The organism is Bradyrhizobium sp. 21 (assembly GCF_023073335.1).
In the GTDB taxonomy this organism is placed as follows: domain Bacteria; phylum Pseudomonadota; class Alphaproteobacteria; order Rhizobiales; family Xanthobacteraceae; genus Bradyrhizobium.
Genome location: NZ_JADPJG010000012.1, coordinates 1 through 53,961, shown reverse-complemented (window position 1 = coordinate 53,961; position 53,961 = coordinate 1). Strand labels below are relative to the sequence as shown.

Annotated in this window: 61 protein-coding genes (1 of these 61 only partly in view); 36 read left to right on the top strand and 25 right to left on the bottom strand. The window is 64.6% G+C overall.

Annotated features, from left to right (window positions below; translation table 11 throughout):
* On the bottom strand, nt 1-353 hold the beginning of the coding sequence (locus tag IVB31_RS14130) for an SDR family oxidoreductase (protein WP_247323095.1). 400 nt of this gene lie to the left of the window's left edge; the window shows 353 of its 753 coding nt (coding positions 1-353); its start codon is at nt 351-353; its stop codon lies off the left edge, out of view.
* A 117-nt stretch (nt 354-470) separates the two neighbouring features.
* On the opposite strand from IVB31_RS14130, the gene IVB31_RS14125 reads away from it, so the two are divergent.
* Nucleotides 471-1,406 carry a LysR family transcriptional regulator gene (locus IVB31_RS14125; RefSeq protein WP_247323094.1) on the top strand — a complete coding sequence of 312 codons (936 nt, stop codon included), beginning with the start codon at nt 471-473 and terminating at the stop codon, nt 1,404-1,406.
* A gap of 85 nt (nt 1,407-1,491) precedes the next feature.
* Complete coding sequence (locus IVB31_RS14120) at nt 1,492-1,983, top strand: transposase (protein ID WP_249803252.1); 492 nt, start codon at nt 1,492-1,494, stop codon at nt 1,981-1,983.
* A 60-nt stretch (nt 1,984-2,043) separates the two neighbouring features.
* On the opposite strand, the gene IVB31_RS14115 is transcribed toward IVB31_RS14120, so the two are convergent.
* The gene (locus IVB31_RS14115) at nt 2,044-2,301 is read right to left on the bottom strand and encodes a hypothetical protein (protein ID WP_247323093.1); all 258 of its coding nucleotides are present in this window, start codon (nt 2,299-2,301) and stop codon (nt 2,044-2,046) included.
* A gap of 157 nt (nt 2,302-2,458) precedes the next feature.
* Here IVB31_RS14115 and IVB31_RS14110 point away from each other — a divergent pair, with 157 nt between their 5' ends.
* Both IVB31_RS14110 and IVB31_RS14105 read left to right on the top strand, forming a co-directional pair.
* Nucleotides 2,459-3,442 (top strand): tripartite tricarboxylate transporter substrate binding protein, encoded by a 984-nt coding sequence (locus IVB31_RS14110; protein WP_247323092.1) that lies wholly within the window; start codon nt 2,459-2,461, stop codon nt 3,440-3,442.
* 95 nt (nt 3,443-3,537) lie between these two features.
* Nucleotides 3,538-3,876, top strand: a complete 339-nt coding sequence (locus tag IVB31_RS14105; protein ID WP_247323091.1) for a hypothetical protein — start codon at nt 3,538-3,540, stop codon at nt 3,874-3,876.
* On the opposite strand, the gene IVB31_RS14100 is transcribed toward IVB31_RS14105, so the two are convergent.
* The 3 genes from IVB31_RS14100 to IVB31_RS14090 form a co-directional block, all read right to left on the bottom strand.
* Entirely contained in the window at nt 3,873-4,349 is a 477-nt protein-coding gene (locus tag IVB31_RS14100) for a YbaK/EbsC family protein (RefSeq protein ID WP_247323090.1), read from the bottom strand. The two genes, IVB31_RS14105 and IVB31_RS14100, sit on opposite strands and share 4 nt — an antisense overlap.
* On the bottom strand, nt 4,346-5,122 hold the full coding sequence (locus IVB31_RS14095; RefSeq protein ID WP_247323089.1) for a haloacid dehalogenase type II: 777 nt from the start codon (nt 5,120-5,122) through the stop codon (nt 4,346-4,348). Before IVB31_RS14095 ends, IVB31_RS14100 begins: the two co-directional genes overlap by 4 nt.
* Before the next feature lie 93 nt (nt 5,123-5,215).
* Complete coding sequence (locus IVB31_RS14090) at nt 5,216-6,226, bottom strand: NAD(P)-dependent alcohol dehydrogenase (protein WP_247323088.1); 1,011 nt, start codon at nt 6,224-6,226, stop codon at nt 5,216-5,218.
* A gap of 84 nt (nt 6,227-6,310) precedes the next feature.
* On the opposite strand from IVB31_RS14090, the gene IVB31_RS14085 reads away from it, so the two are divergent.
* Nucleotides 6,311-6,658, top strand: coding sequence for a MerR family transcriptional regulator (locus IVB31_RS14085; RefSeq protein WP_247323087.1), 348 nt, complete (start codon nt 6,311-6,313; stop codon nt 6,656-6,658).
* 23 nt (nt 6,659-6,681) lie between these two features.
* Here the strand turns inward: IVB31_RS14085 and IVB31_RS14080 are convergent, their stop codons facing one another.
* Nucleotides 6,682-7,041 carry a helix-turn-helix domain-containing protein gene (locus tag IVB31_RS14080; RefSeq protein ID WP_247323086.1) on the bottom strand — a complete coding sequence of 120 codons (360 nt, stop codon included), beginning with the start codon at nt 7,039-7,041 and terminating at the stop codon, nt 6,682-6,684.
* Between the two features lie 160 nt (nt 7,042-7,201).
* Here IVB31_RS14080 and IVB31_RS14075 point away from each other — a divergent pair, with 160 nt between their 5' ends.
* Nucleotides 7,202-7,936: an SDR family oxidoreductase gene (locus tag IVB31_RS14075; RefSeq protein WP_247323689.1), complete on the top strand. Its 735-nt coding sequence runs from the start codon at nt 7,202-7,204 to the stop codon at nt 7,934-7,936.
* Between the two features lie 72 nt (nt 7,937-8,008).
* Here the strand turns inward: IVB31_RS14075 and IVB31_RS14070 are convergent, their stop codons facing one another.
* A complete protein-coding gene (locus IVB31_RS14070; protein WP_027565452.1) occupies nt 8,009-8,893 on the bottom strand; it encodes an amidohydrolase family protein in 885 nt (294 codons plus the stop codon).
* Between the two features lie 341 nt (nt 8,894-9,234).
* On the opposite strand from IVB31_RS14070, the gene ykgO reads away from it, so the two are divergent.
* The 3 genes from ykgO (at nt 9,235) to IVB31_RS14055 (ending at nt 10,502) form a co-directional block, all read left to right on the top strand.
* Nucleotides 9,235-9,360, top strand: coding sequence for a type B 50S ribosomal protein L36 (ykgO, locus tag IVB31_RS14065; protein WP_006611362.1), 126 nt, complete (start codon nt 9,235-9,237; stop codon nt 9,358-9,360).
* A 119-nt stretch (nt 9,361-9,479) separates the two neighbouring features.
* Entirely contained in the window at nt 9,480-10,118 is a 639-nt protein-coding gene (locus tag IVB31_RS14060) for a tetratricopeptide repeat protein (RefSeq protein ID WP_247323085.1), read from the top strand.
* Between the two features lie 123 nt (nt 10,119-10,241).
* Entirely contained in the window at nt 10,242-10,502 is a 261-nt protein-coding gene (locus IVB31_RS14055; RefSeq protein ID WP_247323075.1) for a hypothetical protein, read from the top strand.
* A gap of 12 nt (nt 10,503-10,514) precedes the next feature.
* Here the strand turns inward: IVB31_RS14055 and IVB31_RS14050 are convergent, their stop codons facing one another.
* The gene (locus tag IVB31_RS14050) at nt 10,515-10,697 is read right to left on the bottom strand and encodes a hypothetical protein (protein WP_247323074.1); all 183 of its coding nucleotides are present in this window, start codon (nt 10,695-10,697) and stop codon (nt 10,515-10,517) included.
* A 325-nt stretch (nt 10,698-11,022) separates the two neighbouring features.
* Between IVB31_RS14050 and IVB31_RS14045 the strand changes: the two genes are divergently transcribed.
* Nucleotides 11,023-11,979 (top strand): alpha/beta hydrolase, encoded by a 957-nt coding sequence (locus IVB31_RS14045; RefSeq protein WP_247323073.1) that lies wholly within the window; start codon nt 11,023-11,025, stop codon nt 11,977-11,979.
* A 117-nt stretch (nt 11,980-12,096) separates the two neighbouring features.
* On the opposite strand, the gene cycA is transcribed toward IVB31_RS14045, so the two are convergent.
* Nucleotides 12,097-12,492 carry a cytochrome c-550 CycA gene (cycA, locus tag IVB31_RS14040; RefSeq protein WP_200470180.1) on the bottom strand — a complete coding sequence of 132 codons (396 nt, stop codon included), beginning with the start codon at nt 12,490-12,492 and terminating at the stop codon, nt 12,097-12,099.
* A gap of 261 nt (nt 12,493-12,753) precedes the next feature.
* On the opposite strand from cycA, the gene IVB31_RS14035 reads away from it, so the two are divergent.
* Both IVB31_RS14035 and IVB31_RS14030 read left to right on the top strand, forming a co-directional pair.
* Nucleotides 12,754-14,247, top strand: a complete 1,494-nt coding sequence (locus IVB31_RS14035; RefSeq protein ID WP_247323072.1) for an FAD-linked oxidase C-terminal domain-containing protein — start codon at nt 12,754-12,756, stop codon at nt 14,245-14,247.
* A gap of 26 nt (nt 14,248-14,273) precedes the next feature.
* Nucleotides 14,274-15,437, top strand: coding sequence for an acyltransferase family protein (locus IVB31_RS14030; RefSeq protein WP_247323071.1), 1,164 nt, complete (start codon nt 14,274-14,276; stop codon nt 15,435-15,437).
* Nucleotides 15,438-15,481: 44 nt separating this feature from the next.
* Here IVB31_RS14030 and IVB31_RS14025 read toward each other — a convergent pair whose 3' ends face one another.
* Both IVB31_RS14025 and IVB31_RS14020 read right to left on the bottom strand, forming a co-directional pair.
* Nucleotides 15,482-15,649 carry an antibiotic biosynthesis monooxygenase gene (locus IVB31_RS14025; protein ID WP_247323687.1) on the bottom strand — a complete coding sequence of 56 codons (168 nt, stop codon included), beginning with the start codon at nt 15,647-15,649 and terminating at the stop codon, nt 15,482-15,484.
* Nucleotides 15,649-15,816 (bottom strand): hypothetical protein, encoded by a 168-nt coding sequence (locus IVB31_RS14020; protein WP_247323741.1) that lies wholly within the window; start codon nt 15,814-15,816, stop codon nt 15,649-15,651. Before IVB31_RS14020 ends, IVB31_RS14025 begins: the two co-directional genes overlap by 1 nt.
* A gap of 222 nt (nt 15,817-16,038) precedes the next feature.
* On the opposite strand from IVB31_RS14020, the gene IVB31_RS14015 reads away from it, so the two are divergent.
* From IVB31_RS14015 to IVB31_RS14000, 4 genes are all read left to right on the top strand, one after another.
* The gene (locus tag IVB31_RS14015; protein ID WP_247323070.1) at nt 16,039-17,274 is read left to right on the top strand and encodes an FAD-binding protein; all 1,236 of its coding nucleotides are present in this window, start codon (nt 16,039-16,041) and stop codon (nt 17,272-17,274) included.
* Entirely contained in the window at nt 17,275-18,597 is a 1,323-nt protein-coding gene (gene glcF, locus IVB31_RS14010; protein ID WP_247323069.1) for a glycolate oxidase subunit GlcF, read from the top strand.
* An 84-nt stretch (nt 18,598-18,681) separates the two neighbouring features.
* Entirely contained in the window at nt 18,682-19,053 is a 372-nt protein-coding gene (locus IVB31_RS14005) for a hypothetical protein (RefSeq protein WP_247323068.1), read from the top strand.
* Nucleotides 19,054-19,468: 415 nt separating this feature from the next.
* Entirely contained in the window at nt 19,469-20,482 is a 1,014-nt protein-coding gene (locus IVB31_RS14000; RefSeq protein ID WP_247323056.1) for a TorF family putative porin, read from the top strand.
* A gap of 256 nt (nt 20,483-20,738) precedes the next feature.
* On the opposite strand, the gene IVB31_RS13995 is transcribed toward IVB31_RS14000, so the two are convergent.
* On the bottom strand, nt 20,739-22,502 hold the full coding sequence (locus tag IVB31_RS13995; RefSeq protein ID WP_247323055.1) for an ABC transporter ATP-binding protein/permease: 1,764 nt from the start codon (nt 22,500-22,502) through the stop codon (nt 20,739-20,741).
* A 313-nt stretch (nt 22,503-22,815) separates the two neighbouring features.
* Here IVB31_RS13995 and IVB31_RS13990 point away from each other — a divergent pair, with 313 nt between their 5' ends.
* Together IVB31_RS13990 and IVB31_RS13985 are read left to right on the top strand one after the other, a co-directional pair.
* On the top strand, nt 22,816-24,480 hold the full coding sequence (locus IVB31_RS13990; RefSeq protein WP_247323054.1) for an L-lactate permease: 1,665 nt from the start codon (nt 22,816-22,818) through the stop codon (nt 24,478-24,480).
* 141 nt (nt 24,481-24,621) lie between these two features.
* Entirely contained in the window at nt 24,622-25,020 is a 399-nt protein-coding gene (locus IVB31_RS13985; RefSeq protein ID WP_247323053.1) for an META domain-containing protein, read from the top strand.
* Nucleotides 25,021-25,169: 149 nt separating this feature from the next.
* Here the strand turns inward: IVB31_RS13985 and IVB31_RS13980 are convergent, their stop codons facing one another.
* The 3 genes from IVB31_RS13980 to IVB31_RS13970 all read right to left on the bottom strand — a co-directional run bounded on the left by IVB31_RS13980 (nt 25,170) and on the right by IVB31_RS13970 (nt 28,680).
* On the bottom strand, nt 25,170-26,381 hold the full coding sequence (locus IVB31_RS13980) for a hypothetical protein (protein ID WP_247323052.1): 1,212 nt from the start codon (nt 26,379-26,381) through the stop codon (nt 25,170-25,172).
* A gap of 199 nt (nt 26,382-26,580) precedes the next feature.
* A complete protein-coding gene (gene groL / locus IVB31_RS13975; RefSeq protein WP_247323051.1) occupies nt 26,581-28,212 on the bottom strand; it encodes a chaperonin GroEL in 1,632 nt (543 codons plus the stop codon).
* Between the two features lie 171 nt (nt 28,213-28,383).
* Entirely contained in the window at nt 28,384-28,680 is a 297-nt protein-coding gene (locus IVB31_RS13970; protein ID WP_247323050.1) for a co-chaperone GroES, read from the bottom strand.
* 318 nt (nt 28,681-28,998) lie between these two features.
* Here IVB31_RS13970 and IVB31_RS13965 point away from each other — a divergent pair, with 318 nt between their 5' ends.
* Nucleotides 28,999-29,520 (top strand): hypothetical protein, encoded by a 522-nt coding sequence (locus tag IVB31_RS13965; RefSeq protein WP_085361269.1) that lies wholly within the window; start codon nt 28,999-29,001, stop codon nt 29,518-29,520.
* 195 nt (nt 29,521-29,715) lie between these two features.
* On the opposite strand, the gene IVB31_RS13960 is transcribed toward IVB31_RS13965, so the two are convergent.
* A complete protein-coding gene (locus IVB31_RS13960; RefSeq protein ID WP_247323049.1) occupies nt 29,716-30,498 on the bottom strand; it encodes a protein phosphatase CheZ in 783 nt (260 codons plus the stop codon).
* A 311-nt stretch (nt 30,499-30,809) separates the two neighbouring features.
* Here IVB31_RS13960 and IVB31_RS13955 point away from each other — a divergent pair, with 311 nt between their 5' ends.
* Nucleotides 30,810-31,607, top strand: a complete 798-nt coding sequence (locus tag IVB31_RS13955; protein WP_247323048.1) for a L,D-transpeptidase — start codon at nt 30,810-30,812, stop codon at nt 31,605-31,607.
* 73 nt (nt 31,608-31,680) lie between these two features.
* Here the strand turns inward: IVB31_RS13955 and IVB31_RS13950 are convergent, their stop codons facing one another.
* The 6 genes from IVB31_RS13950 to IVB31_RS13925 all read right to left on the bottom strand — a co-directional run bounded on the left by IVB31_RS13950 (nt 31,681) and on the right by IVB31_RS13925 (nt 37,616).
* Complete coding sequence (locus IVB31_RS13950) at nt 31,681-32,472, bottom strand: DUF2076 domain-containing protein (RefSeq protein ID WP_247323046.1); 792 nt, start codon at nt 32,470-32,472, stop codon at nt 31,681-31,683.
* A 125-nt stretch (nt 32,473-32,597) separates the two neighbouring features.
* Nucleotides 32,598-33,443 carry a ChbG/HpnK family deacetylase gene (locus IVB31_RS13945; protein WP_247323044.1) on the bottom strand — a complete coding sequence of 282 codons (846 nt, stop codon included), beginning with the start codon at nt 33,441-33,443 and terminating at the stop codon, nt 32,598-32,600.
* Entirely contained in the window at nt 33,440-34,486 is a 1,047-nt protein-coding gene (locus IVB31_RS13940; RefSeq protein WP_247323042.1) for a glycosyltransferase family 2 protein, read from the bottom strand. Before IVB31_RS13940 ends, IVB31_RS13945 begins: the two co-directional genes overlap by 4 nt.
* Nucleotides 34,487-34,598: 112 nt before the next feature.
* On the bottom strand, nt 34,599-35,576 hold the full coding sequence (hisG, locus tag IVB31_RS13935) for an ATP phosphoribosyltransferase (RefSeq protein WP_247323041.1): 978 nt from the start codon (nt 35,574-35,576) through the stop codon (nt 34,599-34,601).
* A gap of 3 nt (nt 35,577-35,579) precedes the next feature.
* Nucleotides 35,580-36,731: an ATP phosphoribosyltransferase regulatory subunit gene (locus tag IVB31_RS13930; protein ID WP_247323038.1), complete on the bottom strand. Its 1,152-nt coding sequence runs from the start codon at nt 36,729-36,731 to the stop codon at nt 35,580-35,582.
* 132 nt (nt 36,732-36,863) lie between these two features.
* On the bottom strand, nt 36,864-37,616 hold the full coding sequence (locus tag IVB31_RS13925; RefSeq protein ID WP_247323036.1) for a 16S rRNA (uracil(1498)-N(3))-methyltransferase: 753 nt from the start codon (nt 37,614-37,616) through the stop codon (nt 36,864-36,866).
* Nucleotides 37,617-37,824: 208 nt separating this feature from the next.
* Between IVB31_RS13925 and IVB31_RS13920 the strand changes: the two genes are divergently transcribed.
* Together IVB31_RS13920 and ubiA are read left to right on the top strand one after the other, a co-directional pair.
* Nucleotides 37,825-38,505: a hypothetical protein gene (locus IVB31_RS13920; RefSeq protein ID WP_247323684.1), complete on the top strand. Its 681-nt coding sequence runs from the start codon at nt 37,825-37,827 to the stop codon at nt 38,503-38,505.
* On the top strand, nt 38,502-39,434 hold the full coding sequence (gene ubiA / locus IVB31_RS13915) for a 4-hydroxybenzoate octaprenyltransferase (protein WP_247323034.1): 933 nt from the start codon (nt 38,502-38,504) through the stop codon (nt 39,432-39,434). The genes IVB31_RS13920 and ubiA overlap by 4 nt, the downstream gene beginning before the upstream one ends.
* Here ubiA and IVB31_RS13910 read toward each other — a convergent pair.
* Nucleotides 39,431-39,949, bottom strand: a complete 519-nt coding sequence (locus IVB31_RS13910) for a DUF6101 family protein (protein ID WP_247323032.1) — start codon at nt 39,947-39,949, stop codon at nt 39,431-39,433. The two genes, ubiA and IVB31_RS13910, sit on opposite strands and share 4 nt — an antisense overlap.
* A 265-nt stretch (nt 39,950-40,214) precedes the next feature.
* Here IVB31_RS13910 and IVB31_RS13905 point away from each other — a divergent pair, with 265 nt between their 5' ends.
* The 7 genes from IVB31_RS13905 (at nt 40,215) to IVB31_RS13875 (ending at nt 46,235) form a co-directional block, all read left to right on the top strand.
* Nucleotides 40,215-41,618, top strand: a complete 1,404-nt coding sequence (locus tag IVB31_RS13905; RefSeq protein WP_247323030.1) for a TldD/PmbA family protein — start codon at nt 40,215-40,217, stop codon at nt 41,616-41,618.
* Nucleotides 41,605-42,423 (top strand): 3'(2'),5'-bisphosphate nucleotidase CysQ, encoded by an 819-nt coding sequence (locus tag IVB31_RS13900; protein WP_247323028.1) that lies wholly within the window; start codon nt 41,605-41,607, stop codon nt 42,421-42,423. The genes IVB31_RS13905 and IVB31_RS13900 overlap by 14 nt, the downstream gene beginning before the upstream one ends.
* A gap of 60 nt (nt 42,424-42,483) precedes the next feature.
* Nucleotides 42,484-42,726, top strand: a complete 243-nt coding sequence (locus tag IVB31_RS13895) for a DUF4170 domain-containing protein (RefSeq protein WP_014491932.1) — start codon at nt 42,484-42,486, stop codon at nt 42,724-42,726.
* Nucleotides 42,723-43,436 carry a lysophospholipid acyltransferase family protein gene (locus tag IVB31_RS13890; RefSeq protein ID WP_247323026.1) on the top strand — a complete coding sequence of 238 codons (714 nt, stop codon included), beginning with the start codon at nt 42,723-42,725 and terminating at the stop codon, nt 43,434-43,436. The genes IVB31_RS13895 and IVB31_RS13890 overlap by 4 nt, the downstream gene beginning before the upstream one ends.
* Entirely contained in the window at nt 43,399-44,745 is a 1,347-nt protein-coding gene (locus IVB31_RS13885; RefSeq protein ID WP_247323024.1) for a 3-deoxy-D-manno-octulosonic acid transferase, read from the top strand. The genes IVB31_RS13890 and IVB31_RS13885 overlap by 38 nt, the downstream gene beginning before the upstream one ends.
* Nucleotides 44,738-45,754 (top strand): tetraacyldisaccharide 4'-kinase, encoded by a 1,017-nt coding sequence (gene lpxK / locus IVB31_RS13880; protein ID WP_247323021.1) that lies wholly within the window; start codon nt 44,738-44,740, stop codon nt 45,752-45,754. Before IVB31_RS13885 ends, lpxK begins: the two co-directional genes overlap by 8 nt.
* Before the next feature lie 178 nt (nt 45,755-45,932).
* Nucleotides 45,933-46,235 carry a hypothetical protein gene (locus IVB31_RS13875; RefSeq protein WP_247323009.1) on the top strand — a complete coding sequence of 101 codons (303 nt, stop codon included), beginning with the start codon at nt 45,933-45,935 and terminating at the stop codon, nt 46,233-46,235.
* A gap of 16 nt (nt 46,236-46,251) precedes the next feature.
* Here the strand turns inward: IVB31_RS13875 and IVB31_RS13870 are convergent, their stop codons facing one another.
* Entirely contained in the window at nt 46,252-46,479 is a 228-nt protein-coding gene (locus tag IVB31_RS13870; protein WP_247323007.1) for a DUF2093 domain-containing protein, read from the bottom strand.
* Nucleotides 46,480-46,654: 175 nt separating this feature from the next.
* Between IVB31_RS13870 and IVB31_RS13865 the strand changes: the two genes are divergently transcribed.
* Together IVB31_RS13865 and IVB31_RS13860 are read left to right on the top strand one after the other, a co-directional pair.
* Nucleotides 46,655-47,479 carry a dienelactone hydrolase family protein gene (locus IVB31_RS13865; RefSeq protein WP_247323002.1) on the top strand — a complete coding sequence of 275 codons (825 nt, stop codon included), beginning with the start codon at nt 46,655-46,657 and terminating at the stop codon, nt 47,477-47,479.
* A gap of 181 nt (nt 47,480-47,660) precedes the next feature.
* A complete protein-coding gene (locus tag IVB31_RS13860; RefSeq protein WP_247323000.1) occupies nt 47,661-47,846 on the top strand; it encodes a hypothetical protein in 186 nt (61 codons plus the stop codon).
* 324 nt (nt 47,847-48,170) lie between these two features.
* Here the strand turns inward: IVB31_RS13860 and xseA are convergent, their stop codons facing one another.
* Nucleotides 48,171-49,793: an exodeoxyribonuclease VII large subunit gene (xseA, locus tag IVB31_RS13855; protein ID WP_247323682.1), complete on the bottom strand. Its 1,623-nt coding sequence runs from the start codon at nt 49,791-49,793 to the stop codon at nt 48,171-48,173.
* Nucleotides 49,794-49,930: 137 nt separating this feature from the next.
* Between xseA and IVB31_RS13850 the strand changes: the two genes are divergently transcribed.
* The 5 genes from IVB31_RS13850 to IVB31_RS13830 all read left to right on the top strand — a co-directional run bounded on the left by IVB31_RS13850 (nt 49,931) and on the right by IVB31_RS13830 (nt 53,868).
* A complete protein-coding gene (locus IVB31_RS13850) occupies nt 49,931-50,941 on the top strand; it encodes an alpha/beta hydrolase (RefSeq protein ID WP_247322999.1) in 1,011 nt (336 codons plus the stop codon).
* A 310-nt stretch (nt 50,942-51,251) separates the two neighbouring features.
* On the top strand, nt 51,252-51,845 hold the full coding sequence (locus IVB31_RS13845; protein WP_247322997.1) for a septation protein IspZ: 594 nt from the start codon (nt 51,252-51,254) through the stop codon (nt 51,843-51,845).
* A gap of 12 nt (nt 51,846-51,857) precedes the next feature.
* Entirely contained in the window at nt 51,858-52,409 is a 552-nt protein-coding gene (locus IVB31_RS13840) for a hypothetical protein (protein ID WP_247322987.1), read from the top strand.
* Complete coding sequence (locus IVB31_RS13835) at nt 52,409-52,708, top strand: transcriptional regulator (RefSeq protein WP_247322985.1); 300 nt, start codon at nt 52,409-52,411, stop codon at nt 52,706-52,708. Before IVB31_RS13840 ends, IVB31_RS13835 begins: the two co-directional genes overlap by 1 nt.
* 695 nt (nt 52,709-53,403) lie before the next feature.
* On the top strand, nt 53,404-53,868 hold the full coding sequence (locus tag IVB31_RS13830; RefSeq protein ID WP_247322983.1) for a hypothetical protein: 465 nt from the start codon (nt 53,404-53,406) through the stop codon (nt 53,866-53,868).
* The last annotated feature ends 93 nt before the right edge of the window (nt 53,869-53,961 follow it).

Below are 53,961 nucleotides of genomic sequence, written 5' to 3'. Positions count from 1 at the left end.
TTGATCGCATCCTGGCGAGTCAGGGCTTCCGTGTCGGCCTTGGCGTCGTCGATCGCGCCGCCTGCGGCGACACCGGCGTTGTTGACGAGGATGTCGAGATGGCCGAATTCCTTCGCGACGTCGTTGACGAGCTGCGTCACGTCCTTTGCGGAGGCCTGGTCCGCCTTGAAGGCGCGTGCCTTGACGCCCCTGGCTTTCAGTTCGGCGACGACCGCTTCGGCCTTCTCGGGCGAGGCGACATAGCTGATGGCGACATCCGCGCCTTCATCGGCGAGAGCGCGGGCAGAGGCCGCGCCGATGCCGCGGGACCCGCCGGTGACGAGGGCAACCTTGCCTGAGAGCTTCTTGGTCATTGGATTTCTCCATTCCGTAGGTTTGCGATTGACCCTTGGATAAGCCTCCGCCTGTGGTATAGAAATAGAAACTGTTGAAACGAATTGTTTCTTAAATCGACCTGTTGGGCGGCACCCATGGCAAAACTCCCCGATTTCGAGGCGCTCGCGATTTTCGCAAAAGTCGTGGAATTGCGGTCGTTTGCGGCCGCCGCCGGCGAGCTCCTGATGTCGAAGGCGACGGTGTCCAAGGCGGTGACCCGGCTGGAGGAGCGGCTTGGCGCCCGGCTGTTCAACCGCACCTCGCGCCGGCTCGCGCTGACCGACGCCGGCCACAAGCTCGCGGAGCGGGCGACGCGCCTGTTGAGCGATGGAGAGGCGGCGGAGAACGAGGCGCTGGCGCAATCGGTGGCGCCGCGCGGGCTGGTGCGGCTCGCCGTGCCCATGACGTTCGGGGTCAAGGCGGTGGCGCCGCTATTGCCGGAGTTCTTCGAAGCCTATCCTGAAGTGTCCGTCGATCTGCATTTGAGCGATGCGACCATCGACCTGATCGGCGAGGGCTTTGACATGGCGGTGCGGATCGCGCGGCTGCCGGACTCCTCGCTGATCGCGCGGCGGCTCTTCACCATGCCGCGCTTCACGGTGGCCGCGCCGTCCTACCTCAAACAACATGGACGGCCGACGCATCCGATGCATCTGGCCGAGCATAAATGCTTCAGCTACGCCTATCTCTCGACGCCCAATGTCTGGCACTACACCAATTCCGCCGGCGAGCAGGCCAGCGTGCGCCCGGGCGGACAACTTCGCGTCAACAACGGCGAAGCATTGATGCCGGCGCTGATCGCCGGCCTCGGCATCGCCGAGCTGCCCGAATTCATTGTCGGAGAGGCGATCTCGTCAGGCGAGGTCGAAGTCATCCTGAAAGACTGGAAGCAGGCCGAAGGCGCCGTGCATCTGGTGACGCCACCCGGCGGCCCGCGCCCCGCCCGCGTCGAGGCGCTCGGCGATTTTCTCGCGGCGAAGCTGCCGGGCACATGCAAGCGGCGGGCAAAGAAGAGCGAGCGAACAGCGTAGGTGCCGTAGGGTGGGCAAAGCGAAGCGTGCCCACCAATTCATGGGGGGATCGCAAGTGCCTCAGTATCGCCGAGCTCAAGGCAACATGTTCTTCTTCACCGTCGTGCTAGCCGATCGGTCAAGTACGTTACTCGTCGACCAGGTTGATCGTCTACGCCAGATTTACCGAACGGTCGTGCAACGCCGGCCGTTCGAGACCGTCGCGATTTGTATCTTGCCTGACCACCTCCATGCGATCTGGGCGTTGCCTGAGGATGACGCAGACTTTTCGTCGCGATGGAATCTGATCAAGGGCAACTTTTCGCGACGGCTGGAGGTTGGCGAACGTTCAATGAGTAAATCGATAAAGCGAGAGAAGGGCATCTGGCAACGCCGCTTCTGGGAGCACGCAATTCGCGACGATGCTGACTTGGAGCGGCACGTTGATTACATACACTTCAATCCTGTGAAGCATGGCCTCGTCACGCGTGTGTGCGATTGGTCCTTCAGCAGCTTCCATCGCTATGTTGATCAAGGCGCCCTTCCCGTGGATTGGGGAGGGGATGTGCATGACATCGCAGGGCACTTCGGCGAATGATTGGTGGGCACGGCGCTTTGCGCCTTTGCCCACCCTACGTCATATCGCCCAGTAGGACGACTAAGACACCTTCTCACCATTACGCGCGACCACGCGTAAGCTCGGCTTCAACGTCTCTTCGAGCTGCGTCTTCAATTCCTGAACGCGCGGGTCGCTCGAGCGTTTCGCGCAGACCGCGTATTGATGCACGGATCGCGCCAGGGCTTGGCGCGCTTCAGGCGTTCGCGTCACTTCAGGCTTTGAAAGCTGCAAGACGATGGCGGCGAGATTCACCAGCATGTCGTCCAACGCCACGTCAATGGTCCGAAGTCTGTTCATTGCTCCACTCCCGGGGAGGCAACGGTTGGTCCAAAAGGGCGTTCCTGGCCGGGCGGAGCATGGTTAATGCCTGGTAAATGCCGTCGCGCGGCTTGTTCTTGCCGGTCGCCACGTTAGGCTAGGAGCGAAACAAGAAAAATCGAGGAGGGGGCCTGCCATGGATCGTCGCGACGTCTTGCGCGCCGCTGCAGCATTGCCGTTGTTGCCGGTGTTGTCGGGCCCGGCCTTCGCGCAAGCCTATCCGGTGCGCAACATCACCATGATCGTGCCGTTTCCGGCCGGCGGCCAGGCCGATCTCGCGGCGCGCCCGGTGGCAATGGCGTTGGAGCGGATCCTCGGCAAGCCCGTGATCGTCGACAACCGCGCCGGAGGTGGCGGCGGATCGGTCGGCAATGCCGCAGCCGCACGCGCCGAGCCCGACGGCTATACGCTGCTGATGACGCTGTCCTCGCTTGCCGTGCTCCCTGAGGCCGACCGGCTGTTCGACCGTCCGGTCGCCTATGAGGTCTCGCAGTTCATGCCGATCGCGCGGGTGCTGGCCGATCCCACGCTGCTGGCGGTGCCGGCCTCGGCGCCGTGGAAGACGGCGCAGGATTTCGTCGAGGATGCGAAGAAGCGACCGGGCCAGATCACTTACGGCTCGTCCGGTCCTTACGGGACTCTGCATGTTGCGATGGAGATGTTCGCGAGCAACGCCGATATCAAATTGCTGCATGTTCCGTTTCGCGGCGCAGGTCCCGCGCTGACCGCGCTGCTCAGCGGCACCGTGCAGGCGATCGCTGCGGCGCCGGGCACGCTGAAGCCGCAGGTCGACGACGGCAAGCTGCGGGTGCTCGGCAATAGCGGCGCGAAGCGCATCGCGAGCTTCCCCGACGTGCCGACCTTCCAGGAGCTCGGCTACAAGGATGTCGAGATGTACATCTGGGCCGGGCTCTTCGCGCAGAGCTCACTTCCTGCGCCGATCGCCAGTCGCCTGCGCGAAGCCATGGCGCAGGTGATGGCGAGTCCGGACGTGCTCAAGGCCTTCGAGACCTCGGGCAGTCTCGTCGCCTATCAGGACGCGCCGGCGTTCGCCGAGTTCGTGGCGACCGACAGCGCACGGCTGATTGCGGCGGTGAAGAAGATCGGCAAGGTCGAGTAGGTTCCTGCCGCATCTTCACATTTTTTTGTTGGTTCAGAACCTCCCCGTGTCTCATTCATTGACGAGAATTCGAGAGACTCGAGAAGGATCTGGACATGCGGACAGAGCGGATTGCGCTGGGTATAGCGCTCGCGATCGGCGGCATCGTTGCACAGAGTGCTGCGTCCGCCGAGGAATATCGCGGAACCATGGAACAGCAGATGGCCTGCACGCCGGACGTATGGCGGCTGTGCAGCGACCAGATTCCGGACGTGAGCCGCATCACGGCGTGTCTACAACAGAAAACGCCGCAACTCTCGAGCGGTTGCCGTGCGGTGTTCCAATCCAACAATCAGATGCCGCCACAGCAGCAGGTTCCGCGGAATCGCGTTGCGCCCCCGCCGCGCTACAACGCTGCGCCGGCGCAGCCGCGGCCATACGATGAGGATGATTAGCCGCCGGGAGGCTTGATCTCGCAGACGTCGACCCATTCAGCCGCCGTCAGCTCGGCCATCCGCTCGGGCGTGATGCGCACCGCGCTGTGGGTCGAGCCCGCGGCTGGCACCACGACGTCAAAGGCCTTGAGCGAGACGTCGCAATAGACTGGCAACGGCGCTTTCAGCCCGAACGGGCAGACGCCGCCGACCTCGTGGCCGGTGATCTCCGCGACCTCTTCCAGCCCCAGCATCTTCGGCTTGCCGCCGAACGCAGCCTTCACCTTCTTGTTGTCCATGCGTGAGGTGCCGGCCGCGACGATCAGGATCACGCGCTCGCCGATGCGCAGCGACAGCGTCTTGGCGATGCGTCCCGGCTCGACGCCATAGGCTTCGGCGGCCAGCGGCACGGTCGCGGAGCTGATGGGGGATTCGATGACTGATATCTCGGGGGCTTTTTCAGCGAAGAAATCGCGAACGGATTGAAGGCTCATTCAGGTCGGCTCATTCCAGAATTATCGGCGGGCGGCGATTCTTGGGCAATCCTTGGCAGCTCGGAAAGCGCGCGGACGCGGTGGTCCGGCGCAAAGCCGAGCTCGTCCATCTGGGTGCGGATCGCCTTGAACATCGTCAGCGGTGCCACGAGTTCGTTCTCGACGCAAGCCAGTGCCATCGCCTCGGGCGTCACCCGTTCGATCCAGGCGACGTTGAGCCCGAACGCTTTCGCGCCCGCCACGTCCCAGGGATTGGAGGAGACGAACAGCACCTCGCTCGGCTCCGTGCCGAGCACCTCCCCGATCAGCTCATAGGCTTGCGGGCTCGGCTTGAAGATCTGCTTCGCATCGACGCTGATAGTGGCATCGAGCAGGCGGTCGAGGCCGGAATTGCGCACCAGCGCGTTCAGCATGTCCGGGCTGCCGTTGGAAAGGATGGCGAGTTTTCGCGGCCTCAAGGCTTCAAGGGCTGCGACCGCGTCCGGATAGAGATCGAGATGCAAATATTTCTCGATCACCCGCTCGAACGTCTCGCTGTCGTAAGCGAGCCCGAGCACGCGCAACGTATAGGCAAGCGAGTCGCGCGTGACGGCGGCAAAATCCTGGTAACGCCGCATCAGCGAGCGCAACCAGGTGTATTCGAGCTGCTTGATGCGCCAGATCTGCGTGACGATCTCGCCATAGCCCGGAAACGCATCCTCGGTGATGTCAGCCACCGACTGGATGTCGTAGAGCGTTCCGTAGGCGTCGAAGACGATGGCTTTCAGACTCAATTGACCAGTCCTCCGGATCGCTGCGGGCGTATGGACTATATCCGGCGCAGCGATATCGATCCAAGACGGAAACGCGAATTGGGGCCTTGGCTTCTAGAACTTTACGACGATCTTGCCGAAATGTGAGCCGGTCCGGAGGTGGGCATACGCTTCGGGGACCTCGTCGAAGCCATAGATCCGATCGACGATCGGGTGGATCGCATGTTCGGTCAGGAAGCCGTTCATCGCGGCAAAGTGCTCCACTGATCCGACGGTGACACCGATGATGTCGGCATTCTCCCACTGAAGGCGCGCGAGGTCGGGCTTCGGGCCGAACCCTGTCAGAACACCAATCTGAACGATCTTGCCGCCCGACGCGACCGAGCGCAGCGACCGGTCATAGGTGCCGGGCCCGCCGAGTTCGAGGATATGACTGGCGCCTGCGCCATCCGTCGCTTTCATCAGGGCGACGTCCCAGTCGGGCGTGTCGCGATAGTTGATGAGGATGGAGCCACCCAGCGCCTTCGCGCGGGCGAGCTTTGCGTCCGAGGAGGAGATCACGATCGCGCGCGCGCCCAGTGCTGCTGCGAACTGAAGGCCAAACAGCGCGACGCCACCTGTTCCCTGGACCAGCAGCGTGTCGCCTTTGGCCATCCCGCCGCGCGCGATGAGGCCATGGAAAGCGGTGACGCCGGCACAGGGCAAGGTCGCGGCTTCGATCGAGGACAAATGCGCCGGCACGGGAACGAGCGCATGTGCCGGCAGCACGACATACTCTGCCAGCATTCCGTCCATGGTGTTGCCACCGAGGGATGACTGAACATAGCTGGACTTGAACGGCCCCGAGATCCAATCGCGAAAGAACGACGCAACAACGCGGTCTCCGGGACGCCATTGCAGGACGCCGGAACCGATGGCGTCAACGACGCCCGCGCCGTCGGAGAGCGGAACGCGGCCATTGAGCTTGTTCTGGTCTGCGCGATCGAGGATCAGGAGGTCGCGGTAGTTCAGACTGACCGCTTCGACCCGGATGCGGACCTCGCCACTGGCGGGTTCGGGTTTGCTGAGGTCGGCTCGCACAAGGCGGCCAGCACCGGCATGGCTGTTCAGATGGTAGGCTTTCATCTTTGCTCCCTCTCGAGCGGCATTCACTTGGATGAGCAGAGTCTGTAAGGTCTGACAGCGCTGTAAGGGTCAAGAGGTTTTCAGATGAAAATTGGCGAGCTCTCCAGGCGGACGGGCGTCAGCGTTCGAATGCTGCGCTACTACGAAGGCGAAGGGTTGCTGGCGCCGTCGCGGACCGAGGCCGGTTACCGCGACTACGGGTCGGAGGAAGAGCAAACCGTGCGACGGATCAAGATGCTTGGCGCAGCCGGGATGACGCTCGAAACGATCCAGCGCTTACTGCCGTGCGTGCGCAACAACGATCCGGCGTTCACGCCGTGCAACGAGCTGCGAAGAATACTCGCCCAGCAGGTCGGCCTGATCGACGAGCGCATCGAGACGCTCAGCCAAAGCCGCACGATTCTGGCGGGCTATCTGGCAAGCGTGAACTGATCGGACGCAACGCGTCCATCAGCCTATCGCCCTTTTGCATTCCAGGCCTCGCGCTCGGCGAAGACGCGGCTGACATCCGCCATATGCTCCGTGCCCCACGAGCAGAGCGGCACCAGCGCCTGGGCCAGGCTGTGGCCCAAGGGGGTGAGACTGTAGTCCACCCGCGGAGGCACTTCCTTGTAGTCGGTCCGCTTCACGAGACCGTCGGCCTCCAGCTCCTTGAGCTGCTGGATCAGCATCTTGTCGCTGACGTCGCGCACGGCGCGCCGGAGCTCGCCGTACCGGGTCGGCCCATCCTGGGCGACGAAGTAGAGGATCAGCGGCTTCCACTTGCCGGCGATGACCCGCAAGGTCGCATCCAGACCGCATGTAAAACCGGGCAAAGTCGGCGTGCAGCTCCGGACCGGTGGTGAAGACGGCGCAGGTGTGAAGGTTGGCTCTGAGAGATCTGTCGACATTTTTTGGGTACTTACCAAAAGGTGCATACTTGTCGATAAGTGGGCACGCCGCCAGCTCAGTGCAACCCTAGTGAAGGAGCACATCATGAGCAGACTAAAAGGCAAGACGGCAGTGGTGACGGGCGGTGGAACCGGCATCGGATTTGGAGCGGCCAAACGGTTCATCGACGAAGGCGCGTTCGTCTACCTCTTCGGGCGGCGGCAGGAGCCGCTCGACGCGGCCGTTGCAAAACTCGGTCCCTCGGCGCGCGCCATCAGGGGCTCGGTGACGGATCTGTCCGACCTCGACGGGCTGTACGCGGCGGTGAAGGCCGAACGCGGCGGGCTGGACATCCTGTTCGCCAATGCTGGCACCGGGTTGTTCGCGCCGCTCGGCGAGATCACGGTCGAGCACTACGATCACATCTTCGACGTCAATGTGAAAGGACTGGTGTTTTCGGTGCAGAAGGCCCTGCCACTGATGAAGCAGGGGTCGTCGATCATCCTGACCGGTTCGAGCACGGGCGTGATGGGGACGCCGCAGTTCAGCATCTACAGCGCGACCAAGGCCGCGGTCCGCAATCTGGCGCGGAGCTGGGCGCAGGACCTGCGCGGCACGGGCATCCGTGTCAACGTACTGTCTCCGGGGCCGACCAAGACGGAGCTGGCGCTGGAGATTGTCGGCGAGGAAGCCTTTGATGCGCTCGGAAGCATGACGCCCATCGGGCGCGTCGGCGACCCGAGCGAGACAGGGGCGGTGGCCGCTTTCCTAGCGTCGTCAGACAGCAGCTTCATGACCGGCGGTGAGGTTTTTGTCGATGGAGGCCTTGCGCAGGTCTGAGGGCATGAGCGTCTGAGCGTGAGGGCTTCGGTCACCGGGACCGAAGCCCTCAACGCGCTGACGAGTACGCGCTTAGATCCCGAGAAGCTTGCGCGCGTTCGCCTTCAGCACCTTCGGCCGGATCTCGTCGCGGATCTCGATCTTGGCGAAATCCGACAGCCAGCGGTCCGGGGTGATCACCGGCCAGTCCGAGCCGAACAGCATCTTGTCCTGCAGGATCGAGTTGATGTAGCGCACCAAAATCGGCGGGAAATATTTCGGCGACCAGCCGGAGAGGTCGATATAGACGTTCGGCTTGTGGGTCGCGACCGACAGCGCCTCTTCCTGCCAGGGGAAGGAGGGATGGGCGAGGATGATCTTGAGGTCGGGGAAGTCTGCCGCGACGTCGTCCATGTACATCGGGTTGGAATATTTCAGCCGCATGCCCATGCCGCCGGGCATGCCGGAGCCGACGCCGGTCTGGCCGGTGTGGAACAGCGCGATCGCGCCGCCATTGTTGATCTCTTCGTAGAGCGGATAGGCCATGCGGTCGTTGGCGTAGAAGCCCTGCATGGTCGGATGGAATTTGAAGCCGCGCACACCGTATTCCTCGATCAGCTTGCGCGCCTCGCGCACCCCAAGCTTGCCCTTGTGCGGATCGATCGAGACGAAGGGAATGAGGACGTCGAGATGGTCGGAGGCGATCTCCAGCATCTCCTCATTCTTGTAGCGGCGGAAGCCGGTCTCGCGCTCGGCATCGACCGGAAAGATCACCGCGGCGATGTTCTTGGAGCGGTAATAGGCCGCGGTCTCCGGCACGGTTGGCGGATGCTTGTGCGGCGACTTGAAATAGTCCGCCATCTGCGCCTGGAAATCGTCATAGCCGTCGTCGGGATGGGTGCCGCAGGGCTCCTCGGCGTGAGTATGGATGTCGATGGCGACGACGTCGTCGATGTTGGGCAGCTTCAGCTTCGGCATGGGTGTCCTCCCGACGGGTTGCCGAATTGATTATATGATATAACGAAATTGGCAAGGCGTCGCCGGAGGCAAAGTCGCAGCCCGCAAAAGTCTTTGCGACGGTTGGCCGAAACCGGATAGATTGGACCGAACCGGTCCTTTCTACTTTGCATGGGGTTGTTTTCGAGAATTTGCTGGCTGGGAACGGGCCAGTTAACATTGACATCACCTCCCACCATGCCTTAGAAACCGCCCCGTCCCGGGCGGTCGGTCCGCCAGCGGGAAAAATCTCATTTTGCCACATTCGCGCGCGCCGAAACGGTAGTGCCGGACACGGCCTTTCGAACGTTCAGGATTCTGCCATGAAGGTCCGTAACTCGCTGAAATCGCTGCGCGGTCGCCATCGCGCCAACCGCCTGGTCCGCCGCAAGGGCCGGGTCTATGTGATCAACAAGGTGCAGCGCCGCTTCAAGGCTCGCCAAGGCTGATCTAAGCGGCTGATTGCCCTGCCGGACGCCCGACGCGCGCCCCGCAAGACCACGGTCTCACACGAGTTTGACGCCGCCCCTGCTATGCAAGGGCGGCTTTGCGCGTTTACACTTCGACCATGGCAGTGAGATTCCTTTTCGCGCGCACCCTGTGTCTGGCCCTCGTTCTCGCGACCGCCGGCCTCGCTCCGGCACTGGCGCAGAATGATCCGCCGGCTGCCCCCGGCAATCAGAAGAAGCTCCCGGAAGCGCCGGCCAAGCTGCCCAAGGTCGACCGCACCAAGAATCTCGATTTTCTGTTCGGCGCGCTGAAAGCTGCGCCCGACGAGGCCAGCGCCAAGCATGTCGAGGCGCGGATCTGGGCGATCTGGATCCAGACCCCGAGCGACACCGCGGCGCTGCTGATGGCGCGGGCCAAGACCGCGGTCGACGCCAAGAAGATCGAGGTCGCGATCAAGCTGCTGGATTCGGTCGTCAAGCTCAGGCCCGATTACATCGAGGCCTGGAACCGGCGCGCGACGCTCTACTACATGCAGAACGACTACGGCCGCTCGCTTGCAGACATCCGCGAGGTGCTGATCCGCGAGCCCCGTCATTTCGGCGCGCTCGCCGGCCTCGGCATGATCATGCAGGAGGTTGGCGACGAGAAGCGCGCCCTCGAGGCCTACCGCAAGGCGCTCGCCGTCAATCCGCATCTCGAGAAGATCCCCGACCAGGTCAAGGCGCTGACCGAGAAGGTCGAAGGCCGCGATATTTAGCGGACAAGTCGATCATTGCTCGAGCGAATGCGGCGCGGGCGGATTAACCACGATGACAAGCGCCGCGCTACAAGGGTATGGATGACGCCGCCGCGGGCCTACCTTCTTGGCAGGAGCACAGCCATGAAGCGTTTGATCTTTGCAGGTGTATTGCTGCTCGCGTCGGGAACGGTCAGCCTCGCCGACGGGCTGTTCTGGGTGGTCGGCAACCGCGCCACCGGAAAATGCAACATCATCACCAGCAATCCCGTGATCATCGGTGACGTCTGGTTCGGCGACGGTCCTTACAAGTCCAGGGCCGATGCCAGGCTTGCCCGTTCGACGATTCGCGCCTGTCCGGCGCTCACGCCTGACGAGCAAAAGGACGAGGACCGCACGAACTAGGTCGATAGCGACCTAGTGCAAAACGCTGCCGTCGCGCTCCGCGAGGCCGCGATCGACCGCTGCGGCGTAAGCCTTTGCAAGCTCCGTCTCGAGGTGCTCGTTGATCAGCAGCAGCGCGCGAACGGCACCGCGCAGGTCGCCGTTGCAGCTTGCCACGATCTCGTCGATCGCAGTGTCGTTGGATCTGAGGCTCATCGACATTCTCCGGTTCAAATCAGGACAATCCTGCCGGCCTTTCCCGCATCCCCGGGGGTTGCGAGCAGGATCGGCGCCCACCCGCGTCTAAATGGCGGAACCGACCGTGGCGATTATATGGAAGCCGCGATGACGACTGCATGAAGCTGGTCCGGGGCTTGCGCGCTGAGGGGGGCGTCATTGATTTCGTTGCCTTTTCCCTGCCGGAATTATGCACATATCCACAGCCCCGGCATTTCAGGTGGAGCGCGGGGTCTCACCGGGCGAAACTGCCGCCCGCAAGCCTCGTAACTGCCCTGTGCCCAGGATCGCCCGGATTCTCTCCATGATCGTGATGTCAGTCGTGACCGCGCTGGTTCTGCTGGCGCTGGTCACGCAGGCCGGAATCCTCGCCGTCCAACGCGCCTTTCCACCTCAGGGCCGCATGGTCGAGGTCGAAGGCGCCGTGCTGCACGTCGTCGATATCGGCCCGCGCGATTCGGGCCTGCCGATCGTGATGCTGCACGGCGCGAGTTCCAACCTCGAAGCGATGCGGCGTCCGCTCGGCGACCTCCTGGCCAAAGACCACCGCGTCATCCTGATCGACCGTCCCGGTCATGGCTGGAGCACGCGGGCGCGCCGGCAGGATTCGACGCCGGAGGTCCAGGCGCGGATGATCGATGAGGCGCTCGGCAAGCTCGGGATCGATCGCGCGGTCTTTGTCGTGCATTCCTGGAGCGGCGCGCTCGGCGCGCGGTTGGCGCTCGATCATCCCGGCCGCGTCGCGGGCCTTGTGATGCTCGCGCCCGTCACTCATCCCTGGCGCGGCGGCGTCGGCCGCTACAACGAGATCATCGCAACGCCCGTGATCGGCCCGCTGCTGGCCTACACCATAACCCTGCCGCTCGGCTATTTCCTCAGCGAGCCCGGCGCACGCAACGTCTTTCTGCCGCAAATGATGCCCGATGGTTTCGTGCGGGACTCCGCGACGCCGCTGCTGCTGCGCCCGCGCGAGTTCATCGCCAATGCCTATGATCTGGTGACGCTGAAGCAAGCGGTCGCCGCGCAAGTTGCGCGCTATGGCGAGATATCGGCGCCGGTCACGATCATCGCCGGCGAGCCCGACAAGACCGTGAAGACCGACATCCACGCCCGCCCGTTCGCCGCCACTGTACCGAATGCGAAGCTGATCGTGCTGTCTGATCTCGGCCACATGGTGCAGAACGCGGTGCCGGATCTCGTGAAGACGGAGATCGAGGCGATGATCGGGAGGATCGCTCCCATGCAGGCGGTCGCCAATTAGAGCGTTTTCGAGCGAAGTGGATACCGGTTCGCGTGAAGAAAACGCGTCAAAACAAGAAGCCAGAGCTACGGTTCTGATTCAATCAGAACCGAAGCTTTGGCGACCGCCGTCCTGCGCTTACTGCTTGATCTTCCCGTCCTTGTCGAACTGCGAGACGTAGGTCCAGAGATTGTTGATCTCGGTCTCGTTCTTGATGCCGGCGAACGCCATCTTGGTACCGGGGATCTTGGCCTTGGGGTCCTTGATGTATTCCTTGAACTGCGCCTCGTTCCAGGTGATGCCGGAATTCTTGTTCGCATCCGAATAATTGTAGTCCGGCGCGGTGCCCGACTTGCGGCCGTCGAGGCCGTTGAGCTCGGGGCCGACCTTGTTCTTGGCGCCTTCGCCGATCGCGTGGCAGGCCAGGCATTTGTTGAAGGACGACTTGCCGGCCGCGGCATCCTGCGCCATCGCGGAGGTGGCCGTGGCAGTCACGGTGAGGATCATCAGTGCGCCAAAAGTCAGTTTTTTCATCGGGTGCTCTTCGTCTCTTCCCTGGTGGGTCTCATGGTCGGCGATCATCGGGCCTGCTCGTTTTGGCAGGCCTGCTCGGCTTGGACAAGCCACGAAACCATGACAGGTTTCACGATTTCCGACTTGTCCCAGAGCGAACTTGCGCAAGATCGTGCTCCGACTTTCGGACGGCCTACCCAAACCAGCGCGGACGTGGTTGATTTGCCGCCACAAATCGACCGCGCGGCGTCAGCCGGACGGATATGCCATGAAGGATTTGATATGGCCATCATGATGCCTGCGAGCGACCAGGCCGTACTCGCGCGCCGCGCTGAGATCGTGGCTGCATTGCGCGCAATCGTTCCGGGCGAAGGCGTGATCGATACGCCTGCCGAGATGCGGGCCTATGAATCCGACGGGCTGACGGCCTATCGGCAGCCGCCGATGGTCGTGGTGCTGCCCGATACGACCGAGCAGGTTTCGCTCGTCCTGAAATATTGTGCAGAGCAGGGCATCAAGGTGGTGCCGCGCGGCTCCGGCACCTCGCTGTCCGGCGGCGCGCTGCCGCTGGAAGACGGCGTGCTCCTGGGCCTCGGCAAGTTCAAGCGCATCCGCGAGATCGATTTCGACAATCGCGCCGTCGTCACCGAACCCGGCGTCACCAACCTCGCGATCAGCCAGGCCGTGGCACATGCCGGGTTCTACTACGCGCCCGATCCGTCCTCGCAGATCGCCTGCTCGATCGGCGGCAATGTCGCGGAAAATTCCGGCGGCGTGCACTGCCTGAAATACGGCATGACCACCAACAATGTGCTCGGTTGCGAGATCGTGCTGATGAGCGGCGAGATTTTGCGCATCGGCGGCAAGTCGGCGGAGAACGCCGGCTACGATCTCATGGGCGTCATCACCGGCTCGGAAGGACTGCTCGGCGTCATCACCGAGATCACGGTGCGCATCCTGCAAAAGCCGGAGACGGCACGCGCACTGATGGTCGGCTTCGCGCAAGTCGAGGCGGCCGGCGAATGCGTAGCGCGGATCATCGGCGCCGGCATCATTCCCGGCGGCATGGAGATGATGGACAAGCCTGCGATCCACGCCGCGGAGGCCTTCGTGCATGCCGGTTATCCGCTCGATGTCGAGGCGCTCCTCATCATCGAGCTCGATGGTCCCAAGATCGAGGTCGACGAACTGATCACGCGCGTCGAGGGAATCGCGAACGCCTGCGGCTCGACCACCTGCCAGATCTCGACTTCGGAGGCCGAGCGCAATCTGTTCTGGGCCGGCCGGAAAGCTGCGTTCCCCGCCGTCGGCCGCATCTCGCCGGACTATCTCTGCATGGACGGCACGATTCCGCGCGGCGCGCTGCCGAAGGCGCTGGCGCGCATCCGCGAGCTCTCGGAAAAATACCAGCTCGGCTGCGCCAACGTGTTCCATGCCGGCGACGGCAATCTGCATCCCCTGATCCTTTACGATGCCAACAAGCCCGGCGAGATCGAGCGCGCCGAAGCCTTCGGCGCCGACATTTTGCGCGCCTGCGTCGAGTTCGGCGGCGTGCTCACCGGTGAGCACGGCGTCGGCATCGAGAAGCGCGATCTGATGCCGGAGATGTTTTCGGAGATCGACCTCAACCAGCAGCAGCGCCTGAAATGCGCCTTCGACGCGCAAGGCCTGCTCAATCCCGGAAAGGTGTTTCCGACCCTGCACCGCTGCGCCGAGCTCGGTCGCATGCATGTCCATGCAGGCAAGCTGGCGTTTCCCGATATTCCGCGGTTCTGACGCGGGATATCCGATCTGGCTACGACATGGCGGACGTTCTGATCAGTGTCACGGAGGAAGCACCGGCTAGGACGCAGGTGAAGTCGCGCCTGTTGTTCATCGACAACATCCGCTGGTCGATGATCATTCTCGTGCTGAGTATGCACGCGGCCGACACCTACAGCCCATTCGGCAATTGGTACTATGTCGACAGGCAGGAGACCGGCTTTGGCACGGCCTTGTTCCTCGGCGTCTACCAGAGCTTTCTTCAGGCCTTCTTCATGGCGGCGCTATTTTTCATCGCCGGTTATTTCGCCGCCGGCGCCTTCGATCGGAAAGGACTTTCGAGATTTGCGCGTGATCGGCTGCTTAGGCTCGGTCTGCCGACCTTGCTCTACATGTTGGTGATCGGTCCGCTGACGCAGTATTTTCTGTCTTGGACATGGGGCAAGGGCGGTTTCGGCCATCAATGGCTGACCCATCTGAAAGACGGCGAATGGCTCTCCGAGACGGGGCCGATGTGGTTCTGCGCGGTGCTGCTGCTGGTCTCGCTCCTCTATGGCCTGATCCGCCGGACCGGATGGCGGGAGCCCCAGGTCGCGCTGCGCGCCACGGGGATTGTCCCGTTCGTTGCGGCCATGGCGGCGAGCACGTTTGCCGTCCGCATTGCGATCCCCGCCGATGCCTCCGTGCTCAACGTTCACCCTGGCGACATCCCTCAATATCTTCATATGTTCGCAGCTGGCAGCTTCGGCTATCGCGGCAATTGGATGCTTGGGGTTGCCGAACGCTCCTGCATTCGCTGGGGACTGCTCGCGTTGTCCCTCTCTGCGCCGCTGTTTGCAGCACTTGTGCTGTTCGGTGGCGGCCTGCACGGCGATACGGCGCTCTATGCAGGCGGCTTCAACCTCGTCAGTGCCGGGAAATGCCTGTGGGAGGCGCTGGTCTGCGTCGGCATGGGCCTCCTCATGCTGGCCGTCTACCGTCGCCATTTCGATGCGCAGGGTCCGGTCGCCAAATGGCTCTCTGACAACGCCTTCGGCGTCTATCTGATTCACCCGCCGATCCTGATCGGCTTCGCGCTCCTCTTGCACGCGCTGCCGCTGTTCGCACTCACGAAGGCGCTCCTGCTGACGATGCTGGCCGCGATCGGCAGCCTAGCCGTCTCGGCGTTGATCCTGCGCAAATCACCGCTGCGCGCGATCATCTAACGGTACGCCGCGGCCCGTCTGAGCCGCGGCGTGCAAGCAGGCTATTACAGCAGCCCGTACTGCGCCCGCTCGCGCTTTGCCAACAGCGGCAGCGCTTCGCCGGCGATGTAGGTCTTGAAGTGCGCGCTCTCCTGATGTGCCTTGAACGCCGCCTCGTCGCGGAACAATTCGTAGAACAGGAACTGGGCCCGATTGTCCTTAGCCCGCGAGATCAGGAACAGCTTGACCCCGTCCTCACGCTGCGCCTCCGCAGGAAGCGGTCGAGGATGGCGGCGATCTTGTCGGCCTCGCCGGGCTTGGCCTCCCATTGTGCGACCACGAGCAGGCCGCCGCCGTCGACGGCGGCGCTCAGAGATTTTTGCGCGGCATAGTGGTCCATGATGTCCGTCTCCATCGGCTGGTCTCGATCGCGATCGGAGCAGACTTGTAGCGATGGCCAGCCGGCTTTGGTTCGCCGGTGATCGAAGTGTCGATGTCGTGAACGCTTCGATCCTGATCGAAGCGTCGCCGTGGCCCGCGGTGAATCCGATCGCGCCGGCAATGGTAGCCAGCATCACGCCGCATTTGATTTTCGCGGCGAATTTCGCTACCGGCTTTTCCTGTGGATACGCTCAAGGTCAGAGACGCCAAAGACGTCGAAGAGGTGGTGCGCACGGCGATTGCCAATGAGCAGCCGCTCGAGATCATCGGTCATGGTTCCAAGCGCGGCATCGGCCATGCGATGGCGACCAACGCCGTGCTCGACGTTTCCGCGCTGAATGCGGTCACCGCCTACGAACCCAATGAGCTGATCATCACGCTCCAGGCCGGCGCGCCGCTCGCCGACGTGCTGTCGCTGATCGATGCCAAGAACCAGCAATTCGCCTTCGAGCCGATGAACACCGCACCGCTGCTCGGCACGCCGGTATCAGGCACCATCGGCGGCATGATCGCGGCCGGGCTCGCCGGTCCGCGCCGGATCAAGGCGGGCGGTGCGCGCGACCATCTGCTTGGCGCACATGCCGTCTCCGGTTTCGGCGACAGCTTCAAGACCGGCGGCAAGGTCGTGAAGAACGTCACCGGCTACGACCTCTGCAAGCTGCTGGCGGGGTCCTGGGGCACATTGTCGGTGATGACCGAGGTCACGCTGAAGGTGATGCCGAAGCCGGAGGCCGAGCGGACGCTGCTGCTGCGCGGGCTCGACGATGCCGCCGCCAACAAGGCGATGATTGCGGCGCTGGGCTCGCCCTTCGATGTCTCCGGGGCCGCGCACCTGCCCAAATCGGCGTTCCGGACCAGAACCGAAGGGCTTGGCGATATCGCGGGCCAGGGCGAGGCGCTGACAGTGCTGCGGCTCGAAGGCATTACCGCCTCAGTCGCCCACCGTGCCGGCTCGCTGCGCGAATTGCTGGTCCCGTTCGGAACCGCGACCCTGGTCGAGGACATCGCGTCCGCGGCGCTCTGGGCCGCGATCCGCGACGTGCTGCCGTTCGCGGCTGGCGGCGCGCTGGGGGCCTGGCCAGTCTGGCGAATCGTCTGTCCGCCGGCGTCGGGCGCGGCGCTCGGGACTCAACTGACGCGCGAGACCGGCGGCGACGTGATCTACGATTGGGGCGGCGGACTGATCTGGGCGGCGTTGCCACCGAAGCCGGACGCGCATGCGCCTTCCGTGCGTCAGCGCGCGAACGCCGTCGGCGGGCATGCCATGCTGATCCGGGCCGCTGACGACGTCAGGCGCGGTGTCGACGTGTTCCATCCGCAGGCGCCTGGCATTGCCGCGTTGAGCGAGCGGGTGCGCGCCAGTTTCGATCCGAAGACCATCCTCAACCGGGGACGGCTGACGCGGGGCGCTTGCTGAATGAAGACCGAATTCTCACTCGCGCAGCTCGCCGACCCCGACATCGCCGAAGCCGACAAGATCCTGCGTGCCTGCGTCCATTGCGGCTTCTGCACCGCAACCTGTCCGACCTATGTACTGCTCGGCGACGAGCTCGATAGCCCGCGCGGTCGCATCTATTTGATCAAGGAGATGCTGGAGAAGGACCAGGCGCCGACGGCCGAGGTGGTCAAGCATGTCGACCGCTGCCTGTCGTGCCTGGCCTGCATGACGACCTGTCCCTCAGGCGTGAACTACATGCACCTGGTCGACCAGGCCCGGGTCAGGATCGAAGAGCGCTATCAGAGGCCACTCACCGAGCGGTTGCTGCGCCAGGTGCTGGCCTTCGTTCTGCCGGATCCGCAGCGCTTTCGCATGAGCATGTGGCTGGCGCGGCTGGCCCGTCCGCTGGCCGTGCTCCTGCCGACGCCCCGGCCGTCGGCGACGCCCGGCCTGATTCAGCGCCTCAAGGCGATGCTGGCGCTGGCGCCGAACCGGCTGCCGCCGCCGGGGCCCGCCGCCGGCAGCGTGTTCGCAGCGCTCGGCAAGAAGCGTGGCCGGGTCGCGCTGCTTCAGGGCTGCGCCCAGCAGGTGCTGGCGCCGCGCATCAACCAGGCCGCCATCAGTCTCCTCACGCGCCATGGCATCGAGGTCGTCCTTGTCAGGGACGAGCAGTGCTGCGGCGCGCTGACCCATCACCTCGGCAACGACCAGGACGCGTTGGCGCGGGCTCGCGCCAACGTCGCGGCGTGGCGCACGGAAGCGGCCGGCGAGGGGCTCGACGCCATCCTGGTGACGGCGTCCGGCTGCGGCACCGTGATCAAGGACTACGGCTATCTGCTGCGAGAGGACGCCGCATTTGCCGCCGATGCGGCGATGGTCTCCGCGCTCACCAAGGACATCACCGAATACGTCGCCGCCCTCGGACTCGAACCGACTGCGCGACAGGACAACATCGTCGTCGCCTATCACTCCGCATGTTCGTTGCAGCACGGGCAGAAAATCACGGGCCTTCCGAAAGAATTGCTTTCCAAGAATGGATTCGTGGTGAAAGATGTGCCGGAGAGCCATTTGTGTTGCGGTTCGGCGGGGACCTACAACATTCTCCAGCCCGAGCTTGCGGGTCGGTTGCGCGATCGCAAGGTCGCCAACATCGCAAGCGTCAAGCCGGACATGATTGCCGCAGGCAATATCGGCTGCATGGTGCAGATTGCCAGTGGCACGTCAGTTCCGGTCGTACACACGATTGAGCTTCTCGATTGGGCTACGGGCGGGTCGCGGCCGGCATTGAACGCGCAAGTTTAAGCTTTCAAAGGCTGAGCTTTCGTCCGGAGGTGACGGCTGAAGACGCCCGATCGACCATTGTTCGGCGGCAACAGGAGGACCACGATGGCGAAAGCGAAGAAGAAAAAAAGCAAGAAGGCCAAAAAGGCCAAGAAGGCTGTAGCGGCGAAGAAGACCGCAAAGAAGGCAGCCAAGAAGTCCGCGAAGAAGTCTGCCAAGAAGGCCACGAAGAAATCTGCGAAGAAGGCTGCGCCGAAGAAGGCAGCCAAGAAGTCGGCCAAGAAGTCCGCTAAGCAGGCTGCCCCAAAGAAGGCCGCCAAGAAGGCTGCGAAGAAAGCGGCACCGAAGAAGGCGAAGGCAGCTCCCGCGCCGAAGCCGTCAGCGCCGGCAGCTCCGGCTCCCGAGCCTGCCGCCGAGACAAGCTGGGCGATGCCTTCGTCTTCTGCGGAAGCGACGCCGGCCGAGGGACAAGGTTAGGTCCAAGGCTGGATCCAAGGCTGGATCCAATCCGACGATCGTCGTCGACAACAGGAAGGCCGCAGCGGTGACGTTGCGGCCTTTTTGCATCGCCGCGACGGCTTGCCCGGACGGTCACGTCGGGGAGCGGCCTGATTCGTAGCCCGGACAGCACGGTGCCATCAGGTCCGTACTAACCCGGACCTGCTTGTGCACTTTGGAAGGCAAATAATGTGATCGAGAAGCAACACAACCTGACAACCTTTCGTGGAATCGTCCGAAAGCCCAAAAAGTCGGCAGATGCCTGTGTTTTTTGCTTCACGGCGGACATCCCTCAATCCAAATTGCCGCAGTTAGGAAATTTGCAATCAGGTCGTGCACCCCGGGGGGCTTCCGGGATCCGACTGGGGTCTAAGAACTGGTGATGGGGATCGAAATGAAAAAAGTAGCTTTGTTGGCAACGGCGCTGGCAATGGTGACGGGCTCGGCTTTCGCGGCAGACATGGCGGTGAAGGCTCGGAAAGCCCCGCCGGTGGTTGCGTTTGACCCCTGGGATATCGCCTTCGGCGGCGCCATCATGAGCGACTACATCTTCCGCGGCGTCACCCAGTCGAACCACAAGCCGTCGGTCGCGGCCTATTTCGAGCCGCGCTACAACGTCAACAAGGACCTCCAGCTCTACGTCGGCGTCTCGGCCGAGAGCATCTCCTTCGCCAACCGCGCCGCTGCTGAAGTCGACATCTACGGCGGTATCCGCCCGACCTTCGGCGCGTTTGCCTTCGACATCGGCGTCTGGGGCTACCTGTACCCGGGCGGCACCTGCTACTACGGCGCTCCCGTCGACACGGCCGGCAAAGCGCTCAGCGCCGAGTGCGCCACCAACTTCCTTCTCAACGGCAACGTCATGAAGAAAGACGTCAGCTTCTTCGAAGTCTACGGCAAGGTGACCTATACGGTTAACGACAACTGGGCGTTCGGCCTGAACGAATATTATTCGCCGAACTTCCTGAACTCCGGCGCGTGGGGCGATTATTTGTCAGTCACCGCCAAGTACATCGCGCCGAGCACGGTCTTTGGTGCGAGCGGCGTCGGCATGTACGTGTCGGGTGAGTTCGGCCGTCAGTTCCTCGGTACCAGTGATTCGTTCTACGGCACCGGCTTCACCAATCCCGGCTTCGCTGGTCCGTTCCCGAACGGTATCAAGTACGCCGACTACAACACCTGGAACGTCGGCATCGGCTTCACCTACAAGGTGTTCACCCTTGATCTGCGTTACTCCGACACCGACCTGAACAAGGGCAATTGCAACGCCTTCACCAGCGCCTTCAACGGCTCGGGCACCACCAGCGTCACCTCCATCAACCCGACCGGCGTTGGATCCAACTGGTGCGGCGCGGCTGGTATCGCCAAGCTGTCCTTCGATCTGACGGCGATGGCCAACCTGAAGTAAGCTTCTTCCCGAAGCGACTCGATGAGGGCGGCAGGGCAACCTGCCGCCCTTTTGCTTTGGGTGACTGCTTTTGGTGGTGTCCGAGAGAGGGGCCGGGTCTTTCGTGGTTCGAGACGCGCCGTAGGGCGGCGCTCCTCACCATGAGGGTCGGGGCTTTCTCCACGATGATGACCTCATCCTGAGGGCCCGCCAAAGGCGGGCGTCTCGAAGGATGGCCGCAACAAAGGGCCTTAGCTCGGCGGCCCCCGCCAACGCCTCAGCGCGCCGCGCTCGGCTCCTTCTCGACCGGCGCGCCACCGTCACTGAGGACGTGGACTGCGCCGTGCTTCACCATCGTCACCTTGCGGGTATGGAAGGCGTCGAGCGTCGAGCGGTGGCCGATCGACACGAGGGTGGCCTGCGGCAGCCTCTCAGTCAGCAGCCGGTACAGCCGGGCCTCTGACGGTTCGTCCAGCGAGGCGGTGGCCTCGTCCAGGAATAGATAGTCCGGCGCGTGCAGCAGCGCGCGGGCGAGCCCTAGGCGCTCCTGCTCGCCCAGCGACAGCATCCGGTTCCAGTGGCCTTCCTCCTCGAGGCGCTCGGCGAGGTCGGGCAGCCCGACCGCGATCAGCGCGTCCCTGACGGATGCCCCTTCGAATGCGCCGGGCGCGGCCGGATAGACGACGGCGTCACGCAGCACGCCGACCGGGAAATAGGGGCGCTGGGGCAGCATCATCAGCTTCGCCTTTTCGGGGACGAAGATGGTGCCGGTACCGAACGGCCAAATGCCGGCGATGGCCCGGAACAGCGTCGACTTGCCGGAGCCCGACGGTCCGGTCACCAGCACGCGCTCTGGCGTCTGGATGGCAAAGGCCCCGAGGGCCACCAGCGGCGTGCCGTTGGGCAGGTTCACACAAAGCTGCTCGAGGCCGATATTGCGACCGCCGGTGGCGACCTTGAGGGCGATCGCCGGCTCATGCGCCGGCAGGTTCGCGGCTGCATCGACCGACATCTCGAAGCCGTCGAGGCGCGCAACGATGGAGCGCCATTCCGCCAGGGACCGGTAAGCCGTGACGAAGAATGAGAGTGCGCCCTGTACGCTGGAAAAGGCGGATGCAGTCTGCATCATGTCGCCAAGCTGAATCTTCTTGGCGAAGAAGGCCGGCGCCACCAGCACATAGGGAAATATCACGGCGGCCTGCTGATAACTCGCAGTGAACGCAGTGAGGCGTTTGGTCCGGCTCATGATGGCGTACCAGTTGCCGATCACGAAGCCGAAACGATCCAGCAGGCGGGCGCGTTCGGCGCCCTCGCCCTTGAGCAGCGCGATCTGCTCGGAGTTCTCGCGGACGCGAACGAGGTTGAAGCGGAAGTCGGCCTCATAGCGCTGCTGCTCGAAATTGAGGTTCACCAGCGGTGCGCCGATCCAGTGCGTCAGCGCGGTGCCGAAGATCGCGTAGATCATTGCGCCCCAGCACAGATAGCCGGGAATCATGAGATCGCTGCCGAACAGGTGCAGCGGCGCGGCATTGGAGAGACCCCAGAGGATGATCACGAAGGAGAACAGCGTCACGATGGACGAGAGCAGGCCGAGCCCGATGGTCAGCGTTTGTTCGACGAAGTTCCTGACGTCCTCGGTGATGCGCTGGTCCGGGTTGTCGGCGGCATCGCCTTTGAGCTGCATGCGGTAATGCGTAGCGCCTTGCAGCCATTCGCCGAGATAGTGCCGGGTCAGCCATTGCCGCCAGCGGATCTGGAGCCACTGGTTCAGGTACAGCTTGTAAACCGCCAGCGCGATGAAAGTGGAGGCGAGGGCGATGAAGATCCAGATCTGCGTGACGAACGCGTCCCAGTCGCTCGCCTGCAACGCGCTGTAGAACCGGTTCTGCCATTGATTCACGAGCACGTCGATTGCGACCAGTGCCAGCTCCATTGCGACAACGGCGGCGAGGAGGCCGCGGCCGGCCCATTTGTCCTCCGATCGGAAATAAGGGATGGCGATTCGCCAGACGGTCGCGAGCGTGGCGCTGATGTTCTTCACAGAGCGGGGTCTCCTGAGGGGATGCGCACAATTGCCCTGAGCCAAAGACTTGAGACGAGGGCGGAAATGGCGCGCTTAGACTAAAGTCGCAAGTTCTGCAATTTGCGTTGCCGTGTCGCAGCTTGCAACCCTAGCATGGGCTTCAACGGCGCGGGGCGGGGCCCTTCGAGATTTCGCGAGCTTGTGAGCGGGACGGGAACCGCTGCATTCGCGAGGAATTCGCGTCCAACTCGGGGGTTATCGCTTCAGCGTCAAGCAGGATCGGCTGTCCACGCGGGCCGCCTGCAGCACACATGCGTGGGGGAGGAAGACCATGTGGAATCAAGTCTATGACCCGTTGCACAGCCCTGTGCTGTCGACGATTGCGGCGGCAATCCCTGTCGTCACACTGCTGGTCCTGATCGCGAGCGGCCGCGTCCAGGCTCATATCGCGGCAGTCATCGCCGTGATCGTTGCCAATCTGATCACGATCTTCGTGTTCACGATGCCGGCAAACATGTCGATCCGCGCCTCGGTGCTGGGCATCGTCACGGGCTTCTTCCCGATCGGCTGGATCGTTCTCAACGTCATCTTCCTCTACCAGGTGACAGTGACCACCGGACGCTTCGAACTGCTCAAGCGCGCGGTCGGCGGCGTCACCGAGGACCGCCGGCTGCAACTGCTGCTGATCGCGTTCTCGTTCGGCGCCTTCTTCGAGGGCGCTTCGGGGTTCGGTACGCCGGTCGCGATCACCGGCGCCGTGCTGATCGGCCTCGGCTTCTCGCCGCTCGCAGCTTCCGGCCTGTCGCTGATTGCCAACACCGCGCCGGTCGCCTACGGGGCGCTGGGCACGCCGATCCAGGGCCTTGCCTCGGTCACCGGGCTCGATCCCTACATCCTCGGTGCGATGGTCGGCCGACAATTGCCGTTCTTCTCGCTGATCGTACCGTTCTGGGTGGTGTGGGCGTTCGCGGGCTGGAAGGGCATGAAGGACGTCTGGCCGGCGATCCTGGTCACCGGCGTGTCGTTCGCGGTCCCGCAATTCGTGATCTCGAACTACGTCAATCCCTGGATCGTCGACATCGGGGCGTCGCTGATCTCGATGGGCGCGCTGATCCTGTTCCTGAAGGTCTGGCAGCCGAGGCAGCTCTGGCTGTCGCCGGCGCTGCGCGGCCGCGACGAATCGGCCGCCACCATGGCGGCGGCAAAACCGCTCGACAAGACACCACTGACGCAGAGCGAGCTGTTCAACGCGCTGCTGCCTTGGATCATCGTCTGTATCGTGATGCTGATCTGGGGCAATGGCGGCTTCAAGACCTGGGCGAACTCGATCTTCACCTGGAACTACCCCGTTCCCGAGCTGCACCAGATGATCAACAAGATGCCGCCGGTCGCGCCAGGGCCGACGAAAGAGAGCGCGGTGTTCGGCTTCACCTACCTGTCCTTCACCGGCACGGGCATGCTGATTGCGGCGATCATCTCGGGCTTCCTCATGGGCGTCGGTCCCGGCAGCCTGCTGATCCAGTACGGCCGCACCATCCGGCTGTGCGCGATCTCGCTGATCACGATCTCGGCGATGCTCGCGATCGGCACGCTGACGCGGCTCTCCGGCGTCGACGCGACGCTCGGTCTCGCCTTCGCCGCGACCGGCGTGCTCTATCCCTTCTTCGGCACGCTGCTCGGCTGGCTCGGCGTGGCGCTGACGGGATCGGACACCGCCTCCAACGTGCTGTTCGGAAACTTGCAGAAGATCACCTCCGAGCAGCTTGGCCTGTCGCCGATCCTGATGGGCGCGGCGAACTCGTCCGGCGGCGTCATGGGCAAGATGATCGACGCGCAGTCGATCGTGGTCGCCTCCACGGCGACCAACTGGTACGGCCACGAGGGCACGATCCTGCGTTTCGTGTTCTGGCACTCGATCGTGCTGGCCTGCCTCGTCGGTGTGCTCGTGACGTTGCAGGCCTATGTCTATCCGTTCACGACGATGGTGCTGAAGTAGCGGGCCACGCCCGGCCTCGACGTAGATCCCCGCACGGCTTCGCCGCCTTGCGGGGATTTTTGCGCCCACGTCGAGCGAACCTTCTCAACGGCGCCGCGGTCTTATAGAAGGTGCCGCAGATCAGGTCGGTCGAGAGGTCTCATGGTTTCGCTCAGGCAGATGGTGTGTGTCTCGGTTGCAATGCTCGCGATGTCCACGCTCGCGCGTGCGGAGGACGGTTTTCCGTTCGGCACCGAGATGACGCTGGAGGCGCTGCCGCAGCCGGGCTCGAAGCGGATTCCGAACATCGAGATCGGCGACAATGGCGAGGTGGTGCTGGAGCTCTGGTGCAAGGGCGGCAAGGGCCAGTTCTCGGTCGCCGGGAACACCGTGATCTTCATGCCCGGCCCGATCCAGGACCGCTCCTGTCCGCCGGCAAGGGCGCAGGCCGACGACGAGCTCGTCGCAGCGCTCGGCAGCGTCGAGACCTGGAAGCGCCAGGGCGACGTGCTGACGCTGGTCGGCCCGAAGCCGCTGCGCTTTCGCGTCAACGGGAATTAGGCACGGCCCTCGTGTCCCGGACAAGGCGTAGCGCGCAAGCGCTGCGCCGCAGAGCCGGGACCCAGATGTCCATCCACGATCTCGCGTGCGGCTCCTGGGCCGCGGCTCTGCAGCGCTTAAGCGCTGCGTCCGGGGCACGATAGACAAGCTTATTTCCACACCGACTTGTCGGCGTCCCAACGCTGGCCCTTCAGCTCCTTGGCGAGCGCCTCGACCGAGCCGTTGTCGTCGGGCTGATCGCCTTCCTCGTCGGCTGCCGCTTCGTCCGAGAGATTGAGCTTGGCGCCGCTGCTCTCATCGGTGGTCGTAGTCGCGGGGCTGCCGATCCAGAGCATGAGCTTGTCGGTCGTGCCGGGCTTGTCGGGCGAGACGAGACCCGCAACCTCGATCGTGTCGGTGAGCTCGAGCGCCGGGAAATCCTGGTTCGGCCGCTTGAAGACCAGCTTGAGCTTGCCGGTGGCGGGGTTGAAGCTTTGCGAGACCGGCTTTGCCGCGAGTGTCCTGGCCAGCACGCCCGCCACGGCGGCCGAGAGCTTGTCGCGGTTGATCTTGTCGCCGTCGCGCCAGTCGGCGGCGGGGATGCGGATGGTGCGGTCCATCTCGGTCATGCCCGCGGTCCAGCCCGCGGCGGTGACGCCCGGCATCGCCTTGAATTTTGCCAGCAGCGCGCCTGCGCGCTCCGGATCGACCGACATGTTGATGGTCTGCTCGCCAGCGCGCAGCGCATCGCAGCCGACATTGAGGCTCGCCAGCGTCACTTCGACGTCCTGGCCCTTCAGGCTCTTCAGGAACTCGGTCGCGGCGTCCAGCTTGACCTTGACCGCGATCGCTTCCGGCGAGACGTCGGTGAAATCCTTCGGCTGCGGCGTGATGCCGTCGTCGGAGGTCTGGTTGTCCAGAAACTCCTTCTCGCTGAGATCGGAATTGTCGGGCGAGGTGACCTCGGTCACCGCCTGGCCGATGCTGATCTGGCCGCGGAATTCGAAGGTGTCTCCGGCCTGTTTGCGCAGCAGCTTGACGGTGACGGGCGCCTTCGCGCCGAGGCTTTGCGTCGTGCCGGTCAGGTTCTGGCCCGCGACCTGGAGATTGACGACGAAGCGGTCCTTGCGGTCGGAATTCTTCGCGACGGGATAGCAGACGTCGAGCACGGCCGCGGTGACGGTCTTGCCCTGGCGTGTCTCCTTCAGGATCACGTCGGCATTGCCGTCCATCAATCCGTCGATCGAGGTGAAATAGCGCGTCTCGGCGCCGCCGGGCGCCGTGGCCTTCGGCGACAGCTTCATCTGGGCGGAGGCGATCTCGGGCGACACTGCAAGCAGAGCCGCCAATAAAACTGTCGGGCAAACCAGAAGCGCGCGCATCGACGAAATCCTCGGGCAATCGGGCATGATCCGGAAAAGTGTGAAGCGGGTTTCCGATAAGATCATGCCCAAACAACTAGAATCGGCGCCACCGTAGTGGGTTTTGGCCGCCGGTTGAATCGGAAAGCGTGCAGAATGATCGGCAAAAAAGAAGGCCGCCCGGAGGCGGCCTTCGTAGCACTGGAACGAAAGGATGGGCTTAGAAGCCGCCCATGCCGCCGCCGCCCGGCATCGCGGGCGCGGCTTCCTTCTTCGGTGATTCGGCGACCATGGCCTCGGTGGTCACCAGCAGGCCGGCCACGGAGGCGGCGTCCTGGAGCGCGGTGCGCACCACCTTGGCGGGATCGATGATGCCCTTCTCAATCATGTCGACATACTCCTCGGTCTGGGCGTCGAAGCCGAACGTTTCGGACTTGTTCTCCAGGATCTTGCCGACAACGATCGAGCCTTCCACGCCGGCATTCTCCGAGATCTGGCGGATCGGGGCTTCCAGCGCCTTCAGCACGATGTTGATGCCGGCCTGCACGTCGGCATTGGCGTTGGTCAGACGCCCCACCGCCTTCTTGGCACGCAGCAGGGTCACGCCGCCGCCCGGGACGATGCCTTCTTGCACCGCGGCGCGGGTGGCGTTGAGCGCGTCCTCGACGCGGTCCTTCTTCTCCTTGACCTCGATCTCGGTGGCGCCGCCGACGCGGATCACCGCGACGCCGCCGGCGAGCTTGGCGAGGCGCTCCTGGAGCTTCTCACGGTCGTAGTCCGACGTGGTCTCCTCGATCTGGGCCTTGATCTGGCCGACGCGGGCCTCGATCTCCGGCTTCTTGCCGGCGCCCTTGACGATCGTGGTGTTCTCCTTGTCGATCACCACCTTGCCGGCGCGTCCGAGCATCTTCACCGTGACGTTCTCGAGCTTCATGCCGAGGTCCTCGGAGATGAGCTGGCCCCCGGTGAGGATCGCGAGGTCCTCGAGCATGGCCTTGCGGCGGTCGCCGAAGCCCGGCGCCTTGACGGCGGCGACCTTGAGGCCGCCACGCAGGCGGTTGACGACCAGGGTGGCCAGGGCCTCGCCCTCGACGTCCTCGGCGATGATGACGAGCGGCTTGCCCGACTGCACCACAGCTTCCAGCACCGGCAGCATGGCCTGCAGGCCGGACAGCTTCTTCTCGTGCAGGAGGATGTAGGCGTCCTCGAGCTCGGCGGTCATCTTCTCGGGGTTGGTGACGAAGTAGGGCGACAGATAGCCGCGGTCGAACTTCATGCCCTCGACGATGTCCACCTCGGTGTCGAGCGACTTGTTCTCCTCGACGGTGATGACACCCTCGTTGCCGACCTTCTGCATCGCCTGCGCGATCATCTTGCCGATGGCGGCATCGCCGTTGGCCGAGATGGTGCCGACCTGGGCGACCTCGGAGGAGGCGGCGACCGGCTTGGCGCGCTTCTCGATGTCCTTGATGACGGCCGCGACCGCGATGTCGATGCCGCGCTTGAGGTCCATCGGGTTCATGCCGGCGGCAACCGACTTGGCGCCTTCGCGCACGATGGCCTGGGCCAGCACGGTCGCGGTGGTGGTGCCGTCGCCGGCGAGGTCGTTGGTCTTGGAGGCGACCTCACGCACCATCTGGGCGCCCATGTTCTCGAACTTGTCCTCGAGCTCGATCTCCTTGGCGACGGTGACTCCGTCCTTGGTGATGCGGGGCGCGCCGAACGACTTCTCGATGACGACGTTGCGGCCCTTCGGGCCGAGCGTCACCTTGACGGCGTTGGCGAGAATGTCGACGCCGCGCAGCATGCGATCGCGCGCGTCTCCGGAAAACTTGACGTCTTTGGCAGCCATGTTCTGCAGTCCCTGTTGTTTCGTGATGTGTCTGCCGCTGGCTTCCTCGCATCATGTCCGGGGTCCGCAATCGAACCCGGCGGAATGATGGATGCCCGGATCGTCAGCGCGAAGACGCGCTTCGCGCTTTGGCCCGGGCATGACATTCAGCGGCTGTTCAGGCTGATGGCCTTAGGCCATTACGCCCATGATGTCCGACTCCTTCATGATCAGGAGATCTTCGTTGTCGATCTTGACCTCGGTGCCCGACCATTTGCCGAACAGCACGACGTCGCCGACCTTGAGGTCGATCGGGGTCAGCTTGCCGGCCTCGTCGCGACCACCGGGGCCGACGGCGACGATTTCGCCCTGGGAGGGCTTTTCCTTGGCGGAGTCCGGAATGATGATGCCGCCCTTGGTCTTTGCCTCGGCGTCGATACGTTTGACCACGACACGGTCATGCAGCGGACGAAATTTGGATTTAGCCATGACGTTTCCCTTTGGAGGCTCGCTTCGGAAGTAGCGGAAAAACTGGGTGGGGCGGCGCTTCCGTCCACCCTCTTGCCAAGGATCGAACGGTGCGCTTAGCAATCGGTCTTTCCGAGTGCTAATGGTGCGCCCGGGAATATGGCTTGGCCGCGATCCTGTCAAGCAAAGGTGGTTAAGCGATTGGTGAGGCGGATATAGGATGGTGGCATTGGAAACTTGTTCGGGGCGCCGGCGTATCGAAGGACGTCATTGCTCCGGCAGCGGTTTTGCGCTTGGCTGCGGGTGGGGTGCGGCCATGGTCTTGTTCGGGGGAATGCCATGATCAGTTCAGCTCACGCACGCACGATCGCCAATCTGGCGGCGGCCTCTTGCCTGGCGCTGCTGCTGGGCGCGTGCGGCGGCGGCATGAGCCTGCCGTCCTTCTCTTCGTCCTCACCGCCGCCCGAGGCCGAGCCCGGCACCGGTCCGGAAATGCCCGCGTCGATCCGCGCCGACGAGATCGTCGGCCGCTGGGGCCTCGCCTCGTTCCAGAACCCGGCCGACCGTGCCCGCACCGAGGCTGCCGCCCGGGCCCAGTGCAAAAATCCCTACGTGATCACCGCCGGCTCGTCCGGCGGCGTGATCATGCATCTGGCCGACCAGGCGACCCCGCAGGAGCTGCGGCTGAAGGGCTCGCCCAGCGGCAAGAACTATATCGGGCCGGCGGGTCCGACGCCCGGCGAGCAGGACCGCGAAATCGTCTCCTTCGACGGCCGCGTCCTGATCACCCGCTTCATCGACAAGGACGCCGCCACCCGCTACGGCAACATGGTCTACGTCCGCTGCGCGCCAAGGGCGTGATTTCTTCTTCCCTCATGCCCCGCCTAGTGCGCAATTGCGCACGGGGGCGGGGCATCGAGTAATCCCCGCCGGCGCTTGAGCCGAGACGTCCGCGATTGCTGGATCGTCCGCCTTCGCGGACGATGACAGTGAGGCGCCAAATACAAAAAACGCCGGCTTGCGCCGGCGTTTTGTTTTTCAGAGTGTCGCGTCCGCTCAGTCGAACAGCGCGTCGATATCGTCCTGCGAGGCGTGGCCGACGTCACCGGCGAGCTTCGGCCCGTTGAGGAGTTTTTCGTCCTCGCTGCGGGTGTCGGCGGCCGGCGCAGGCACGTGGGACTTGATCGCGTCGACGCCGCCCCAGATCTCCATCATCGAGTTGATGTGCTGCTCGATGAACTTCATCGTGTTCATGACCTTGCTGATGCGCTGGCCGGTCAGGTCCTGGAAGTTACAGGCTTCGAAGATCGAGATGACGCGTTCCTGGATGTCGTCGGCGAGCAGCTTCTGCTGATCGGCCGATTGCACCTTGGACATCGCGGTCGCCGCCTGGTCGATTGACTCGGCGGCTTCGAGGATCTGCTGGGTGGCCTGTTCGGTGCCGCCGACGACCGCGCCAAGCTCGCCATTGACCTTGGCCATTTCGCCGCCATCAAAGCTCTTGCCGTGCAGCGTCGCGATCTCGCGCTTGGTGCGGTCGATGGCGTCGTGGATGAGGTCGAGCTCGACCTTCAGCTTCTCGCACTGCTCGATCTGCGCGCGGTAGGTATCGAGCATGGTACGAGCTTCGGAGAGCTCGTGGGCGGTGGAGGCGTCGATCGCCGCCATGGCTGCGCTGCCCGACAAGGGCACGCTGCCCTTCGCCATCTGTGCGCGGATCGCACGCAGCTCGGCCATGATCTCACTATGCATCGGCGCGGCCTCCTCGATCATTTCGGGGCTTGGCATCTCGCCGACAATAGCCTCCTCGACACGAAAACGTTTGCGGTGAATAGCCATCAAGAACTCCCCCCACCTCACTCACGCGTCTTTGTAGGCTGAAGCGATTTAACACGAAGTTCACAGCCGGAACTGTCGTGCGGTTGTGCGCGACGGCTTGCAAACGGGCGATTAACCATGCGTGCGCGGCGTTCATCGAAAATAAACGCTGATCGCCAAATTGCAGCTCGCTCGCGACGTGGTGAATCAAAACGCCTGAAACGTTTACCAAACGAAACGGCTTTTGCTCTTTATTGACCACGTCGCGAGCGTGAACAAGCCAGCGCGTTCGGCGGCGAATGCAACTAGACGAAACAGTACAGAGTACGTCGATGTTCAAAAAAATGTCTGTCGCGCTGCTCGGCAGCGCTTGCACCTTCATTGCCGGCGCAAACAACGCGAGCGCCTTCGACAATTCGGTGTCGAATGATCCGCCCGCGGTGCTCTACCAGCCGCAGGTGCCGCCGGCGCCGGTGCGCGTCGCCTCCAATTCCGGCATGGGCGGCGGCTTCATCGAATTTCTGTTCAGCGACGGACCCGGCCGCGGCCCGGCCTACGCCCCGCAGCAGCCGGTCTATCAGCAGCAGCCAGGCTATTACGACCAGCGTCGCCTGCCGCCGATGGGCGAGCCGCAGATGCAGGGGGCGGTTCAGCAGGAAGCTGTCGACCCGCGGCAGCGTCAGTTCGATCCGAGATTCGAGAAACAATCTGTTGACTATAGCGGCAAGGAAAGTGCCGGCACCATCGTGGTCGATACGCCGAACAAGTTCCTCTATCTCGTCGAGGGCAACGGTCGCGCGATGCGTTACGGCATCGGCGTCGGCCGTCCGGGCTTCACCTGGTCCGGCGTAAAGTCGATCACGGCCAAGCGCGAATGGCCGGACTGGACACCGCCATCGGAAATGATCGCGCGCCGCCCTGACTTGCCCCGGCACATGGAAGGCGGCCCGGAAAATCCGCTCGGCGCCCGCGCGATGTATCTGGGTTCGACGCTCTACCGTATCCACGGCTCCAACGAGCCCTGGACCATCGGCACCAACGTCTCCTCCGGCTGCATCCGCATGCGCAACGAGGACGTCATCGATCTCTACGGCCGCGTCAATGTCGGCACCAGGGTCGTGGTGATGTAGGCGCATCGCGTTCGAAACTAAAACGGCCGCCTCATCGGCGGCCGTTTTCATTTGGCGCAGGGAACATGAGGCGTCAGGCGTAGTCGCTGCCGCCGTCGTCTCCCCCGCCGAAATCGCTGTCGTCGGCAACGTCCACATTGCCGTAGCCGCTGTTATCGTCGTTGTTGTCGCGGTCGTTCGAGGCCTGGTCGAGCAAGCCCTGGCGGGAATCCCGGTTCGAGCCGATGTCGTCGAGGCCGGCGTCGCGCGCGAGCGAGCCGCCGGACTGGTCGCTCCCGCTCCAGGGGCCGCCACGGTCGCCGAGCGCGTTGGTGTCGCCGAACGCCTGCTGGTGCGATCCGCCCATCATGCCGCGAATGCTGGAGAGCAGCAGGGAGCCACCGACGACGCCGGCTGCGGCTGCCGCCGCGGTGCCGAGGAACGAGCCGCCGCCACCGCCGACCGGCATGGGGCCGTAGCCCTGACCGGGACCTTGGCCGTAAACCGGCTGGCCGTAACCGGGCTGGGGCTGCTGCATCGCCTGGCCGCTGTTCCAGACCGGCCGTGAGTCCCGTGGCGGCACGTTCGGAACCGAGCCGCGCGACGGGCCCCCGCCGAACAGCGTGTCGCGCATGCTATCTAGGAAGCCGCCAGACTGCGCTGGCTCGGGGGCGTGCGCCGCCTCCAGCTCCTGGATGCGGGCATGGGCCCGTTTCAGCGCTTCGTCCTGCAGCAACACGGTCTGCGCCAGCGCATAGACCGCGCCGGGGGCCTTGCGCAGGCCGTCGGAGATCGCGGCGACCGCGTCGGGATCGCGCGGTGCATTTTCCAGTTTCGAAAGCCGGTCGAAAAGCTCGTCGACGAGCTGGCGTTCCTGCGGCGTCATGGTCAGTCTCCCTCGCGCAAAACAAGCGCAAGGCAGATGTAGGGTTCCATTGTGGCCCCAACAGTGCCGGGCGGATTAAATTTCGGTATGCGACAAGCTGCCTCGCGGGACGCTTTCCACCGGTCTCATCCCAGCGTGACGCCGCTGTCCGTCAGCAGGCGCGCAAAGGCTTCACTGGCGAGATAAGCGTGCTCGCGTTCGCGGACATCCGTCATCGGGTCGAGGCCGGCGAGGGTGTCGTCGACGAAGCCGGGATGGCACATCACGAGGCCGCCATCGGGCAGGCCTTCCAGGAACTGTCGCATCAACCCACCGAAATCGGCCGCGCGCGTAAAATCATAGGCGCCGGCGAAGCCGGGATTGAAGTTGAGGCCCGCGCTGCCGGCGCGGCGGCGGAATTGCGCGCTGAGGATATCGAGCACCACGGCTTTTGGCGAGGCGAGCCGCTGCTTCAGCGGCAGGTCACGGCCGCCCTGGCGCACCCAGGCTTTGGGCGCGATCTCACTGACCGCATCGACAAAGCCGTCGCGCACCTGCGGAAAGAGCTGCACATGCTGATGGCCGTCGACGAAATCGGGCGTGCGCCCGAACGCTTCCGCGAACGCCCCGAGCTGCGCCTTCACCTCGTTGCGAAAGAATTCGCGGTCGAGCCTTCGCATCAGGCCCGCGCGCAGCAATTTCGGAAACGGGAGAAACATGTCGCCGTCGAGCGGGCGGAAATGCATGGTCAAGGGCCGGAACGGCGCCGACAGCGTCACGTGCAATCCAATCGCGCAGCGTGGGCTCGTCTTCACCGAAGCTTGCAGCGCCTCGACCTCGCTGCGCTCGATTGCAGGTCCCACCATCATCACTGACGTCGCGTTGAGGCGGCCGCGTTCGATCAGGTCGCGGATGGCGCGGTTGACGCCGGGGCTGATGCCGTAATCGTCGGCGCAGAGCCAGATTCGCCGCAGGCTCGCGGCCGCGCTCATTCGGCCGCCGTCCTGCTCGGCGCGTCGTCGGCCTTCTCACCTTCGAAACGCTTCTCGCTGTGCTCGGCGACGAAGTAGATCGGGCGGGCCTTCAGCTCGGACAGGATCTTGCCGATATATTCGCCGACGATGCCGATCATGATGAGCTGCACGCCGCCGATCGTCATCAGGCCGATCACGAGCGAGGGATAGCCGGGCACCTGCTTGCCGGTGGTCAGGACCTCCCAGAGGATCGAGAGGCCGAACAGGAAGGCGCCGCTGGCCAGGATCACGCCGAGCAGGCTGGCGAAGCGCAGCGGCGCCACCGAGAACGAGGTTACGCCTTCGATCGAAAGACCAAGCAGACGCGCGGCACTGAAGGTCGTCACGCCATGGGTGCGCGGCGCCGGCTCGTAGTCGACGCGGATTTGGCGGAAGCCGATCCAGCTCGCGAGACCCTTGAAGAAGCGGTTGCGCTCCGGCAGTTGCCTGAGGGCTGCGACAGCGCGCGGCGACAGCAAGCGGAAGTCGCCGGCGTCCTCCGGAATCTTCTGGCGGGCGCCCCAATTGATCAGCGCGTAGAAGCCGCGCCCGGCGAGCCGCCGCAGGAAAGGCTCGTTGTCGCGATGCGCCTTGGCGGTATAGACCACGTCGTAGCCGTCATCGATCCAGTGCCGCACGAGCTGTTCGACGAGGGCCGGCGGATGCTGGCCATCGCCGTCCATGAACAGCACCGCGCCGAGCCGGGCATGGTCGAGGCCGGCCATCAGCGCCGCCTCCTTGCCGAAATTGCGCGACAGCGAAACCACCTGGACGTCGACTGCATCGGCCGGCAGCGAACGGGCGATCGACAGCGTCGCGTCCGCGCTGCCATCGTCGACATAGACGACTTCGCAGGCGAGGCGATAACGCTGCCGCAGGGTCTTTGCGAGATCGCAGACGCGCTGGTGCAGGGAGGCTAGTCCCGCCGCCTCGTTGTAGACGGGGACGACAATCGACAGTCCCTTCGCGGCGGCGCTCGCCGCGGTGGCCGTCAGGCCGGAAAGGTCAGAGCCCAGCGTCATCGATCGAGGTTCCAGAGGCGTTCAGGTTTTCTTGCAAGGTCATCTCAACAGCATATGGTAGCTGCCGTTTGCTGTCGCTACGCTGAACGAAACCGCTCAACAAACTTTGGGCTCACTGCCGCAGGAACGCCTCGAGCCTGGCGAACAGCGGGTTGTCCCGGTCGAACACGTAGTCCAGCGACACCACCGAGACGGTCTCGGCGCCATGCTCGCGCAGGAAGCTCGCCAGCGCGTAGAGCTGGCCCGGCGGGCAGTGCAGCGTGAGCATGCCCGACGAGGTCGGCCCGCCGAACGGGGCTTGGACGCCGAAGCGCTCGTGGGCCTCGGTGAGCAGGGCTTCGTCGCATTGCCGGAAGCGGGTGCGGACCTCGCGATATTTGTTGGCCCGCGCCCTTGCTGCGATGTGATCAAGGATGATTCGTGCGGTCTCGCGTGCCTGCGGCGACCAGTCGGCCTCCTTCGAGGCGACCAGATTGGCCTGGCTGCGCAGGATCACGCCGTCGTCGAGCACCCGCAATCCATTGGCGGCGAGCGTCGCGCCGGTCGTGGTGATGTCGACGATCAGCTCGGCGGCGCCGGCCGCCGGCGCGCCTTCAGTCGCGCCGGTGCTTTCGACGATGCGGTAATCGGTGATGCCCTGGCTCTGGAAGAAAGCGCGGGTGAGGTTGATGAACTTGGTCGCGACCCGCATCCGCATGTGATGCTGCTCGCGGAAGCCGGTGGTGACGTCGTCGAGGTCGGCCATGGTGCGGACGTCGATCCAGGCTTGCGGCACCGCGACGACGACGTCGGCATAGCCGAAGCCGAGCCCTTCGATCAGCGACACGCGCCTGTCGGCATCCGCGATGGTCTCGCGCACAAGGTCTTCGCCGGTGACGCCGAGATGCGCAGAACCGCGGGACAATTGCGAGGCGATCTCGCTCGCCGAGAGATAGGCGATTTCGACATTGTCGAGGCCTGGGATCGTGCCGCGATAGTCGCGCGCGCCGCCGGCCTTCGACAGCTTGAGGCCTGCGCGGGCGAAGAAGGCTTCGGTGTTTTCCTGCAGGCGGCCCTTGGAGGGAACGGCCAGAACGAATGGCGCGCTCATGACTTAAGCTCCCACCTTGCGGCCGATCCCGGTCAGCGCGTCCACCCAGACCGAGAAGCCGACCGCGGGGATCGGCGCGACTGAACCGAGCTGGGTCATCAGCCCGTCATAGCGGCCGCCGGCCACCAGCGGCTCGGCGCCGTTGCCGCGGTGATGCAGCTCGAATTCGAAGCCGGTGTAATAGTCGAGCCCGCGTCCGAACGCGGTCGAGAAGCGCGTCTGTTTCACGTCGATGCCGCGCGCCGCCATGAAGCCGACCCGGCTTTCGAACTGGTCGACCGCAGCGGTCAGATCGAGCTTGGCATCATTGGTGAGGGCGCGCAGCGCGGCGACGGCCTCGTCGGGATTCCCTGAGATCGACAGGAAACGCTTTAGCACGGCGATCGCCTCGCGCGGCAGCGCGCCGCCCTTCAACGTCGATTGCTCGAGGAAGCGGTCGGCGATCTCGGCCGTGGTGCGGCCGCCGACATTGGTGGTGCCGGCGATCGACATCAGATCGGTGACGAAGGCCAGCGCCGCCTTGCGGTCGGAGCCGGCGAGTGCTGCCAGCACGCCTTCATATTCGCTGCGGGTCGCGGTGGTCGCGGCCGCCAGCCGCTCCAGATCCTGCTCCAGGCTGATCTTGCGGTTGAAATCCTTGACCAGACGGCGGCGCCAGACCGGATAAAGGTCGAGCGCGTCGAGCAGCGCATTGAACAACGCCACGTCGCCGGTCCGGATCTCGACATCGCGGACGCCGAAGGCCGCGGTGGCCTCCAGCGCCAGCGCCAGCATTTCGGCGTCGGCCGCGGCGCGGTCCTGGCGGCCGAACGATTCGATTCCGGCCTGCAGAAACTCGCTGGTCTGGCCGCTGCGGTAGCGGAACACCGGACCGAGATAGCTGAACCCGGCCGGCTGGCCGGCGCGGCTGGAGGTGAGGTAATCGCGGGCAACGGGAATGGTCAGGTCCGGGCGCAGGCAGAGCTCTTCGCCGGACAGGTCGGTGGTCAAATACAGGCTCTTGCGGATGTCCTCGCCGGAGAGATCCAGGAACGGCTCGGCCGGTTGCAGGATGGCGGGCTCGGCCCTGACATAGCCGGCCTGCGCGAACGACAGCAGCAGCGTGTCCGCCCAGGCGGCGGAGCCGGCAGCATTTGGGGTGGCAGTCGCGGTCATCTCGGGGGTCCATCGTCCCGGCGGAACCGGGCAGGGCAGGAAGGAACAGGAATTGGCGCAGGCCTTAGCATGGCCCGATAGTGGTTTCGACCTCCAAAGGATCAATCGCTTAACGGTCGGCCAATGCCGGGATCAGGTGCTCTGGCCGCTCCAATCGCCCAGCACGGCCTGTACCAGCGCCAGCGCAGCCACCGCGGCCGTGTCGGCGCGCATGATCCGGGGTCCCAGCGCCAGCCGCAGGATTTTCGGCTGGCGCAGCAGCAGCGCACGTTCTTCCTCGGCAAAGCCGCCTTCGGGGCCGATCAGCACGTCGATGCCCTCGGCCTCACGCGCGCCTTGCAGGCTCTGAATGGGGTTTTCGACCTCCGCCGCCTCGTCGCAGAAGATCAGCAGGCGGCCTGCGGCGCGCTGGCTGAGGAAGCGGTCCAGCGGCACCGGCTCGGCGACAGTGGCAATGCTGAGGATGCCGCATTGCTCGGCTGCCTCGACGACGTTGGCGCGCATCCGCTCTGTATTGACCCGGGAGGCCTGGGTGAACCGGGTCAGGACCGGCTGAAGCGTGGCGGCGCCCATCTCGATGGCCTTCTGAACCATGTAATCGAGCCGGGCATGCTTGAGCGGGGCGAAGACGTAAGCGAGGTCGGGCAGCCGGTCCTGGGGCCGGGTCTGCTGGAGGATCACCAGGCCGTCCGGCCGCTTACGGCCTTCAATGGCGGCCTGCCACTCGCCGTCGCGGCCGTTGAACGCCAAAACCTCGGCCCCGGCGGCGAGCCGCAGCACATTGCCGAGATAGTTGCTCTGGTCGCGGTCGAGCTCGACCCTGCCGTCCTGGGCAAGGGGGGCGTCGACGAACAGGCGGGGGCCGCGGAAATCGTGGGAGGGCATCGCTCGAAGGTCCGATTTGCGCCGTTCTTAACCGAAAGCAGTACTTTCGGGGTAAATATTGCCAAATTGGTGCGTCGGCGCGCCGCGCTCTTGCCCTATTCGACGGGTTGTTAAGGGCCGGCGGGAATCGTAAAATGCGAACACGCTGGTTGCGCTTCAATTGGGAAGACGCCGAACCCCGTTAGCTCCTGCCGGAGAGACTGCCTTGATGATCCGTCATCTGATGGTTCCGATCACTGCCGCCATGGTCGCCGTCCCTATGGTTGTCATGGGTGCCGCGGGCGCCTATGCGCAAAGCGCCTTCCCGGCGCCGCTGCCCGGCCAGGCCCCAACCAGTTCCGCGTTTCCGCCCGTGAACGGCGCCGCGCCGACCGCCTCCGTCGGCGGCGCGCCGCAGTCGTCCTTCCCCGTGAACGGCGCTGCGCCCGTCGGTGGCGGTGGCGGCGCTTTCAGCGCGGCCCCACCGACGCAGGGCGGTCCCGGCGAGGACTGCATGAAGGCCTTCATGCCCCTGCGCGAGGAAGCCGAAAAGCGCGGCAAGCTGATCAAGGCCGCGAGCGACCGTCATGCCGCGCCGGACGAGGCCTGCAAGCTGATCCGCAACTTCAGCCAGGCTGAAGTCAAGATGATCAAGTACATCGAGTCCAACGCCGCCAAATGCGGAATCCCGCCGAATGTCGGCGCGCAGATGAAGGACGGCCACAAGAACACCGAGGCCATGACGACGAAGGTCTGCAACGTTGCGCAGCAGATGCAGAACCAGCCGCGCGGTCCGGTCGGGCCGTCGCTGAGCGAAGTGCTGGGTTCGGGCTCGGCGCCCGAGGCCAATGCCGGCAAGAAGGGCGGCAGCACCTTCGACACACTCAACGGCAACGTCCTGACCCGATGAGCGACGCGTCCGCCCGGGTTGCCGATTCCACCGGCAACTGGGTCGATACGCGCGCGCCGCAATGGGCGCGGCCCTATCTGCGGCTGTCGCGCTTCGATCGTCCGATCGGCTCCTGGCTCCTGTTGATGCCGTGCTGGTGGTCGGCAGCGCTCGCCGCCGGCATGGCGCACGATGTTCGGCGCCTGCCGCTCACCATCGTCCTGTTCTTCATCGGCGCCTTCGCGATGCGCGGGGCGGGCTGCGCCTGGAACGACATCACCGACCGCGACCTCGACGACAAGGTCGAGCGCACCCGCTCGCGGCCGCTGCCGTCGGGGCAACTCACCGTGAAGCAGGCGCTGGCCTTCCTGGTCGCTCTGGCGCTCGTCGGGCTCGTCGTGCTGCTTCAGTTCAACCGCTTTGCCGTCGTGACCGGCATCGCCTCGCTCGTGGTCGTCGCCGTCTATCCCTTCATGAAGCGGGTCACCTGGTGGCCGCAGGTTTTCCTCGGGCTCGCTTTCTCCTGGGGCGCGCTGATGGGCTTCGCTGTCACCTTCGGCCGCATCGACGTCACGGCGCTGGTGCTCTATGCCGGTTCGATTGCCTGGGTGATCGGCTATGACACGATCTATGCGCATCAGGACGCCGAGGACGACGCGCTGATCGGCGTCAAGTCCACCGCGCGCCTGTTCGGCGCGCATACGCACCAGGCGCTGATCCTGTTCTATGGCCTTGCGGTAATGCTGATCGGCGTGGCGATTGCGTCGGGCGATGCGCGCTGGCCGGCCTGGCTCGGGCTTGCCGCCTTCGCCATGCATCTGGCGTGGCAGATCGCGCGGCTCAGGATCGACGATCCCGAACTCTGCAAGCGCCTGTTCTATTCGAACAAATATGCGGGAGCGCTGCTGTTTGCAGGGTTGCTCGTGGATGCCGTGATGCGGGCGGCCTAGTTCCTCGCGATGATCTCGCGCTCTTCGCGATGAACCGACAGCTCGCGCGCGATGCCGGCGCGGCGGCGCATCAGGAATTTTGGACGGCGGGCGCGGATCGCGTTGGCGCGGCGACGGCGGGCTGCGGGTCTGCGTGCACCTTCGTCGAGTTGCGGAAGCGCGAACAGCTCGCTCCAGATCGCCCAAGCTTCAGTGAGTTCGTCGCCATCGGCGCTGACCAGCAGCGGAACGGAGAGCGAGGGGTCGCGATGCACGAGGACGAGGGTCTGCGCCTCGTCGGTGCCGCGCAGCGCGACGCCTGTGAAGTCGCTGACGCGGACGTTGATCGCCATCCGCATGCCGCGGACGGCACGGCGCAGCACGACGCGTTCGCGATGAAGCTCGATCTGCCTGGTGTAGCCGTCGGCGCGCGGATCATGCGCATCGAAGCGGACCGGAAGGGAAAGGGGGTCGAGCCGCAAGCTGCGGCTCGACCCGGCGGGAGCGATCCCGCTTGTTGCTGTTTGACGCCTCACGGCTTTAGTTCTCCCCCGCCAGGATTATGTTCCCGGTCGATGCGAGGACCTTAGCGCGGGCCTTTCCGAAACCGCTTAAAAAGGCTGGTTAACCCACCGTCACTGCGGCTCATGATTGACAAGACCTTGGCACGCATGATTGACGAGACGTTGCGCGCAAGGTGCGAATCTGAGCTTTTGGTGGGCTGAAAATGCTTGAAGTCCGCGCTATCAGGGCACATCTGTGGGTTCCGGTCCCGAACCTCGCCCCAACAGGATTTCGTTTGTGAACCCTTCACCAAGCTCGACGCTTTCGCCCAAGGATTCGCCCACAGCCAATCGCGACCTGTTCGACCAGTCCGCGCTCTCCGATCTCGCGCAGCGGCTGGTGGAGGCTGCCAAACGCGCCGGCGCGGATGCGGCCGATGCGGTCGCTGTGCGGGGCGTCTCGCAAGGCGTCGAGGTGCGCGATGGCCGCGTCGAGGAATCCGAGCGTTCGGAGGGCGACGATGTCGGCCTGCGCGTGCTGGTCGGCCGGCGCCAGGCGGTGGTCTCGACCAACGACGCCAGTGGCGATGCCGTGACCAAGCTTGCCGAACGCGCGGTCGCGATGGCGCGCGTCGCACCCGACGACAAATATGTCGGCCTTGCCGATCCGGCGCTGCTCGCGCGCGACTTCCCCGATCTCGACCTGCTCGATCCCGACGTGCCCGCGACCCCGGAGCTCGAGCGCCGCGCGCTCGAAGCCGAGGCTGCGGCGCTCGGCGTGAAGGGCGTGACCAAATCCGGCGGCGCCTCGGCTTCCGCCGGGATGGGCGGCATGGTGCTCGTCACCAGCACCGGCTTCCACGGCTCTTATCTGCGTTCCAGCCAGGGCATCTCGGCGACCGCGATCGTTGGCGAAGGCACCGGCATGGAGCGCGATTACGATTTCACCTCGGCGCCGCATGGTGCCGATCTGTTGTCGCCCGAGATTGTCGGACGTTCCGCCGGCGAGCGCACGGTGGCGCGCGCCAATCCGCGCAAGGTCGAGACCTGCAAGGTGCCTGTGGTATTCGATCCGCGCGTCGCGGGCTCGCTGGTCGGCCATGTCGTCGGTGCCATCAACGGCGCCTCGATCGCGCGCAAGACCAGCTTCCTCAAGGACAAGCTCGGCCAGCAGCTGTTCTCGAAAAACATCCGCATCATCGATGATCCCCTGCGCAAGCGCGGCCTGCGTTCGCAGACGTTTGATGCCGAGGGCGTGGCTGTGAAGAAGATCGCGCTGATCGACGAAGGCGTGCTGACGACCTGGCTGCTCGACTGCGCCACCGCGCGCGAGCTCGGCCTCACCACCACGGGCCATGCCCATCGCGGCGTCTCCTCCTCGCCCTCACCCGGGGCTTACAATCTGCATCTCGAACCCGGCACGCCGACGCCGGCCGAGCTGATCGCCGACATCAAGCAGGGTTTCTACGTCACCGATTTGATCGGCTCGGGCGTCAATGGCGTCACCGGCGATTACAGCCGCGGCGCCTCCGGCTTCTGGATCGAGAACGGCGAGCTCACTTATCCCGTCAGCGAGGTGACGATCGCAGGCCATTTGTTCGAGATCTTCAAGTCGATGCAGCCGGCGAACAATCTCGAGTTCCGCTACGGCGTCAATGCGCCGACGGTGCGCATCGAGGGTTTGACGCTTGGCGGACGCTGACGCGCAACCCCTGGACGCGACCATCCTGACGCGCGATGCGGCGCTGCTGAGAGATACGGTGCGGGAGGCGGGGGCGCTCGCGCGCTCGATGTTCCGCACCGAGCTGAAGAAATGGACCAAGGGCGCGTCCTCGCCGGTCTCCGAAGCCGACATCGCCGTCAACGATCTGCTCGAAGCGCGCCTGCGCGCAGCGACGCCCGATTATGGCTGGCTGTCGGAGGAGAGCGCCGACGACGCGGTGCGGCTGTCGCGGCGGCTGACCTGGGTCGTCGATCCCATCGACGGCACCCGCAACTACCTCAATGGTCATGACGAATGGTGCGTCAGCGTCGCACTGGTCGAGGATGCCTCGCCGGTGCTGGGGGCAGTGTTCGCGCCGACCAGCGACGAGTTCTTCTTCGCGGCCCGCGGGCAGGGCACGACGCTGAACGAGAAGCTGGTGCGGGCGACGAGCGGATCCGAGCTCGACTTCGCCCGCGTCGCGGGCCCGAAGCCCCTGGTCGAGCGCTTGAAGCCGTCGCTGGGCGAGATCAAGCTGCATCCGCGAATCGGTTCGCTGGCGCTGCGGCTGTGCCGGGTCGCCCATGGTGCGCTGGATGCGGCGTTTGCGGGAGGCAACAGCCATGATTGGGACCTTGCGGCGGCCGATTTGATCGTGCAGGAAGCGGATGGTAGGATGAGCGACCTCTCCGGAGATCCCATCCTCTATAACCGCCGGGAAGTAACGCACGGGGTGCTGGTGGCAGCGGGGCGCGATCGTCATGCGGACATTGTCGCGCATTTCCGAAATCGTCCCTTGCCGTGAAGCGCTTCGTCGTGCTTGTCGAACACTGCTTTGCCGGGCAGCCCGTTAGGAACCGAAGCCATGCCAGATAGCGCCCCGCAACAATTGCTTCATCTCGTGATTGGAGGCGAACTGCTCGATCTCGAGCACAACACCTTCAAGAATCTCGACGATGTCGAAATCGTCGGTCTCTATCCGAACTATGCGTCCGCCCACGTCGCCTGGCGCGCCAAGGCGCAGAGCACGGTCGACAACGCGCAGATGCGCTATTTCATCGTCCATCTCCATCGGCTGCTCGACCCGAATCAAGAACCGGCGCGTTGAAAAAGCTGCTTCGCGACGCGCTGCGAAGCAGCTTCGTTCAGCGTGCCGTCGGGGTCCTGGCGGCCGAATATCTGCGTCTGGTCTGGCGGACCAACAGATTCACGTTCGATCCGCCTGACGTCTATGACCGCGTCGAGCCGCAGATCCCGGCGATCTTCGCCTTCTGGCACGGCCAGCATTTCCTCACCCCCTTCATCAAGAACAAGGACTCCTACAAGGCCAGGGTCCTGATTTCCCGTCACCGCGACGGCGAGTTTAACGCGATTGCCGCCGAGCGGCTCGGCATCGGCACCATCCGCGGGTCCGGCGACCATGGCGGCGCGTTTCACCGCAAGGGCGGCGTCGGCGCCTTCAAGGAAATGGTGCGGACGCTCGAGGACGGTTGTAATGTCGCGCTGACCGCCGATGTTCCCAAGCGCTCGCGCGTGGCCGGGCTCGGCATCATCATGCTGGCACGGGAATCGGGGCGGCCGATCATGCCTTTTGCGATGGCGACCAGCCGCTTCGTCCGGCTCAAGAACTGGGACCGTACCACCATCAATTTGCCGTTCGGGCGGGGCGCGTTGGTCGGCATCAAGGAAATCCACGTTCCGCCCGATGCCGACGCCGCCGCCATGGAAGCGTTGCGGCTCGAGCTGGAAGAAACCTTGAACGAGGCGACCCGCCGCGCCTATGCGCAGCTCGGCCGCCCGGGACCTGCAGATGCCTAAATCGCTGCCCGGCTCGCTGCCGATGACGCTGCGGATGTATCGGCGCCTGGCGCGCGGCCTGGTGCCGCTTGCGCCCGTGCTGATCAAGCGGCGCCTGAAACAGGGCAAGGAAGATCCCGCGCGGGTCGGCGAGCGGCGAGGCCTGTCCCGGGACGTCCGGCCGCACGGCCCGCTGGTCTGGATTCACGGCGCCAGCGTCGGCGAGGTGCTGGCCGCGGCCGCGCTGATCGAGCGACTGCGGGATCTGAACCTGCGCATTCTGCTCACCTCCGGCACGGTCACCTCGGCCGCCGTCGTGGCAAAACGCTTTCCGCCCGACGTCATCCATCAATACGTGCCGTATGATTCCCCGCGTTATGTCGCGCGCTTCCTCGACCATTGGAAGCCGTCGCTGGCGCTGTTCATCGAATCCGATCTGTGGCCGAACCTGATCCTGGCGGGTGCGGCGCGCCGCGTGCCGATGGTGCTGATCAACGGACGGATGTCGCCGCGCTCCTTCCCGCGCTGGCGCCGCATGCAGGGCACCATCTCGGCGCTGCTGTCGCGCTTCGACATCTGCCTCGCGCAGTCGAAGCTGGATGCCGAACGTTTCTCGGCGCTTGGCGGCCGCGACGTTCTCACCACGGGCAATCTCAAGCTCGACGTGCCGGCGCCGCCGGCCGATCCCGCCAGGCTCGAACGGCTGATGGCGATGACGCGCGGGCGGCCGATCATCGTCGCGGCCTCGACCCATCCGGGCGAGGAGGAAATGCTGGTGGCGGCGCATCGCAGCCTCTCCGGCTTCTTCCCGCAGCTTCTGACCGTGATCGTGCCGCGGCATCCGGATCGCGGCTCCCAGATATCAGGCATGATCACCGCCTCGGGCCTGAAGCCGGGCCTGCGCTCGCGCGACGAACTGCCGTCAGCTACGACCGACGTCTATGTCGCCGACACCATGGGCGAGCTCGGCCTGTTCTACCGCCTCTCGCCAATCGTGTTCATGGGCGGGTCGCTGATCCGCCATGGCGGCCAGAATCCGATCGAGGCGATCAAGCTCGGCGCGGCCATCGTCCACGGTCCGCACGTCTTCAACTTCGCCGATGTCTACGCGGCGCTCGATCACGGCGGCGGCGCGCGCCAGGCCGACACGCAGGAGGCGCTGGTCAAGCAGCTCGGGCAGTTGCTGGCCGATCCGGCGGTGCGCGACAAGATGCAGCGCGCAGGCCACGGCGTGGTCGAGGATCTCGGCGGCGCGCTCAACCGCACCATGACCGCGCTCGAGCCCTATCTGTTGCAGTTGCGGATCGAGATGGGGGCCGCCAATGCGTGAGCCGGCCTTCTGGTACCGGCCACGTTCCCTGGAGTCGCAGGCATTGGGGCCGCTGGGTGCGCTCTACGGCGCGATCACCGGACGACGCATGCTGCGCGAGGGCGTGGACGCCGGCATCCCCGTGATCTGCGTCGGCAACTACCATGTCGGGGGCGCCGGCAAGACGCCGACCGTGCTGGCGCTGACCGGGCTCTTGCGCGAGCTCGGCGAGACGCCGGTGGTGCTCAGCCGCGGCTATGGCGGCAGTCTCAAGGGCCCGGTAATGGTCGACCGGATGCGTCACACCGCGTCCGACATCGGCGACGAGCCGCTGATGATGGCGCGCGACGTCCCTGTTGCGGTCGCGCGCGACCGCCTCGACGGCGTCGTGCTGGCGAAGTCGCAAGGCGCCACCGTGATCCTGATGGATGACGGTTTCCAGAACCCGCGCCTGCTCAAGGACACCTCGTTGATCGTGATCGACAGCGAGCGCGGCATCGGTAACGGCAAGGTCTTTCCGGCCGGCCCCCTGCGTGCGCCGCTGAAGGCGCAGCTCGCGCGCACCGACGCGCTGGTGCTGATCGGCGACGGCCGTGCCGCGAACGATGTCGCGGCCGAGCTTGCCAAGCGCAACAAGCCCGAGCTGCGCGCACGGCTGAGACCCGACGCCGAGTCGGTCGCAAGACTGTCGGGCAAGCCGGTGTTCGCGTTCGCCGGCATTGGCGATCCCGAACGCTTCTTCCGCACCCTGCGTGCCTGCGGCGTCGCAGTCGCGCGCACGCGCCCCTTCGCCGATCATCACATGTTTTCAAACGACGAGATCGCAGCTCTCGTAGCCGGGGCGCAGCGCGAGCAGCTCACGCTGGTGACGACGGAAAAGGATCTCGCGCGCCTGCGCGGCCGCGACGACGTCCCCGACGGCATCGTGCCGTTCGCCGTGCAACTCGAGTTCGATGACCCGGCAACGCTCCGGCAATTGATCAGCGACCATCTCTACAAGGCGCGCGAGCGGCGGTTTTCAAGGCGCTGATTTCGCCGCCGGCGCTGATCTCGTAGGGTGGGCAAAGCGCCGCGTGCCCACCAACGCTGTTTTCCACCGTCGAACGTCGAATTGGTGGGCACGCTTGCGCTTTGCCCACCCTACGGCAGTTCGCCATTCAGGCGACATTCATCGCACATTTCATATCCCTCAGGATCAGGAGAATGCGATGAAATTGCCCTCTGCCGCCGTTGCCGCCAGCCTTGCGTGTCTGATCATTGCGCCCGTGTTTGCACAGACGACGCCGCCGGCGGCTCCCGCCACCGTGCCGGTCCCCGCGACCAAGCGCGTGACGTGCCTCGCGACGACGCAAAATCTCAAGGGGCAGGACAAGCGCGACCAGATGCAGCTCTGCATGGCGCAGGCGCGGGTCGATTGCCTGAAGCAGGCGATCGATCAGAAGATCGCCGGCGAGCCGCGCAAGAATTTCATCAAGACCTGCGTGGGCGCGAATGGCGCTGAGCAGCAATAGCCACGCGCCCGCGCCCTTACGACTGCGGCTTCGGCGCGTCGGGGTAGTGTCGCTGCAGCACGGCGGCGGGCGTGGCGTAGGCTTCCTGCAGGTCCACGCTCCAGTACTTCAACTCGTCGAGCGGGATGCGCGTGTCGGTGATCGCGCAGCGCACGAAGGTCCCCGGCGAGATCACACGGAAATCGCCGTCGAGATATTGCACCTGCGCTTCGCCATTGGCCGAGGGGCCGAACTTGTTCAGCACGGTCGAAAGTCTCCGTGGAAGGCCTCTCCGTGGGAAACCCTGGAGGGCACGATGTGTTGGACGGGATGTAGCATAGATAGGGTGGCTTGTCCGCCCGGTAAACCCACCGGTTTGTGATGTTTTGCCGCCGTTTTCGCGTGATAGTGCTGGGACGAAGATCCAACGGCAGAGTCCGATGCGCCTTCCGTTAACCGCCCTGTTCCTGACGCTGCTGATGTCGGCCGCGCACGCTTCGCCGGTGCCGCAGCAGGTCGAGATTCCGCTGGCGTCCGGCGTGCTGCATGCGCAGCTCTACAAGCCCGAGGGCACGGGGCCGTTTCCGACCGTGATCGCGCTGCATGGTTGCGGCGGGCTCGGCGGCCATTCCGATTCCGTCCTGCCGCGCTATCGCGACTGGGCCGAGCGGCTCTTGAAGGCCGGCAATGCCGTGCTGCTCCCTGACAGCTACGGCTCGCGCGAGCTCGGGCCGCAATGCCGCGTCAAGGAGATGCGCGTCAAGGCGCGTCGCGAACGCGTTGCCGACGTCGCGGCGTCGCGGGGCTGGCTGATGAAGCAGGCATGGGTGGCGCGCGACCGCATCAGCCTGATGGGCTGGGCCAACGGCGCGAGCGCGCTGCTCTGGGCCGTGCGCCCGCAGGGCGCGGCGCGCGATGTCGGCCCGGATTTCCGCGCCGCGATCGCGTTCTATCCGGACTGCAGGATTTCAGCTGGGCTGGGCTGGAGCACACGAGTCCCGACCCTGGTGCTGATCGGCGCCGATGACGACGTCTCGTCGCCGACGGCCTGCCGCCAGATGGTCGAGGCCGCCCATGGCCGCAGCGCGCTCGCGCGCATCGTGGTCTATCCCGGCGCCTATCACGATTTCGACCGCGCCAACACGCCGCTGCACGCGCTCGCCGGCAGCACCGACGCTTCTACACCCGAACATGGCCATCTCGGCACCGATGCGATGGCGCGCGCGGAATCGCAGAAAGAGGTCACGGAGTGGCTGGCGCGGTAGGCTTGGGATGAGGGCTCGCCGCGCCGTAGCTCGTGAGAGCGAAGGCGGGGCCGCCCGAGGAACAACAGCGGACAGCCCCGCATCGACCACCGCCCTGCACGGACATTGATGGCCGACCGTGACTCTACGGATCGCCTGCTGATGCGGTTTCAAAAGGGGACGACGCCATCATTCGACCACGATGTCGATTAAACGCATCTCCATGCGCAACCGCTACGTCCTGCTCTCCTCCGCACTGATCGTCTTCACCGTCGCGATCTTCCTGTTCGAGGCCCATCTGTTCGAGGTCCATGCCGGCGCGCCGCAGCTCGCGCCGGATCATTGCGGCTTCTGGACCACGATCGACGCGGGATTGTCCTGCCGGTAGGTGACGGTCTCTCTTCCAGCGTCGTCCCGGCGAAGGCCGGGACCCATACCGCGTGATCCATCGATGCGAATGGTAGGAGTACCGAGCGACGGGTCGTCGCCAAACTCCTCCCTGTGGTTATGGGTCCTGGCTTTCGCCAGGACGACGGCGAGTGTGTGGCACGTGCATGCCAAGCACTCACTGTCATCGCCCGGCTTGACCGGGCGATCCAGTATTCCGAGGCGTCTGTAGTTCATCGAGAGGCCGCGGTGTACTGGATTCCCCGCTCCAGTGCGCAATTGCGCACAAGGCGGGGAATGACAGAGAGCGCCGTCCGTCGCGCCTCTAAAACAAATTACCCTGATCCACCGGCTTGGCCACGCGCTTCGGCGCAGGCTTGGCGTCTTGCGCGGCGGGCCTCGGCTGTGCCGGCGCACGCTTCGCCGCGGGCGCAGGCCGATCCGCATCCGCGGTCGCGCCGACACGGCCATCCGCGAACTCGATCTCGACGCGCGCGCCGGGCCCGATCGCGTCGGCCGCATGCAGCGGGTGCCCGGCTTCATCGCGCACCAGCGCAAAGCCGCGCGCGAGCACGCCGCGATAGGACAGAGCCGACAGCAGCTTGCCGCTGTTCTCGACGCGGGCATCCAACCGTTGCAACAGCGTGACCAGCGCACGGCCCGCGCGCTCGCCAAGTCGCTGCGTGCGCTCCCGCTGGCGCGCAAGCGCGTTGCGCTGCGCCTGCGCATTGGAGAGCTTTGAGGCACGCAGGCGCACCTCCAGCCCCGCAAAGCGGTCGCGCCGCCGCCGCAGCAGCGCGCGTGCGGAAAGCCCCAGCCGCTCGCCGCACACGGTGAGACGATGATCGGCCTGCGAGATCTGCCCGTGCAGCACCCGCAGCGTCAGCTTGGCGCCGGCCGCGGTGAACCTGCGGAAATGCGCGTGCGTGTTGGCCTTGAGCCCGCGGGGCAGGGACGCGCCCGCGGAATCCAGCCGCTGCCGCGGGATTGCGAGCAGATCGCCCGCCGCCGGCAGTGCGCGCGCGGCGGCGCGCAGCTCGCTGCGGCGGCTCTCATGGGCGCGCAGCCAATAGGCGTGGGTGCGCCGCCCGAGATCGGCGACCTCGACGAAGAGATCGCTGCGCACCGGCACCGCCATCTCGGCCGCCGCCGTCGGCGTCGGCGCGCGCTTGTCGGCGACGAAATCGATCAGCGTGATGTCGGTCTCATGCCCCACGGCCGAGATCAGCGGGATCATGCTCTCGGCCGCGGCACGGACCACGATCTCCTCGTTGAACGACCAGAGATCCTCCAGCGAGCCGCCGCCGCGCGCGACGATCAGCACGTCGGGCCGCGGAATCTTGCCGCCCTCGGGCAGCGCGTTGAAGCCGCGGATCGCGGCCGCGACCTGCTCTGCCGAGCCTTCGCCCTGAACTTTCACCGGCCACACCAGCACGTGGCGGGGAAAGCGGTCCTCCAGCCGATGCAGGATGTCGCGGATGACGGCGCCGGTCGGCGAGGTCACGACGCCGATCACCTCCGGCAGCCACGGCAGCAGCTGCTTGCGCGCTTCGTCGAACAGGCCTTCGGCGGCGAGCTTCCGCTTGCGCTCCTCCATCAGCGCCATCAGGGCGCCGATGCCGGCCGGCTCCAGCGCCTCGATCACGATCTGGTATTTCGAGGAGCCCGGATAGGTCGTGAGCTTGCCGGTGGCGATGACCTCGAGCCCCTCCTGGGGCTTGAAGCGCATGCGGCCGTGCACGCCCTTCCAGATCACCGCCTCGATCTTGGCGCTCTCGTCCTTGAGCGCGAAATAGCAATGGCCGGAGGAATGCGCCCCGCGGAAGCCGGAGATCTCGCCGCGGACCCGGACGTGGCCATAGGTGTCCTCCACCGTCCGTTTCAGGGACTGCGAGAGCTCGGAAACGGTGAATTCGGGGGTGTTGAGCAGAGGCTCTGCAGTCGGCATCGGCAAACGATTCGGCATTTTGGGGTCAGACCCGACGTTAAGGATTTTCGCCGCGCGGCGCCAATCCGGGGATTGACCAGAAGAGTACTCTGTACTATAGAGTTATCTATATTTGATTAGTTTGAGGGGAGTAGATCATGGCAATCCGACTGCTACGCGGCGTTTTGAGCGGACTGAAATGGGCCTTGTGTGCGGTCGGCGGTGTCGCGCTGATCCTGGCCGCGATGATCGCAACGCCGCTGGAGCGACCGCCGGAGATGCGATCGGTCTCCGACTCCGCCAAGGGCATCGACTGGTCCACGCTGCCGGCCCTGGAGCGCTTTCAGGCCCGCGACGGCACCTGGATCGGTTTCCGCCACTACGCCCCCATTGGAGCCGCGACGGGCCGTGGCGCGATCTTCATCCACGGCTCCTCTGGCTCCAGCGGCACCGTCAATCATGCGCTGACCCATGCGATCGCCGCGCGCGGGGTGGAGACCTGGGCGCTCGACATCCGCGGCCATGGCGGCTCCGGCACGCACGGCGACATCGGCTATGTCGGCCAGCTCGAGGACGACCTCGTCGATTTCGTCGTACAAATCCGCAAGACCGCGCCGGAGCTGCCGCTCACTTTGATCGGCCATTCCGCCGGCGCCGGCTTCTCGCTGCGCGTCGCCGCGACGCCGATCATGCAGGACATGTTCGTGCGCACGGTGCTGCTGGCGCCCTACCTCGGCTATGACGCGCCGACCAACCGGCCGGACTCCGGCGGTTGGGCCAAGGCGGACATTCCGCGCTTCCTTGGGTTAGCAGCGCTGCGCAAGCTCGGCATCGACTGCTGCGCGCAGCTCCCGACGCTGGCCTTCGCGGTCCCGCCGAACTTCGACAAGATCCTCGTCTCCACCTATTCCGACCGCCTGATGCGCAATTTCGCGACGCGCGGCTATCGCATCGATCTTGCGGCGGCGACCCACCCGCTGACGATCTTCGGCGGCGCCGAGGACGAGATGATGATCTCGGACAAATACGCGGAGACCGTGCAGGCCATCAAACCGTCGGTCGACGTCAGGATCATCGACGGCATCAACCACATGGGCATCGTCACCAACCCGAAGGCGATCTCGATCATCGCCGACGATGTGGCAACGCGCGGGGCGGGGCAGTCATGATGCGATCCATTGGTGGAACGGCAATCGCATATGAGAGCGAACGATGGAGCGGCATCGGCGGTAGGCTCCCTCCCCCGGTTGCGGGGGAGGGTTGGGGAGAGGGCTGTCTCCGCACTGGAATCGTCGAGACTTGCGGAGAAAACCCCAGAGTGGTGAGAGCCCTCACCCGCCGCGCGCGGGACGATGCTGGCGCATCGCCCGGGGCGCGTCGGCCTCTCCCGCAAGCGGGAGAGGCGGGAGCAAGCCGCGCAGTCCGCCTGAAACCCATATGCGATGGCCCTGCATTTGCCGGCAAGCCGTGGGGGCTCCCATGAAAAACCTGTTCGAAGCCGGAAAACTGCTGCTGCTCGATATGGCGGCGACGCTGTTCTTTCTCGTGCTCTATCTGCTGACCCACAATGTGACCCTGTCGGTCGTGCTCGGCATGATGCTGGGCCTGGCCCAGATCGGTTGGCAATTCGCGCGTCGCAAGCCGGTCGATACCATGCAATGGATGAGCCTGTTTCTGGTGCTCGGCGCCGGCACGGTCACGCTGATCACCGACGATCCGCGCTTCATGATGACCAAGCCGAGCGTCATCTACGTCATCGTGGGCGTCGTGATGCTGAAGCGGGGATGGCTCAATCGCTATCTCCCGCCGATTGCGGTCGAGCTGGTGCCGGACGTCGCCGTCATTGTCGGCTATGCGTGGTCAGGCTTGATGTTCTTCTCGGCGGCGCTGAACCTGATCGTGGCCCTCAATTTCGACGTTGGAACGTGGTCGGCGACCATGTCGATCTATGGCATCGTCAGCAAGGCTGCGATGTTCCTGATCAGTTATACGGTCATTCGCGCATTTGCCGTTGCACGCAAACGGCGTCTCGCCGGCGTTCGGCCGCGCGATGCCGCGCCGATGCCAAGTTGATTGGGGGGTGACATGATTGACAGCAAGCAAGCCACGGATGCGCTGGCTGACATCGACGATACCGTTCGCCGTCTGCGGCAGTCGCTAATCTACCGGTTCACCAGCACCATCATGTTGATGTGGGGAGTTCTCGTCTTCGCAGGCAACATCTCGGGCTGGCTCTGGCCTCGCTATGGGCTTTATTTCTGGATCGCAGTCTATGTCCTGGCGACGGCCGGCCTCTTCGCGATCAGCGCGCGCAATTATGCGCAATCCCGCATTCGCACCTTCGACCGCCGTTATATGCTGACGCTGCTGTTCATCGTCACCTTCGGCATCTTCTGCTGCGTCTTCGGCCAATTCTCACCGCGCCAGCAGACCACGTTCTGGCCGGTCTACATCATGATGTTCTACATGATCGCCGGCGCGTGGTTCGGCTATGCCTTCATCGTCATCGGCGCTTCGATCATCGCTCTGACGCTGATCGGCTATGTCTACATCCCCGGGCTTCCGTTCCTGTTGTGGATGGCGGTCGTCAATGGCGGCGGGCTGGTCGTCGGCGGCCTCTGGATGCGGCGGATCTAATGGCCGAGCTCGACGACATCATTCACCAGCCGTTGCGGCTGAAGATCATGGCGGCGCTGAACGCACTGCCGGCCACCGGAGGCTTGGAGTTTTCCCGGCTGAAAAAGCTCACCGGCGCCACCGACGGCAATCTCGGCGCGCATATCGAGACGCTGGCGAAGGCGGGGTATGTGTCGGTGGAGAAAGCCTTTGTCGGCAAGAAGCCGCAAACCACAGTCACCGCCACCGCCACCGGCCGCGGCGCCTTCGCACGCCATGTGGCGACGTTGCAGGAGATTATTGCGGGGAGGCAAGTGTAGGCCCCTAGGCAAGAACGGTGCATCTGGGTACGTCCTGCCAACAAGCATTTTCAGCGTTGATAAATCACACGAATTTCTGCGCGGGAAACTTGCTTTCGTAGCAGGGTTTTGTATTTCGCAAAAGCTGCTTCACGCAAGTCGTGGTAGAAGAAGCTTCCGCAACACAGTGGGAAGTAGATCGATGCCAGACAATTCAAAACAAACACCGCGCCCGGCGATCCGCGAACGCACAGCCGACAGCATGAGCAACCTAAACCTGCGTTCTGCCTTAGAAGCGAGGGCAGACGGCTTGAGCAATGGCAATCTCTTGGCCGCACTCCAAAAGACCCGTACTGAAGCTCCCGCAAAGTCACCGGATCAGCAGGCTAAAAGTCCCGCCCCCATGGTCTCCAAAGAGCGAGGTAGTTAGGGCATCGGTGGTAAGCTTCGGGCTTCCCTACCGTGATTCGGAGAGCGCAATGTTCAAGGTTCGGGGTTTTGGTGGCGAGCTAGGAAGTGTACGCGGGGTAAGTGGCATTCAGGGTGGCGTGAGCACTGCAAACTTGCGAGAGGCGTTACTGGAAAAAGGTCTCTCGAACGCGAACGTGGCCGCGGCGTTAGCGCAAGTCGCCACCCCGACACCGTCCGCACCGGCATCTCCGCCTGCCGAACCAGCGACAAGCGCCGCACCTACAAAGGCTGGAAACGGCTCGTAAGTGCCGATAGCGGATTACGTTCCGTACGCTCAGATTGCCAGCAGTTTCGCTGCTGCTATTGGCCTTTGTCTTACTGCGACGGGATTGTTGCTGACAGCACGGCAGCTTTCCAGAACGCGTTCGGTTGCCGCTCTCCAAAGCCTGCAGGAATTCTACAAGGCAACGAATGAGAGGGAAGCTGCACTGGCCGAAGCGCCAGGTGACAAACGGCACGCGTTCATTGAGTTTATGAACTTTCTCGAGGTCTATTCTGCGGCGGCTAACGAAGGCCTGCTGACTGGCGTGACCTTGGAAATCGTCAACGACAAGCTGATCGATTCCATCGTACTACTGAAGAAGCTCAACCATTGGCACAGCGCAATCAGTGAATCGGTCACAGGGCCGTCGACCTATCGGCACCTCTGCAAATTCGTTAGCCGACACAAAGCGGCCATCGGCGCGTGCTCGGAAAGTGCGCCCAACTAGGCGGCAAACGAACGCAGCGTCGACGGAATTACGGTGACACCCATTAGCCGGCCGTTCGTCAAGTGGCGCAGATCTTTTTTTTGGCAGCGCGAG

Coding starts and splice junctions, on each gene's coding strand:
- IVB31_RS13845 (WP_247322997.1), top strand. CDS start 51,252: ATGAAAAACCTGTTCGAAGCCGGAAAACTGCTGCTGCTCGATATGGCG.
- hisG (WP_247323041.1), bottom strand. CDS start 35,576: ATGAGCGCGCCATTCGTTCTGGCCGTTCCCTCCAAGGGCCGCCTGCAG.
- IVB31_RS13850 (WP_247322999.1), top strand. CDS start 49,931: ATGGCAATCCGACTGCTACGCGGCGTTTTGAGCGGACTGAAATGGGCC.
- IVB31_RS14085 (WP_247323087.1), top strand. CDS start 6,311: ATGAAAATTGGCGAGCTCTCCAGGCGGACGGGCGTCAGCGTTCGAATG.
- IVB31_RS14115 (WP_247323093.1), bottom strand. CDS start 2,301: ATGAACAGACTTCGGACCATTGACGTGGCGTTGGACGACATGCTGGTG.
- IVB31_RS14045 (WP_247323073.1), top strand. CDS start 11,023: ATGATCGTGATGTCAGTCGTGACCGCGCTGGTTCTGCTGGCGCTGGTC.
- xseA (WP_247323682.1), bottom strand. CDS start 49,793: ATGCCGACTGCAGAGCCTCTGCTCAACACCCCCGAATTCACCGTTTCC.
- IVB31_RS14125 (WP_247323094.1), top strand. CDS start 471: ATGGCAAAACTCCCCGATTTCGAGGCGCTCGCGATTTTCGCAAAAGTC.
- ubiA (WP_247323034.1), top strand. CDS start 38,502: ATGAGCGACGCGTCCGCCCGGGTTGCCGATTCCACCGGCAACTGGGTC.
- IVB31_RS13965 (WP_085361269.1), top strand. CDS start 28,999: ATGATCAGTTCAGCTCACGCACGCACGATCGCCAATCTGGCGGCGGCC.
- IVB31_RS13860 (WP_247323000.1), top strand. CDS start 47,661: ATGTCGATTAAACGCATCTCCATGCGCAACCGCTACGTCCTGCTCTCC.
- IVB31_RS13875 (WP_247323009.1), top strand. CDS start 45,933: ATGAAATTGCCCTCTGCCGCCGTTGCCGCCAGCCTTGCGTGTCTGATC.
- IVB31_RS13980 (WP_247323052.1), bottom strand. CDS start 26,381: ATGCGCGCGCTTCTGGTTTGCCCGACAGTTTTATTGGCGGCTCTGCTT.
- IVB31_RS14050 (WP_247323074.1), bottom strand. CDS start 10,697: ATGAGCCTCAGATCCAACGACACTGCGATCGACGAGATCGTGGCAAGC.
- IVB31_RS14055 (WP_247323075.1), top strand. CDS start 10,242: ATGAAGCGTTTGATCTTTGCAGGTGTATTGCTGCTCGCGTCGGGAACG.
- IVB31_RS13990 (WP_247323054.1), top strand. CDS start 22,816: ATGTGGAATCAAGTCTATGACCCGTTGCACAGCCCTGTGCTGTCGACG.
- IVB31_RS14020 (WP_247323741.1), bottom strand. CDS start 15,816: ATGGACCACTATGCCGCGCAAAAATCTCTGAGCGCCGCCGTCGACGGC.
- IVB31_RS13925 (WP_247323036.1), bottom strand. CDS start 37,616: ATGCCCTCCCACGATTTCCGCGGCCCCCGCCTGTTCGTCGACGCCCCC.
- IVB31_RS13940 (WP_247323042.1), bottom strand. CDS start 34,486: ATGACGCTGGGCTCTGACCTTTCCGGCCTGACGGCCACCGCGGCGAGC.
- IVB31_RS14000 (WP_247323056.1), top strand. CDS start 19,469: ATGAAAAAAGTAGCTTTGTTGGCAACGGCGCTGGCAATGGTGACGGGC.
- IVB31_RS13950 (WP_247323046.1), bottom strand. CDS start 32,472: ATGACGCCGCAGGAACGCCAGCTCGTCGACGAGCTTTTCGACCGGCTT.
- IVB31_RS14110 (WP_247323092.1), top strand. CDS start 2,459: ATGGATCGTCGCGACGTCTTGCGCGCCGCTGCAGCATTGCCGTTGTTG.
- IVB31_RS13960 (WP_247323049.1), bottom strand. CDS start 30,498: ATGGCTATTCACCGCAAACGTTTTCGTGTCGAGGAGGCTATTGTCGGC.
- IVB31_RS14075 (WP_247323689.1), top strand. CDS start 7,202: ATGAGCAGACTAAAAGGCAAGACGGCAGTGGTGACGGGCGGTGGAACC.
- IVB31_RS13955 (WP_247323048.1), top strand. CDS start 30,810: ATGTTCAAAAAAATGTCTGTCGCGCTGCTCGGCAGCGCTTGCACCTTC.
- glcF (WP_247323069.1), top strand. CDS start 17,275: ATGAAGACCGAATTCTCACTCGCGCAGCTCGCCGACCCCGACATCGCC.
- groL (WP_247323051.1), bottom strand. CDS start 28,212: ATGGCTGCCAAAGACGTCAAGTTTTCCGGAGACGCGCGCGATCGCATG.
- IVB31_RS14005 (WP_247323068.1), top strand. CDS start 18,682: ATGGCGAAAGCGAAGAAGAAAAAAAGCAAGAAGGCCAAAAAGGCCAAG.
- IVB31_RS13920 (WP_247323684.1), top strand. CDS start 37,825: ATGATCCGTCATCTGATGGTTCCGATCACTGCCGCCATGGTCGCCGTC.
- IVB31_RS13895 (WP_014491932.1), top strand. CDS start 42,484: ATGCCAGATAGCGCCCCGCAACAATTGCTTCATCTCGTGATTGGAGGC.
- ykgO (WP_006611362.1), top strand. CDS start 9,235: ATGAAGGTCCGTAACTCGCTGAAATCGCTGCGCGGTCGCCATCGCGCC.
- IVB31_RS14120 (WP_249803252.1), top strand. CDS start 1,492: ATGTTCTTCTTCACCGTCGTGCTAGCCGATCGGTCAAGTACGTTACTC.
- cycA (WP_200470180.1), bottom strand. CDS start 12,492: ATGAAAAAACTGACTTTTGGCGCACTGATGATCCTCACCGTGACTGCC.
- IVB31_RS13970 (WP_247323050.1), bottom strand. CDS start 28,680: ATGGCTAAATCCAAATTTCGTCCGCTGCATGACCGTGTCGTGGTCAAA.
- IVB31_RS13885 (WP_247323024.1), top strand. CDS start 43,399: ATGCGCAGCTCGGCCGCCCGGGACCTGCAGATGCCTAAATCGCTGCCC.
- lpxK (WP_247323021.1), top strand. CDS start 44,738: ATGCGTGAGCCGGCCTTCTGGTACCGGCCACGTTCCCTGGAGTCGCAG.
- IVB31_RS14105 (WP_247323091.1), top strand. CDS start 3,538: ATGCGGACAGAGCGGATTGCGCTGGGTATAGCGCTCGCGATCGGCGGC.
- IVB31_RS13985 (WP_247323053.1), top strand. CDS start 24,622: ATGGTTTCGCTCAGGCAGATGGTGTGTGTCTCGGTTGCAATGCTCGCG.
- IVB31_RS13930 (WP_247323038.1), bottom strand. CDS start 36,731: ATGACCGCGACTGCCACCCCAAATGCTGCCGGCTCCGCCGCCTGGGCG.
- IVB31_RS14070 (WP_027565452.1), bottom strand. CDS start 8,893: ATGCCGAAGCTGAAGCTGCCCAACATCGACGACGTCGTCGCCATCGAC.
- IVB31_RS13865 (WP_247323002.1), top strand. CDS start 46,655: ATGCGCCTTCCGTTAACCGCCCTGTTCCTGACGCTGCTGATGTCGGCC.
- IVB31_RS14100 (WP_247323090.1), bottom strand. CDS start 4,349: ATGAGCCTTCAATCCGTTCGCGATTTCTTCGCTGAAAAAGCCCCCGAG.
- IVB31_RS14090 (WP_247323088.1), bottom strand. CDS start 6,226: ATGAAAGCCTACCATCTGAACAGCCATGCCGGTGCTGGCCGCCTTGTG.
- IVB31_RS13840 (WP_247322987.1), top strand. CDS start 51,858: ATGATTGACAGCAAGCAAGCCACGGATGCGCTGGCTGACATCGACGAT.
- IVB31_RS14060 (WP_247323085.1), top strand. CDS start 9,480: ATGGCAGTGAGATTCCTTTTCGCGCGCACCCTGTGTCTGGCCCTCGTT.
- IVB31_RS14030 (WP_247323071.1), top strand. CDS start 14,274: ATGGCGGACGTTCTGATCAGTGTCACGGAGGAAGCACCGGCTAGGACG.
- IVB31_RS13835 (WP_247322985.1), top strand. CDS start 52,409: ATGGCCGAGCTCGACGACATCATTCACCAGCCGTTGCGGCTGAAGATC.
- IVB31_RS13945 (WP_247323044.1), bottom strand. CDS start 33,443: ATGAGCGCGGCCGCGAGCCTGCGGCGAATCTGGCTCTGCGCCGACGAT.
- IVB31_RS14035 (WP_247323072.1), top strand. CDS start 12,754: ATGGCCATCATGATGCCTGCGAGCGACCAGGCCGTACTCGCGCGCCGC.